This is a genomic window from Duganella sp. FT27W (assembly GCF_009295655.1).
Taxonomy (GTDB): Bacteria; Pseudomonadota; Gammaproteobacteria; order Burkholderiales; family Burkholderiaceae_D; genus Rugamonas; species Rugamonas zoogloeoides.
Genome location: NZ_WHIV01000004.1, coordinates 917,599 through 974,330, shown reverse-complemented (window position 1 = coordinate 974,330; position 56,732 = coordinate 917,599). Strand labels below are relative to the sequence as shown.

General features: G+C 62.6%; 54 protein-coding genes (2 of these 54 only partly in view). 13 read left to right on the top strand and 41 right to left on the bottom strand.

The features are described 5' to 3' along the window. The 7 genes from F8197_RS21390 to F8197_RS21360 form a co-directional block, all read left to right on the top strand. Positions 1 to 621, top strand: partial view of a polymorphic toxin-type HINT domain-containing protein gene (locus F8197_RS21390; protein WP_152883496.1) — the 3' portion only. It extends 960 nt beyond the left edge of the window; the window shows 621 of its 1,581 coding nt (coding positions 961-1,581); the start codon falls outside the window, past its left edge; it ends in the stop codon at positions 619 to 621. Then, on the top strand, positions 618 to 1,952 hold the full coding sequence (locus F8197_RS21385) for a PoNe immunity protein domain-containing protein (RefSeq protein WP_152883495.1): 1,335 nt from the start codon (positions 618 to 620) through the stop codon (positions 1,950 to 1,952). Before F8197_RS21390 ends, F8197_RS21385 begins: the two co-directional genes overlap by 4 nt. A 3-nt stretch (positions 1,953 to 1,955) precedes the next feature. Continuing rightward, on the top strand, positions 1,956 to 2,561 hold the full coding sequence (locus F8197_RS21380) for a DUF1444 domain-containing protein (RefSeq protein ID WP_152883494.1): 606 nt from the start codon (positions 1,956 to 1,958) through the stop codon (positions 2,559 to 2,561). Between the two features lie 9 nt (positions 2,562 to 2,570). Continuing rightward, complete coding sequence (locus tag F8197_RS21375) at positions 2,571 to 2,777, top strand: hypothetical protein (RefSeq protein WP_152883493.1); 207 nt, start codon at positions 2,571 to 2,573, stop codon at positions 2,775 to 2,777. Continuing rightward, complete coding sequence (locus F8197_RS21370; RefSeq protein WP_152883492.1) at positions 2,774 to 3,337, top strand: hypothetical protein; 564 nt, start codon at positions 2,774 to 2,776, stop codon at positions 3,335 to 3,337. Before F8197_RS21375 ends, F8197_RS21370 begins: the two co-directional genes overlap by 4 nt. Positions 3,338 to 3,406: 69 nt before the next feature. Then, complete coding sequence (locus F8197_RS21365; protein WP_152883491.1) at positions 3,407 to 3,793, top strand: hypothetical protein; 387 nt, start codon at positions 3,407 to 3,409, stop codon at positions 3,791 to 3,793. A 148-nt stretch (positions 3,794 to 3,941) separates the two neighbouring features. Further along, positions 3,942 to 4,595, top strand: a complete 654-nt coding sequence (locus F8197_RS21360; protein WP_152883490.1) for a hydrolase — start codon at positions 3,942 to 3,944, stop codon at positions 4,593 to 4,595. 24 nt (positions 4,596 to 4,619) lie between these two features. On the opposite strand, the gene F8197_RS21355 is transcribed toward F8197_RS21360, so the two are convergent. From F8197_RS21355 to F8197_RS21340, 4 genes are all read right to left on the bottom strand, one after another. Next, entirely contained in the window at positions 4,620 to 5,195 is a 576-nt protein-coding gene (locus F8197_RS21355; RefSeq protein ID WP_056143224.1) for a TMEM175 family protein, read from the bottom strand. A gap of 87 nt (positions 5,196 to 5,282) precedes the next feature. After that, entirely contained in the window at positions 5,283 to 8,882 is a 3,600-nt protein-coding gene (locus tag F8197_RS21350) for a DUF4450 domain-containing protein (protein WP_227012337.1), read from the bottom strand. A 75-nt stretch (positions 8,883 to 8,957) separates the two neighbouring features. Further along, complete coding sequence (locus F8197_RS21345) at positions 8,958 to 9,404, bottom strand: SRPBCC family protein (protein WP_152883489.1); 447 nt, start codon at positions 9,402 to 9,404, stop codon at positions 8,958 to 8,960. Positions 9,405 to 9,432: 28 nt separating this feature from the next. Then, the gene (locus tag F8197_RS21340; protein ID WP_227012336.1) at positions 9,433 to 10,545 is read right to left on the bottom strand and encodes a GGDEF domain-containing protein; all 1,113 of its coding nucleotides are present in this window, start codon (positions 10,543 to 10,545) and stop codon (positions 9,433 to 9,435) included. A 203-nt stretch (positions 10,546 to 10,748) separates the two neighbouring features. On the opposite strand from F8197_RS21340, the gene F8197_RS21335 reads away from it, so the two are divergent. Further along, positions 10,749 to 11,216 (top strand): heme-degrading domain-containing protein, encoded by a 468-nt coding sequence (locus F8197_RS21335; protein ID WP_056142997.1) that lies wholly within the window; start codon positions 10,749 to 10,751, stop codon positions 11,214 to 11,216. 4 nt (positions 11,217 to 11,220) lie between these two features. On the opposite strand, the gene F8197_RS21330 is transcribed toward F8197_RS21335, so the two are convergent. Both F8197_RS21330 and F8197_RS21325 read right to left on the bottom strand, forming a co-directional pair. Further along, entirely contained in the window at positions 11,221 to 11,430 is a 210-nt protein-coding gene (locus F8197_RS21330; protein ID WP_019924103.1) for a SlyX family protein, read from the bottom strand. A 41-nt stretch (positions 11,431 to 11,471) separates the two neighbouring features. After that, positions 11,472 to 13,541 carry a UvrD-helicase domain-containing protein gene (locus F8197_RS21325; protein ID WP_152883487.1) on the bottom strand — a complete coding sequence of 690 codons (2,070 nt, stop codon included), beginning with the start codon at positions 13,539 to 13,541 and terminating at the stop codon, positions 11,472 to 11,474. Between the two features lie 140 nt (positions 13,542 to 13,681). On the opposite strand from F8197_RS21325, the gene F8197_RS21320 reads away from it, so the two are divergent. Further along, positions 13,682 to 14,164: an SRPBCC family protein gene (locus F8197_RS21320; protein ID WP_152883486.1), complete on the top strand. Its 483-nt coding sequence runs from the start codon at positions 13,682 to 13,684 to the stop codon at positions 14,162 to 14,164. Positions 14,165 to 14,228: 64 nt separating this feature from the next. On the opposite strand, the gene F8197_RS21315 is transcribed toward F8197_RS21320, so the two are convergent. Then, entirely contained in the window at positions 14,229 to 15,668 is a 1,440-nt protein-coding gene (locus F8197_RS21315) for a dihydrolipoyl dehydrogenase (protein ID WP_152883485.1), read from the bottom strand. Between the two features lie 105 nt (positions 15,669 to 15,773). Here F8197_RS21315 and F8197_RS21310 point away from each other — a divergent pair, with 105 nt between their 5' ends. Continuing rightward, positions 15,774 to 16,673: an ArgP/LysG family DNA-binding transcriptional regulator gene (locus tag F8197_RS21310; protein WP_152883484.1), complete on the top strand. Its 900-nt coding sequence runs from the start codon at positions 15,774 to 15,776 to the stop codon at positions 16,671 to 16,673. A 54-nt stretch (positions 16,674 to 16,727) separates the two neighbouring features. Here the strand turns inward: F8197_RS21310 and F8197_RS21305 are convergent, their stop codons facing one another. From F8197_RS21305 to hemE, 4 genes are all read right to left on the bottom strand, one after another. After that, entirely contained in the window at positions 16,728 to 16,910 is a 183-nt protein-coding gene (locus F8197_RS21305) for a hypothetical protein (protein WP_152883483.1), read from the bottom strand. Continuing rightward, positions 16,907 to 17,455 carry a hypothetical protein gene (locus tag F8197_RS21300; protein ID WP_152883482.1) on the bottom strand — a complete coding sequence of 183 codons (549 nt, stop codon included), beginning with the start codon at positions 17,453 to 17,455 and terminating at the stop codon, positions 16,907 to 16,909. Before F8197_RS21300 ends, F8197_RS21305 begins: the two co-directional genes overlap by 4 nt. A gap of 197 nt (positions 17,456 to 17,652) precedes the next feature. Further along, complete coding sequence (locus tag F8197_RS21295) at positions 17,653 to 19,689, bottom strand: primosomal protein N' (RefSeq protein WP_152883481.1); 2,037 nt, start codon at positions 19,687 to 19,689, stop codon at positions 17,653 to 17,655. A 565-nt stretch (positions 19,690 to 20,254) separates the two neighbouring features. Further along, entirely contained in the window at positions 20,255 to 21,337 is a 1,083-nt protein-coding gene (hemE, locus tag F8197_RS21290) for a uroporphyrinogen decarboxylase (RefSeq protein WP_019924109.1), read from the bottom strand. 97 nt (positions 21,338 to 21,434) lie between these two features. Between hemE and F8197_RS21285 the strand changes: the two genes are divergently transcribed. From F8197_RS21285 to F8197_RS21275, 3 genes are all read left to right on the top strand, one after another. Beyond that, positions 21,435 to 23,393, top strand: coding sequence for a S9 family peptidase (locus F8197_RS21285; RefSeq protein WP_152883480.1), 1,959 nt, complete (start codon positions 21,435 to 21,437; stop codon positions 23,391 to 23,393). Positions 23,394 to 23,395: 2 nt separating this feature from the next. Next, a complete protein-coding gene (locus tag F8197_RS21280) occupies positions 23,396 to 27,568 on the top strand; it encodes a DEAD/DEAH box helicase (protein ID WP_152883479.1) in 4,173 nt (1,390 codons plus the stop codon). A gap of 103 nt (positions 27,569 to 27,671) precedes the next feature. Beyond that, positions 27,672 to 29,531 carry a DUF885 domain-containing protein gene (locus F8197_RS21275; protein ID WP_152883478.1) on the top strand — a complete coding sequence of 620 codons (1,860 nt, stop codon included), beginning with the start codon at positions 27,672 to 27,674 and terminating at the stop codon, positions 29,529 to 29,531. A gap of 57 nt (positions 29,532 to 29,588) precedes the next feature. Here F8197_RS21275 and tatC read toward each other — a convergent pair whose 3' ends face one another. The 30 genes from tatC to F8197_RS21125 all read right to left on the bottom strand — a co-directional run. Next, complete coding sequence (gene tatC / locus F8197_RS21270; protein ID WP_152883477.1) at positions 29,589 to 30,347, bottom strand: twin-arginine translocase subunit TatC; 759 nt, start codon at positions 30,345 to 30,347, stop codon at positions 29,589 to 29,591. Then, on the bottom strand, positions 30,347 to 30,856 hold the full coding sequence (gene tatB / locus F8197_RS21265; RefSeq protein WP_152883476.1) for a Sec-independent protein translocase protein TatB: 510 nt from the start codon (positions 30,854 to 30,856) through the stop codon (positions 30,347 to 30,349). The genes tatC and tatB overlap by 1 nt, the downstream gene beginning before the upstream one ends. 47 nt (positions 30,857 to 30,903) lie before the next feature. After that, positions 30,904 to 31,128 (bottom strand): Sec-independent protein translocase subunit TatA, encoded by a 225-nt coding sequence (gene tatA / locus F8197_RS21260; protein ID WP_070249857.1) that lies wholly within the window; start codon positions 31,126 to 31,128, stop codon positions 30,904 to 30,906. A gap of 157 nt (positions 31,129 to 31,285) precedes the next feature. Further along, positions 31,286 to 31,657, bottom strand: coding sequence for a histidine triad nucleotide-binding protein (locus F8197_RS21255; RefSeq protein WP_373996931.1), 372 nt, complete (start codon positions 31,655 to 31,657; stop codon positions 31,286 to 31,288). A gap of 9 nt (positions 31,658 to 31,666) precedes the next feature. Next, entirely contained in the window at positions 31,667 to 32,005 is a 339-nt protein-coding gene (locus F8197_RS21250; protein ID WP_019924118.1) for a phosphoribosyl-ATP diphosphatase, read from the bottom strand. 4 nt (positions 32,006 to 32,009) lie between these two features. Next, on the bottom strand, positions 32,010 to 32,447 hold the full coding sequence (hisI, locus tag F8197_RS21245) for a phosphoribosyl-AMP cyclohydrolase (protein ID WP_019924119.1): 438 nt from the start codon (positions 32,445 to 32,447) through the stop codon (positions 32,010 to 32,012). Between the two features lie 19 nt (positions 32,448 to 32,466). Beyond that, positions 32,467 to 33,228, bottom strand: a complete 762-nt coding sequence (gene hisF / locus F8197_RS21240) for an imidazole glycerol phosphate synthase subunit HisF (RefSeq protein WP_152883475.1) — start codon at positions 33,226 to 33,228, stop codon at positions 32,467 to 32,469. A 3-nt stretch (positions 33,229 to 33,231) separates the two neighbouring features. Beyond that, entirely contained in the window at positions 33,232 to 34,020 is a 789-nt protein-coding gene (gene hisA / locus F8197_RS21235; protein WP_152883474.1) for a 1-(5-phosphoribosyl)-5-[(5-phosphoribosylamino)methylideneamino]imidazole-4-carboxamide isomerase, read from the bottom strand. Between the two features lie 29 nt (positions 34,021 to 34,049). Continuing rightward, positions 34,050 to 34,688, bottom strand: coding sequence for an imidazole glycerol phosphate synthase subunit HisH (gene hisH / locus F8197_RS21230; RefSeq protein WP_082488778.1), 639 nt, complete (start codon positions 34,686 to 34,688; stop codon positions 34,050 to 34,052). Between the two features lie 12 nt (positions 34,689 to 34,700). Then, complete coding sequence (gene hisB, locus F8197_RS21225) at positions 34,701 to 35,291, bottom strand: imidazoleglycerol-phosphate dehydratase HisB (protein WP_019924123.1); 591 nt, start codon at positions 35,289 to 35,291, stop codon at positions 34,701 to 34,703. Positions 35,292 to 35,311: 20 nt separating this feature from the next. Continuing rightward, positions 35,312 to 36,406 carry a histidinol-phosphate transaminase gene (hisC, locus tag F8197_RS21220; protein ID WP_152883473.1) on the bottom strand — a complete coding sequence of 365 codons (1,095 nt, stop codon included), beginning with the start codon at positions 36,404 to 36,406 and terminating at the stop codon, positions 35,312 to 35,314. A gap of 17 nt (positions 36,407 to 36,423) precedes the next feature. Then, entirely contained in the window at positions 36,424 to 37,314 is an 891-nt protein-coding gene (locus F8197_RS21215) for a site-specific DNA-methyltransferase (protein ID WP_152883472.1), read from the bottom strand. Then, positions 37,311 to 38,633 carry a histidinol dehydrogenase gene (gene hisD / locus F8197_RS21210; RefSeq protein ID WP_152883471.1) on the bottom strand — a complete coding sequence of 441 codons (1,323 nt, stop codon included), beginning with the start codon at positions 38,631 to 38,633 and terminating at the stop codon, positions 37,311 to 37,313. Before hisD ends, F8197_RS21215 begins: the two co-directional genes overlap by 4 nt. An 18-nt stretch (positions 38,634 to 38,651) precedes the next feature. Further along, positions 38,652 to 39,314 (bottom strand): ATP phosphoribosyltransferase, encoded by a 663-nt coding sequence (gene hisG, locus F8197_RS21205; RefSeq protein WP_019924127.1) that lies wholly within the window; start codon positions 39,312 to 39,314, stop codon positions 38,652 to 38,654. After that, a complete protein-coding gene (murA, locus tag F8197_RS21200) occupies positions 39,311 to 40,561 on the bottom strand; it encodes a UDP-N-acetylglucosamine 1-carboxyvinyltransferase (RefSeq protein WP_152883470.1) in 1,251 nt (416 codons plus the stop codon). Before murA ends, hisG begins: the two co-directional genes overlap by 4 nt. Positions 40,562 to 40,563: 2 nt before the next feature. Then, the gene (locus tag F8197_RS21195) at positions 40,564 to 40,800 is read right to left on the bottom strand and encodes a BolA family protein (RefSeq protein ID WP_019924129.1); all 237 of its coding nucleotides are present in this window, start codon (positions 40,798 to 40,800) and stop codon (positions 40,564 to 40,566) included. Between the two features lie 65 nt (positions 40,801 to 40,865). Then, on the bottom strand, positions 40,866 to 41,633 hold the full coding sequence (locus F8197_RS21190; protein WP_152883469.1) for an ABC transporter permease: 768 nt from the start codon (positions 41,631 to 41,633) through the stop codon (positions 40,866 to 40,868). Further along, positions 41,630 to 42,544, bottom strand: coding sequence for an ABC transporter ATP-binding protein (locus F8197_RS21185; RefSeq protein ID WP_019924131.1), 915 nt, complete (start codon positions 42,542 to 42,544; stop codon positions 41,630 to 41,632). The genes F8197_RS21190 and F8197_RS21185 overlap by 4 nt, the downstream gene beginning before the upstream one ends. A gap of 187 nt (positions 42,545 to 42,731) precedes the next feature. Continuing rightward, complete coding sequence (locus F8197_RS21180; RefSeq protein WP_152883468.1) at positions 42,732 to 43,088, bottom strand: lipid asymmetry maintenance protein MlaB; 357 nt, start codon at positions 43,086 to 43,088, stop codon at positions 42,732 to 42,734. Positions 43,089 to 43,109: 21 nt separating this feature from the next. After that, complete coding sequence (locus tag F8197_RS21175; RefSeq protein WP_152883467.1) at positions 43,110 to 43,760, bottom strand: phospholipid-binding protein MlaC; 651 nt, start codon at positions 43,758 to 43,760, stop codon at positions 43,110 to 43,112. 42 nt (positions 43,761 to 43,802) lie between these two features. Beyond that, complete coding sequence (locus F8197_RS21170; RefSeq protein WP_152883466.1) at positions 43,803 to 44,726, bottom strand: VacJ family lipoprotein; 924 nt, start codon at positions 44,724 to 44,726, stop codon at positions 43,803 to 43,805. After that, positions 44,727 to 45,197 carry an outer membrane lipid asymmetry maintenance protein MlaD gene (mlaD, locus tag F8197_RS21165; protein ID WP_019924135.1) on the bottom strand — a complete coding sequence of 157 codons (471 nt, stop codon included), beginning with the start codon at positions 45,195 to 45,197 and terminating at the stop codon, positions 44,727 to 44,729. 34 nt (positions 45,198 to 45,231) lie between these two features. Next, entirely contained in the window at positions 45,232 to 46,020 is a 789-nt protein-coding gene (gene mlaE / locus F8197_RS21160) for a lipid asymmetry maintenance ABC transporter permease subunit MlaE (protein WP_026637700.1), read from the bottom strand. After that, on the bottom strand, positions 46,017 to 46,820 hold the full coding sequence (locus F8197_RS21155; RefSeq protein WP_026637701.1) for an ABC transporter ATP-binding protein: 804 nt from the start codon (positions 46,818 to 46,820) through the stop codon (positions 46,017 to 46,019). Before F8197_RS21155 ends, mlaE begins: the two co-directional genes overlap by 4 nt. Positions 46,821 to 47,072: 252 nt before the next feature. Next, on the bottom strand, positions 47,073 to 48,536 hold the full coding sequence (locus F8197_RS21150) for a glutamate synthase subunit beta (protein WP_373996930.1): 1,464 nt from the start codon (positions 48,534 to 48,536) through the stop codon (positions 47,073 to 47,075). Positions 48,537 to 48,613: 77 nt separating this feature from the next. After that, positions 48,614 to 53,362, bottom strand: a complete 4,749-nt coding sequence (locus F8197_RS21145) for a glutamate synthase-related protein (protein ID WP_152883465.1) — start codon at positions 53,360 to 53,362, stop codon at positions 48,614 to 48,616. Positions 53,363 to 53,553: 191 nt separating this feature from the next. After that, on the bottom strand, positions 53,554 to 54,255 hold the full coding sequence (locus tag F8197_RS21140) for a transposase (RefSeq protein ID WP_152883464.1): 702 nt from the start codon (positions 54,253 to 54,255) through the stop codon (positions 53,554 to 53,556). A gap of 114 nt (positions 54,256 to 54,369) precedes the next feature. After that, positions 54,370 to 55,050: a response regulator transcription factor gene (locus F8197_RS21135; RefSeq protein ID WP_019924141.1), complete on the bottom strand. Its 681-nt coding sequence runs from the start codon at positions 55,048 to 55,050 to the stop codon at positions 54,370 to 54,372. Between the two features lie 51 nt (positions 55,051 to 55,101). Beyond that, entirely contained in the window at positions 55,102 to 56,238 is a 1,137-nt protein-coding gene (locus F8197_RS21130) for a PAS domain-containing sensor histidine kinase (protein ID WP_152883463.1), read from the bottom strand. 6 nt (positions 56,239 to 56,244) lie between these two features. Continuing rightward, positions 56,245 to 56,732: the end of a DEAD/DEAH box helicase gene (locus tag F8197_RS21125; protein WP_152883462.1), read on the bottom strand. The gene runs 2,665 nt beyond the window's last position; 488 of the gene's 3,153 nt are visible here — the last part of the coding sequence; the start codon falls outside the window, past its right edge — the gene reads right to left on this strand; the stop codon is at positions 56,245 to 56,247.

The following is a 56,732-nucleotide window of genomic DNA, read 5'->3' as shown; positions in this document are numbered from 1 at the left end:
ATCACCAACCAGGCCGTGGCGCAGCCATTACGCGTCTACAACCTCAGCGTGGGCCGGACGCCCAGCTACTTTGTGGGGACGGTGGGGATTTGGGTTCACAACATCCATTGCGATACCAAAGTTTTCAGCAAACCGTATAAGGATCTGGAACCACACGAAAGAGGCTTCCGCGGCGAGTACGACGTCTTCAAGCAGTTGTTGGATAAGGGTATGCAGCCGGTTGGCAAATCGTTTGACCCCAGGGGCAAAGATCCACAAGAGCTATTTGCTAAATGGTATGGCAGCCGGGGAATAGACGGCATCTACAAGGATGCGGATGGCAACTACATCATCATTGAATCGAAGGCGATGGACGGAGAGAAGCCAGGGGATCCAGAGGGCTGCAAAGCCAAGCTTTGCATGACCAAAAATAGCGGCCGCCAACTAAGCAAGAATTGGGTCAACGAACGGCTGAAAGATCTTGTAGACGATCCAGATGAGCTCGCAAAAATCAAGGCGGCGATGAAAGACGGCAAGGTCCAAAGGATTTATGCCCAGACCGACCACAAGGGCACGACCTATCACCACGTGGTTGATTTATCCAATAACGATGTTGAACTTGGAAAGGAGTGGAAGCCATGAATGACAACGCACCGATGAGGAATCCGATCGGACACAGGGGAAGCTATCAGGACTATTTTTCAAGAATGGAAAAGTGTGAAAAGGAGTGGGAGGCCCATTTTGCCGACCTACCGCCTCCCAACAAAACATGTTTCATGTATTCAACTATTGACGAAGAAAAAAAATTCCTGTTACACCAATACGGGGCCGGGTTCGAGTTGGAAGCCATCATTTCAACCTTAAAAATAAAAGTGCCTCGCATACTGAACGCTAGCGACTACGTCCGTATTCACCGCGTACCACCTCAATTTCAAGATTACCTTCTCAGTGGCAACAGTCGTCTCAATTTCGGTTATATCACTCTCGCATTACTGCTGTTGAACGACGCTGAAGTACTTCGACAAATACTGCTGGGCGTGTCTCCGCAGAAAGAACTAAAAGGCTACCTGTTTGATTTGATGTTGCACGCATACGATCCGTTGCACCAAGTCGCAACCACGTACAAGAAAGATAAATACCTGGCGTGCTGGGCCGATCCCGTGTTGCGCGTACTGGCGCTCCCTGCGGAGGAACGCAGTGCAGCCATGGAAAAGCACATGCAAAGCTGGCCGCGCATCGTCAGTCCCTACGGTTACAAAGAGAAACTCGATAGTCCCCCCTGGTTTGATGGCCACTCATGCGACCTGGCCTACGAAATAGCATTAGCCGCCAGTCTCTACGACATCGACGACACCGCCTTCCGCGACCACCCCTACTACCCGCGCGACCTGGCCGACTACTACCGCCAGCACATCCGCCATAGCCGCGATCAGTGGCGGCCGCTGTACGTGGGTGCCGACTTGCCGATCACCTTGCCGCCACCGCCCATAAAAGCCGACCTCGCCAAAAGCAAACGCAAGGGCATCGCCCGCTGGGTGGAGCTGGTGGCCGACGGCGATATCGACGCCACGGAAGCCGTGCTCGACGCCACCGGCAAGCCACGCAAGATCCACGACCTGCAAACGCTGCTGCACAACCTGGCCGAAAGCGACCTCGCCATCTACGCCGACCTGAAAGATGACGAGACGCTCGAACAGCAGGCCAGCGACCTCAGCGAAAAACGTGGCCTGGGGCCGTTCGAAGGGTCGCCCGGTCCACCATACGGCCCGGCTCGTTGCGAGGCCACCTTGGCGGCCTGGAGCGCGTGGCTGGGCGAGCGCGGCTACCTGCTGATCGACATCGACGACAAGGACAGCGACTGGCACGCCATCGTCGTCAACACCGTGTTCCACCCCGAGCTGCAACAACTAAGCGAACAGCTCGGCATCCCCGTGCGCCTGCATGGCGCTGATCTCAACCCTAACCAGGAGTAAGACATGTTTGGATTTCTGAAAAAAGCCAGGTCCTTTCCCACGCCGCCTGCACTGCCGCCGCTCACCGCTGCCCAGCTGCGCCCGCGCATCAAGCATGTCGACTACATCAGGACGTTGCGCGAGGCGGGCGTGCCGCCGGACCAGATTCCCGACCATGTGCCGCTGTGCGGCGACTTGCTCGTCACCTACGCGTTCGACCTGCCCGACACGTTCATCATGGCCACGTCGAAGCTGCTGCACAGCGCCGGCATTGCCCGCGAAGACGCGCCACGCCTGGCGCGCGAAAACCTGGGCAGCACTCTGCCAACGGTCTCGTTCCAGACCCATGACGGTTGCGGGATGGCCATGACCGGCGGTGAGCTGGAAGCATCGCTGCTGGTGCTCAATGGACTGTGGAAAGTGGTGCAGCAAGACATCAGCGGCGAGTTGCTGGTCACGGCGCCGCGCCGCAACCGCCTGCTGATGTGCGACAGCGCCCACGGCCACGCAGTCGATGCGCTGCGCGCGCAGACCCTGAAATTTTCGCGCGAATTCCAGGACCAGCATTGCCTCTCCAACCAGATCATGGTGCGGCGTGACGATGCGTGGTCGCTATTCGCGCCCCACTAGGAGGCCGCCATGTCACTCAGCTTCGTATTGGGAAATCTGTTTGGTCGCGCACTGCTCAGCTTTGCGCTGGTGTGGGTGGCCTGCTGGCTGGCGAGCCGGCTGGACTGGCGCACGGCATTGGCGCGCAGCCGCCGCTGGTACGGCCTGCTGTCGGTAGCGGTGCTGACCTTGCTGGGCATGGGCTCGGCGATCGTGAGCGCCGGAGGTGTGCGATGAACCGCCGTCATCACCTGGCCGCCTTGGGCGCATTGGCTTTGTGCGCGCGCGGTGTTCTGGCCGAACCGAAGCGCGCGCTGCGCCAGATGCAAATCCACAAGGTCAGGGAACTGGGCCTGGAAATCTGGGTGGAGAACCAGCCACCGTGGGACACCACGCTGTCCACGCAAACCGGGCGACCCACCTTCGTCGCGCAAAGCCCGGACGCCTACCATCCGCCTACCGTCATGACGTATATGTCCTGGCCCGGTGCCAATAGTCCGGACAGCACGCTGTCCACCATGGCCACCACGGCGATCCGTGGCGCCAGCCAGAACTTCGGGCTGACGCTGGGCCAGGCCCGGGCCTTGCAGCCGGTGCGGGCCGAGTATGGCGTGCTGCGCGGTTTTGAAGCGGCATTCGACGGCACCGGCCAGGGCCAGGCGCTGGACGTGATGATGTTCGTGGGCCAGGCGCCGGGCAGGTTTCCTGTCGTGCTCAACATCTACACCATGCGCGGCAAGATGGGCAGCCTGACCGAGCACCGGCGCCGCGCCTGGACCAAGATCAGCTACCTGTGAGCAAGCACCATGCGCCCGCGCCGACGATCACACGCCGCCTGTCCGCCGGGGCTGGCTTCATGGGCTTCATTGGCATGCCTGACATTGCTGGCGACGGGCGCGCATGGCGGCGAGGCGGTGCGCTACCGCGATGGACAAGGTATCGAAATGATTGGTGGCCGTACCACGGCTATACCCGACGCTGTATCGGTGCCGCCTGCCTTGGCTGCGAGGCAAGCTGCACCGTTGCGCCTGCAGATCACGGCGCACGAACAGCAGGCGCGCGACCGCGATCGGCTGGCCATCCTGCGCCAGGAGCTCGATGCGGAACTGGCCGCCGTGCAGGAAAACATTGCCCACAGTCGCAGCCTCGCGCACGAACCGCTGCAGCGCTCGCGCGAACAATTACGCCGGCACCAGCAGAACATCCGCGACCTCCATGCCGAGATTTCACGCACGTCAAAAGCTGCCAAATGATCTATCGAAATTTTCGACAATAGGACGCAAATTTTTCCGCTTTTGATTTGAGCCTGATTCGAACATACTTCGTTTCAGCAGCGCAGAACACCGCGTAGTAAAGCAAACCAAACTATCGAATTTATTGAAAATCTTAGGAGAATATATTATGCCAACCGCCATCGCCCAACCAGGTCAAACTCTGCTGAACCCAAGCAACCACGCGCTGATCATGATCGATCACCAATCGCAAATGGCGTTTGCCACCAAGTCGATCGACATGGTGCAACTGCGTAACAACGTGGCGCTGGTGGCCAAGGCCGCCAAGGAATTCAAGGTACCGACGATTTTGACCACGGTGGCGGAAAAATCGTTCTCCGGTCCGATCTTCAACGAGATCAAGGAAGTGTTCCCGGATGAAGTGGCAATCGACCGCACCAGCATGAATACCTGGGAAGACCCGCGCATCGCCGACCGCGTCAACGCCATCGGCAAATCGAAAATCGTGCTGGCCGGTCTGTGGACCTCGGTGTGCATCGTCGGCCCCGCACTGTCGGCGCTGGACCAGGGATTCGAAGTGTATGTGATCACCGATGCATCGGGCGACGTGTCCGACGAAGCGCATGAGCGCGCCGTCGAGCGCATGGTGCAACTGGGTGCGCGTCCGATGACGTCGCTCCAGTACCTGCTGGAACTGCAACGCGACTGGGCGCGTGGCGAAACCTACGACGAAACCGTCAAAACCTCGATTGCCAACGGCGGTGCCTACGGCCTGGGCCTGATCTACGCCAAGACCATGTTCAACGCCTCCGAAGGCCACTGATCGGGCTGGCGCCGGACCACTGCATCACGAGCGCATCTGCGCCTCGATGCGGCGGTCCGGCAGGAACCAGACCATGGCGCAGAGGATGTACAACGCATACGCTGCGCACACATGCAGGTAGGCCAGCGGAATGGCCAGCAAGTACAGCACCACCGATACTGCGCCCTTGTATTCCTTGCCAACCGCGTTGGCAAGGATATGGTCGTTGGGATTGCAGGAAATCAGGCATTTTTCCAGCACATAGTAGGCGACCGCTGCAAAAAACAGCACCACGCCATATAGCGCGACCGGCAACGGCGCCATCACGTTCTCGCCCACCCAGGTGGTGGTAAACGGAATCAGCGACAGCCAGAACAGCAAATGCAGATTGGCCCACAACACCTTGCCGTTGACACGTGCCGAGGCGTTGAGCATATGGTGATGGTTGTTCCAGTAAATGCCCACGTACACAAAACTGAGCACATAGCCAAGCAACACCGGCGTCAACGCCTCCAGCGCCGCCAGCGTGGCCCCGTGCGGCACCTTCAGCTCGAGCACCATGATGGTGATGATGATGGCAATCACGCCATCGCTGAACGCTTCCAGTCGATTCTTGCCCATCTGTTTACCCTTACCACCGAAGTGCGACACGATGCGGCATTTTAGCGCCGAAAGTGACGGGAACTCCTCTGTGTAAAGGGAGAGACCTTACGGCTGATCGAGCGTCACCCCCATCACCCCCAGCACCACGTCATTGGCCAGCGCCCGCACGGTGATCGATTGCAGCTGGCGCGCGGGGTCGAGCGGCACTGCGATCACGGTGGCGGCGCCGCCGGCGATGCGGCGGCCGTTGGCCGGGTGTTTTCCCGTGGCGGGCACCTGGGCGCGCGCGGTCTTCAGATCGACGCGCAGCGGCAGCTGGCCGCAGAACGGGAACTGGTAGTCGTCGATCAGATAATCCTGCTCGATCGGCCACCAGTTGTCCGGATTGCGCAATGCCAGGCGGGTGCTAATGCCATCGCGGTAAGTAACCTCGATCACACCGTTGTCGATGCGGCTTTGCATGTGGTTGGTGGAGCCGGCCATGAGCAAAAAGGCGCGGCGCGCCTGGCCTTGCAACGGCACGATAACCTGGCGCGGATAGTTATCCCACTGCGACGTGAACATGATGTTGGCGCCCGCCGGCGGCGTGGCGAAATGCAGGCCGTTCGGCAGCGTCAGCGTGCCGCCCAAAGCGCGCAAGCCGGCGTCGTCGATCTCGGGCAGTTCCTGCACGTGGCCGGCCCACGCGCCCGCACCCTGCGCTGGCAGCGCCAGCGTGGCGTACGGCGATCGCGGCGTCACGTACTTGCCCGGTTTGAACAGCTGCGTTACCTCGTCGTTGAACCAGGGCGACAGGTCGACAGTGCGCGCCTGCACCGGTACGCCGTTCATCCACTGCGGGCCGCTGGCCACGCACTGCGCAGCAGGCACCGTGGCCGATGACGCTACCGTCTGCGCCGGTGCAGACGCTGTGGACTCTACGGCAGCAGGTACTTGCTGCCACCAGGCGAATACGCCCTGGCGGTAGCGCGTGAAACCCTCCTGCGCACCAGCGCCAGCATCGAGCCTGGCGACCCGCGCATCGATGGTGGCGCCGCCCCACACGATCTCGATAGCGGCGCTGGCGCCGAGCGGCGTGTCGATCCGCAGGCGCGGCGCGCCTACCGCGTCATCGACGTTGCGCCAACGCGCCGGCTTGCCGTTCACGCGTACCACCACCACGTTCGCAGCACGGGCCGGCAACTCAAACGCCAATTGCGGGAAGCGCTGGCCGGCCTGGCCGATGGTCCAGCGTTCGCGCTGGCCGAGGCGGCGGTAAGCGACATTGACGTCCGGGTGCGCCAGGCTGGCGTGGTCCCACGCGTGCGGCAGGCCGGGACGCACGGTGAGCACCCCTGACAGCGCATCGGGCTGCACGCCGAACAGGCCTTCGACCAGCGTGCGCGCCATCACGCCGGCGCCGTCGGCAAAGTCGCGCTGCGCCTCGCGCCGGTAGACGTCGAGATAATTCATGGTGCCGATGTTGCCGGGGCTGATGCCCATGTACAGGCTGGCCAGCAGCGCGCCCTTGGTGATCTCGAACGCGGTGTCGCTGCGGCCCGCCTGCCAGTAGGCCAGCGCCGTGTGCAGGTTCTCGCCCATCACCACGTTGTTGATCGACCATGAATAAGGCATCCAGTCGGTGGTGGGCAGTACGCGGTACGGACGGTCGCTTGGTACGCCGGGTCCGCGCACGGGAATGGGCCGGCGGTCGCGGTCCAGTGCCGCCGCCATGCGCGCCGCCTCGAACGGCGTCGGCACCTGGGCGTCGATGGTGTGATAAAAACTCCACAGCGCGTAGTGCGGGTGCAGCAGCTGGCCGCCCAGCGCATCGCGGTATTCGGCAAACGCGCCCTGCTGCGGCATCCATAAATGCGTGCGCATGGCCTGCCGGATGGCTGCCGCTTCGGTGTTGTATGCGGTGGCATCCTTGCCCAGCCACGTGGCGATGCGTGCGGCCATGGCGTTGTGCCAGGCGTTGTAGGCCGAGGTATGAGTGGCGCCGCCGCCGTTGTAATACAGGTCGTCGCTGGCCCAGATGGCGGCGTAGGCGTCGTACAGCGGCAGTTGGTCGGCGCCGAACGGCCGTCTGAACAAGCGCCGTTCCCAGGCAAGGTGCCGCTCCAGTACCGGCCATACCGCTTGTGCGAGCGCTTTGTCGCCGGTCCACAGCAGGTGGCGCAGCAGGGCATCGATGAACACCAGGTTCATGTCGTAGTGCGAGGTACTGAGGTCGCCGTTCGAATGCAGCGCGGTCTCGTTGCGCGCCAGGTTGGTCGCTGCCTCCGGCGCCGGTATCTGCGCCGGAACGGGCGACGTATTCTGGCGCCCGGTCCAGGCGTCGATATTGGCGCGGGCGCGGTCGTGCCAGCCCAATGCACCAAGCGCGTACGGCCCGCGCCAGCCCAGCAGCTTGGTGCGCCACGCTACCGCGCCGTGCATGATGGCGCCCTGGCTGTCGTCCCACACGGCATCGGCAGCGACGTTGAGCGCGCCCATGGCAGCGTTCAGGTAGGGATCGGGCGTGTCGATGCGCACGCGGTGGCGCAGGCGGTCGAAATGCTGGCGGGCCTGGTCGAAGCGCTCGGCCAGTTCGGCGGTCTGGAAGGCCGGCAGCAGGCGGGCGGCGGCGCGGTCGGCGCCGAGTGTGGCGGCGCCGACCGCGCGGTACACATCCTGCTCTTGCGCCCCGGCGCGCGCGGTGACCTGCACGGCGAGATGCACGGGTGCTGCCGCCAGGGCGATGCGGGCGACGGCCACGCCGGTTCCGGTTCCGATTCCGGCGTCGGCATTCACATCGACGTCGGCATTGCTGGGCGGCGCGGAGCCAAGCAGCGCGTCGAGGTGCTGCCACTGCGCCGCATCATGGCGCGTGACCAGTGGCGCCGCATTGACGGCGGCAGCGCCGACAGCGCCAGTGGTGGCAGCGGTGGCAGCGGTGGCATTAGCAGCAGTGGCGGCAGCGCCAGTGGCATTGGCAGTCGTGGCGTTACCGCTACCTGCGCGAGACGCGGCAGTGATGCTGATAGTCGCATGCGGCGCCACCACCCGGAAGCCGTTGGCGCCGGGTTCGATACGCGCGCCGCGTGCTGGATCGGGGGAAAACTGGAAGTATTCGCCGATCGGCACGGCCTCGGTGCCGATATCGCCGTCGCGTCGTCCGCGCTTGCCGTCGCCGGCGCCGAAGGCGACCACCAGTTGCGTAGCAGCCGGCAAGCCGGCGCCCTGCACTTTTACGCCCAGCCCTTCGGTGGCGGCGTAGGCCAGCGCGACGACCGAGATGCGCCCGCCGGCACCGAGCCGCGCATCGCGGATCTCGTAGTGCAGCTCGCCCGGTCGGTAGCGGGTGGTGATGCGGGCGGCGTCGTGCAGCCACAGGCAGCGGGGGCCAGTGCCGGCGGCCGTGCACACGCCCAGGCGCAGGTTGCCGCCACGGCCGGGCAGGTACAGCGAAAACTCGGGCCTGTCGCCGCCATCGACACGAAATGCACTGTTGCCGCCATAAAGCGGCCGGTTGAAGAATTCGGCGCCATTGTCGATGACGAAATCGTCGCCGTCGGGGCGGTAGCGCAGAGGGCGGTCGGTGTCGCCCAGCAGGTTGGGAAAGCGCGACTGGGCTTCCAGCCTGGGCGGCTCGGCTGCGCGCGCGGACGCGTACGGAAATGCGCCGTGCATCGCGCACGCGGCCACCGCCATCGTCAACTGCATCGCATATCGTGTGATCATGGATCGCACGTTACCGTAAATGGCACCGCGTGCGCCGACCGCCGGTTCAAACAATCAGCCGGATGAGCGGCGGCCTTACTGGTTAATATCTGGCTCCACCAGCTGCGCCAGTTGCACCAGCGATTCCTGCCAGCCCAGGTAGCAGCCCTCGAGCGGAATCACGTCGGGTATGCCTTCCTGCACCACGGTCAGCTCCACGCCGCACGGCACCGCGCGCAGGGTGACGGTGGTTTGCATCTGGCCGGGCAGGTTGGCGTCGTCGAAGCGGGCGGTGTAGCGCAGGCGCTCGCAGGGTATGAGTTCGAGGAATTCGCCGCCGAATGCGTGGCTGGCGCCGGTGCCGAAATTGGTGAACGACATGCGGTAGGTACCACCCACCTGCGCGTCCATCTGCTGCACGGCGGCGACAAAGCCGAACGGCGGCAGCCATTTGGCCCATGCATCGGCATCGGTAAAGGCGCGATAAAGTTTTTCGGGCGTGGTGCGCAGCACCCGGTGGAGTTGAACGGTGTTGGCAGTCATAGCGATTCCTCCATGCGTGGTTGAAGAATTACACCAGTTCGCAGACGTCGCCGGTCAGGGTAACGCCACGGCCCTGCTGCTTGGCGGTGTACATGGCGGCATCGGCGCGTTGCAGCATGGCTTCGATGGTGTCGTCATCGGACAGGCGCATGGCGATGCCGGCGCTGTACGATAACTCGAAACCGAGTTTCTTCGGCGCGTGCTGCCGCAGCCAGTCGCGCAGGCGCTGGTCGTAGGCTTGTACCGCAGCCGTATCGGCGCGGTTGAGCAGTACGCAGAATTCCTCGCCGCCATAGCGGCAACACTGATCGCCGGCGCGGCTGACGGCGCGCATGGCCTTGGCGAATTTTTGCAGCGCCAGGTCGCCCACGGCATGGCCCCGGGTATCGTTGATCTGCTTGAAGTGATCGAGGTCGAGCATCAGCACACCCATCGGCTGGCGATAGCGCACGCTCATGGCCAGGTCGCTGCCAGCCTGCGCCAGCCAGGCGCGGCGATTGAGGGCGCCGGTCAGGCCATCGACGGTGGCCAGGCGTTCGAGCTCGCGGGCGGCCTCGTCGCGGTGGGCCAGCAGCAATGCCGCCAGCGACAGCATCACGGTGATGTTCGATACCAGCGAAAACACCATGTTGACCATGTGCGGTGCAAAAAAATTGGGGAACTGCTCGGTGTAGAACGCGCCCAGCACGCCGCGCCAGCCGGTCACGACCATTTGCGCCAGCAGCGAAATTACCAGCAGCCAGCGCCAGCGGCCCACGCGCACCTGCGGCCGGCGGCACAGCGACACCACCACCATGGCGATCTGCAGCGCCAGCAGGCCGTTGGCCCAGCCCACCCGGAACGGATAACTGTTATAGCCGATGCAATAACCAACCGTGAGCAGCACCGCCACGATCACCGAAGCACGTACCTTGACTGCGCGCCCGCACCACAGATCAAAAGCGGCAGCGTTGAACGCCATGCCGCCGGCAATGGCGGCCATCGACAGCGTGGACAGCGTGCGGTCGAGCAGGCTGAACGGCGTGACCACGCAAGCGATCAAGAGCAGGATCCAGCCCACCGTGTGCAAGCCCATCCCGGCCTGGGCATAGCGCGCGGCCCGGTTCACCTGCCCCATAAAATAGGGCAACGCGACCGCCATGATTGTCAAATTCAGTGTCATGGCGACGAGCAATGAAGAGATATCTATCTGCATCGAGTCGTGGGGAGAAAGGGGTAGGCTGCGCGGGGGATTCGGCCCGCAGTATAGCGCACAACAGGCGGCCTCAAGCATCGTCGCGTGGACATTTACAACGATAAACCCTATGCTTGAATATTCACAATTGTGACATGAGGGTAACATCGATGGAGAATTTCGCAGAACAGCTGGAAACCCTGACACGCCAGGAGCAGGAACTGCAATTTACCGCTTTTACCAGCGATATCGCGCTGGCGCTGGGCCTGAAAGTAATCGAGATCGTGCGCCAGCGCGGCAAGGTCGTTACCGTCAACATCACGGTCAACGGCAAGGTGCTGTTCCACCACGCGATGCAGGGTGCGGCGGCCGACCAGGCCGACTGGATCCGGCGCAAGAACAACGTGGTGGAACGTTTCGGGCGCTCGTCCTACTTTATCGGCATCGACCACAAGCACCGGGGCGTGGCCTTCGATGAAATTAAATATCTGCCGCCGCAGGACTACGCCGCCCACGGCGGCGCGTTCCCGATCGTCATCAAGAATGTCGGGCTGATCGGCACGGTGACCGTCTCCGGCCTGCGCCAGGCCGACGACCATGCGATTGCCGTGGAGGCGTTGCGGTCGGTGCTGGTGTAAGGTTTTAGTAGTGCGGTGGCGGCTCGTGCGGCAGCTGGCCGCCGCCGTTTTGCGGTTGGGTGCGCACGTGCTGGATCAGGGCGGCGCATAGCTGTTCGAGCTTGTCGATCTGCTGCTGCTGTTCGTAGATGCGCTGGCCCAGCGATTCCACCAGGTGCTCCTGGTGGGCGATCTTGATCTCGAGGTCGATGAAGCGGTCTTCGGTGTTGCTCACGGCGGTACTCCTGGCAGGAAAGCGGGCATTCTACAGTGGCGTTATGGCTGTGGCGTGGGTTTCGGGGTCGCCAACAGTTCTTTCATGCGCGCCAGCCGTTCTTTTGGCGTGATCACTTCCGACTCCTGCGGCGCGGCCGTGCCTTCGTCGAGCGCCATTTCCTTGATGAACCGCGACGGGTCGCAATGCACCTGCTCGCCGGCGCGCTTGCGCTTCTTGCACCACGTGATTTGCAAGGTGCGCTGGGCGCGGGTGATGCCCACGTACATCAGGCGCCGTTCTTCCTGCACCCGCGCGGCAATGGTTTCGGCCGGTGCGTCAGGGTCGCCCTTGTGCGGCAGGATGCCCTCTTCCACGCCGACCAGGAACACATGCGGATATTCGAGTCCTTTCGAGGCGTGCAGGGTGGACATGCGCACCGCGTCCGGATCTTCGTCTTGCCCCTCGAGCATCGACATCAGCGCCACCATCTGCGTCAGTTCGAGTACATTCTTTTCGTCGCCGTCGCGGTCCTTGCCGCCGCAGCCCCGTTCCTTGAGCCAGTTGACGAATTCCATCACGTTCTGCCACTTCGCCTGCGCGGCGCGCTCGTCGAACATGTCGTACAGGAAGGATTCGTAGTTGATCGCTTCCAGCATGTCGTCGAGCACCTGGGCGGCATTGTCGCCGCTGCCGCTCGGACCGGGGCGGCTGGCGCGCGATTCGAGGTGATTAATAAAATTGCAGAAGTCGCGCAACGGTTTGAGCTGCTTATCGGCCAGCAAGCCCTCGATGCCACCCTTGAACACGGCTTCGAACAGCGAACACTGCCACTGGCCCGAGAACGTGCCCAGGGTTTCCAGCGTGGTCTGGCCCACGCCCCGGCGCGGCGTGGTCACCGCGCGGATGAAGGCCGGGTCGTCGTCGGTATTGGCCAGCAGGCGCAGGTAGCTGATGATATCCTTGATCTCGGCCTTGTCGAAAAAGCTCTGGCCGCCCGAAATCGTGTACGGAATGCGTTCCTTGCGCAGCGCCTGCTCGATCACGCGGGCCTGGTGATTGCCGCGATACAGGATCGCGTAGTCCGACCATTTGTTTTTGCGCTGGAAGTGGTCGGCCGAGATCATCATGGTGATTTGATCCGCTTCCTGGTCGTCGTTGGCCATGCCCAGCACGTTGATCGGCTCGCCCAGGCCGTGCTCGGACCACAAGGACTTGTCGAACAACTTGGGATTGTTGCCGATGACCGAGTTGGCGGCTTGCAGGATGCGCGTGGTGGAGCGGTAATTCTGCTCGAGCTTGATCACCTCCAGGTCCGGGAAATCGGTCTGCAGGGTTTTCAGGTTTTCCACCGACGCGCCGCGCCAGGCGTAAATCGCCTGGTCGTCGTCGCCCACGGCGGTAAACATCGGCTTTTTATTGATGCCGGTGACCAGCAGTTTCACCAGCTCGTACTGGCAGGTGTTGGTGTCCTGGTACTCGTCCATCAGCAAATAGCGCAGGCGGCGCTGCCACTTGTCGCGGATCGGCTCGTTATTGCGGAACAGTTCCACCGGCAGGCGGATCAGGTCGTCGAAATCGACAGCCTGGTAGGCCGACAGCGTGGCCACGTAACTGGCGTAGATGCGTGCCGATTGCGCTTCGTCCTCGTCCTTGGCGTTTTGCAGCGCCACCATTGGCTCGATCAGGCCGTTTTTCCACAGCGAGATGTCGGTCTGGATGCGGCGCACGATCTGCTTGTCGGTAGTAATCGCCAGATCCTGCACCAGCGAGCCGCAGTCGTCGCTGTCCATGATGGAAAAGCGGTCCTTCAGGCCCACGCCGTTGGCTTCCTGGCGCAGGATTTTCACGCCCAGGGAGTGGAACGTGGAGACGGTCAGCTGCTTGGCCTGCTTGGGCTGCTTGAGCAGCTTGGCGATGCGCTCCTGCATCTCGAGCGCAGCCTTGTTGGTGAAGGTCAGCGCGGCGATGGTGCGCGGGTCGTAGCCCCGGTCCTCGATCAGGTGGGCGATTTTCTGGGTGATCACCCGCGTCTTGCCCGAACCGGCGCCGGCCAGCACCAGGCAGGGGCCGTCCAGATAGGCAACGGCCGCACTTTGCGGGACGTTGAGACCGAATGAGGGTTTGGACATGAACGCTAACAGGAGGGGTAGGAAGAGCCGCCTATTGTAGCAGTGGCTGCTTCTTGCCACCGGTAGAGCAGTTGAAATTGCCGATTGCGTTACCATCTGGGGCTGAACGCGCACTGGCGCCAACTGCTACAGGCTTAGCCATGAAATTTGAACACCTGATTGAAATCAACGACCCGCTCAACCCGCTGCTTGACGCCTTGACGATCGAACAACTGTGGAGCGGTCTGGTGCTGCGCGCCGAATCGCCGAAGCTGTTCGTGCCGCAACTGGACGAAGCCATCATCGACGAACGTACCGACAACAGCTTCCGCCGCCGCCTGCGCTACGGTCAACTGGTGATCGAAGACCGCGTGCGCCTGGAGCCGTTGCAGCGCGTGGTGTACGACGTGCCGGCGCAAAACGAAATCACCGCATCCACGCTCACCATGAGCATCGAGCAGCCGACGCCGGAAACGCTGTACGTGCGCTTCCAGTACGACGACGGCCACGACGCCGAGACCGATGCGGCCAACGCCATGTACGACGAGTTCAAGCGCTCGGCGTACAAGGAGGCCGATATCGATACCGTGGGCATGATCCGCGAGCTGGCCACGCAAGGCCGGCTCGGCGCAACGCTCAACTAAGCCAGCCTCGCACGGGACCAGGCGGGGATATTGGTTCCCCGGCTGGCTGCGCCCTGGCGGACGATTACGGCGCCGGCGTGCAATCGACGCACGGATCGTCGTGCTTCGGTTCGTTGGCCAGTTCGTGCGCCAGGTGGCGCAGCGCCGTGCGTACGCCCTCCTCCACCACCGGATGGTAAAACGGCATGTCCAGCATGGCAGATACGCTCAGGCCCGCCTGCGCTGCCCAGGCCAGCAGGTGGCCGATGTGCTCGGCGCGGGGACCGATCATCTCGGCGCCCAGGAAGCGGCCGCTGCGGAATTCCGCGTACACGCGCAGTAACCCCTTGTTCTGCAACATCACCCGGCTGCGGCCCTGATTTTCGAACGATACCTGGCCCACCGCGAAGCGGCCCGGGTGCGAGTCGCACAATTGCTTGTAGCTGGCGCCCGCCGTGGCGATCTGCGGGTCGGTAAAGACGATGCCCAGCGGCGTGCGGCGCAGGCCGGGACGCACGTCCGGGTAGCGCGCGGCGTTGTCGCCGGCAATGCGGCCCTGGTCGGCCGCCTCCGGCAGCAGCGGCAGCTCGTCGTCGGCATCGCCGCCGATGAAGATGGCGCTGTCGCCGCACTGCATGGTGTACTTGTTATAGACCGGCACGCCGTGGTGGTCGCGCACCAGGCCCGTGTGCTCCAGGCCCAGTTTGCCCAGGTTGGGCTTGCGGCCGATCGCCGACAACAGGTAATCGAAGTGTTCGGTGCGACTCTCTCCGTCCTTGTGCTCGCTGGTGACGGTGATCTGTTCGCCATGCTGTTCTACCTTGACCACCTTGGTATCGAAGCGCAGGTCCAGCTCGTCCTTGAGGACCTTGCGCGCCACGCTCAGCACTTCGGGGTCGCCCAGTTGCGCCACGCTGCCGCCGCGTCCGAAAATCGTCACCCGCACGCCGAGGCGGTGCAGCGCCTGGCCCAGTTCCAGGCCGATCACGCCGGCGCCGGCAATGGCGATCGACTTGGGCAGGTCGTCCCAGTAAAACACGTCATCGCTGGTGATCACGCGCGGCCCGGCGCGCCACTCGTCGGGCACAATGGCGCTGGAACCGGTGGCGATCACCACCCGCTCGGTCTCGACGATCGTGTGCTCATCGATCTGCAAGCGGGTAGGACTGAGGAAGCGGGCGTAGCCATGCAGCTTGTCCGCCGCCGGATAGTTGTCCACCGCCTCGGTAACGAAACCGACGAAACGGTCGCGCTCGCTGCGCACGCGCGCCATCACGGCGCGGCCGTCGATCGTCAGTTCGCCGGCCTGGACGCCGAATGGCGCCGCTTCGCGCACCGCGTGGGCGGCGTCGGCAGCCGAAATCAGCAGCTTGCTGGGCATGCAGCCCACGCGCGCACACGTGGTGCCAAACACATTGCCCTCAATCAGCACGGTTTTCTTGCCGCCGCTGGAGGCGGCACGGTAGGCCGTCATGCCGGCGGTACCGCCGCCGATCACAGCTACTTCTGTCTTAATAGTTTTCATTGTATGCATTGCCTTGGGGCGGTTCCGATTGAAACACAAAATATTTGCTGTGCGGCAAAATCAATTAGTATTGCTTATTGTTTTAAAATTTTATAAGTACAGCTTATGGACCACCTCGATTATCGTTCGCTGGCCGTGCTTGATGCCGTCGTCAGCCAGGGCAGCTTCGAAAAAGCCGCCCTGGCGCTGGGCATCAGCCAGTCGGCCGTGTCGCAACGCATCAAGGCGCTGGAAGACGCGGCCGGCCGGCTGCTGGTCGTGCGCGGCCAGCCGGCCGTGGCCACCGGCCTCGGCCAGCGGCTGGTATCGCACCACCGCAACGTCAAATTGATGGAAGCGGCGCTCGATATCGATCTCGGCAACAAGATTAGCATGCCCGAGGTGGGATTGGCGGTTGATGCGGCCAGCCTGGCCACCTGGTTGCCGCTCAGTTTGCAGCCGTTGCTGTCGCCGCCCCGTTGCCAGCTCAATATCGAACAGGCCGACCGTGCCAAGGCCCTGCATCTGGTGCGGGAGGGTAGCGTATTTGGCGCGGTTGCAGCGGCAGGCCCGGACGACCAGCCAGCCGGTAGCGCTGGTCCGACAGTCACGCCGCTGGGGGTGATGCGCTACGTGTGCGTGGCCACCCCGGCGTTTGTCGGCCACTGGTTCGGCGACGGTTTTATCCTGGAAGCGGCGCAACTGGCGCCGGCCATGACCGTGGATGCCGACATGACGGCCGGCTTCCTGCGCGACGTGCTCGATTTGAAAGGCCCGTACCCGCACCACACCATACCGTCATCGGCCGCCAGCCTCGAATGCATCTACGGCAGCCTGGCCTACGGCCTGATGCCACTGCCGCAGGTGGCGCGCGCGCTGGCCGAGGACCGGCTGGTGGACCTGGCGCCGGGCCACCACGTGGACGTAGCGCTCAATTGGCATGCATGGAAGCTCGACACGCCGTTTACGCGCATCCTCAGCGAGCAACTGGTGGCGACAGCGCGGCGGGTATTGTTGCAAGCATAGTCGTCTGAAAACAAAAAAGGCACCTAAGCGCCTTTTTGCAGGATGAAAACTATCTCATGCAGGAATAAATTCATCGGTAACTTCTACCGGCTCCTTGAGAAGAGCGATCATTTTTTTTGTCCGTTCTTTCTCTGCCACGACAGTTTTGTCATGGGGATTGAAGGTATTCAAGCGTTTGGCCCAGGCTTCCCACGTTGAAAGCGGGGCGAACAACGACGGACTTTCGAGGAACATCATGATATTTGCCTTTCCTTTCTGATGGCTTCTTTGACACAGTCGAGCAACCAATTCTTACGGTCTTCCGACACAGATGCCACAGAAGTAATCATGGATTGACCCAGCTGAAATTTATACATGATGATCCCTGAGTAGTCAAGGGCGAGATTGAGCAAGTGTGGCGCCAGCTCCTCCCTGAGTGGACTACCTCTTGTTGCCAGCTGCCGGTAGGCCTTCACAAGGGCATTTGCCCCGTGCAAAACCATGTCGTGCCCGTCACGCCGCCGGTGCGATTCGGCCCAGTACCACGAGCCATCATGTCCATGTGCAAACAGTTCCATCATGCCGGGCCGGGACACCAGGTGCAGAATATCGACCAGGCTGAGCGACATGTCTTGCGGATGGTTGTGGTGGATGACCAGCCGGCCACCTCTGCTTTTAGCCTGCATCAGATGGCGCTTGGGCAGGCCAACCCGGTCTGGCGCCCGATCACTATGACGCACCAGTTCGTTACCAGTCTCGCCGCAGTAGCACAGCAGATGCTCAAAGCCGGTGCGCCGCCCCATGGAACATACATAGCACCGCGCGCCCCTGTCCTTGTGGAATTTGGCAATTGAAGCCAACCCACATAAGCGGGATTTTACTTCTGGCTCAGCAATGTTTCGGCTATTGAACACCGGCACACCCGTGGACGTTATCTTGAACGGTCCATTCTAATTCAAGGAATCGCCAACCCGGCAGTGACCAAAGGTATCGGAACGCCCTAGATATCGAGCGGGTCCACTTCCAGCGACCACTTCACCCGGCTGGTCTTCATCGAGCGCAGCATGTCCATCCATTGCTTCAGGAACGCCTGCAACTGCGGGCGTGATGGCGACTCGATCAGCAACTGCGCGCGGTCGACGTTGTGCACGCGCGTCATCGTCATCGGGATCGGGTCGTTGATGGTGATGTTGGGGTGGGCCAGGCAATCGCGGGCAATCGTCAAAAATTCCAGCGCCGTGGCCAGTTCGCGCGCCTCGGCACGCAGCAGCGCCTGGAAAAGGTATGGCGGCAGCGCCGCCTGTTCGCGTTCTTCGAGGAGCGCGGTGGCGAAGTGGTCGTAGTCGTGGTTGACCACCGCGCCGTACAGCGGGTGCTGCGGGTAGCGGGTCTGGATAAATACTTCGCTCTCGCTGCCGTTCTCGGTGCGGCCAGCACGCCCGGCCCGGCCCGCTACCTGCATCAGCTGCGCGAACAGGCGCTCGCTGGCGCGGTAGTCCTGCGAGAACAGCGCGGTATCGGGATTGAGGATGCCAACCAGCGTGAGTTTTTTGAAGTCGTGGCCCTTGGCCACCATCTGGGTGCCGATCAGGATATCGACCTCGCCCCGGTGCACGGTGTCGAACGCTTCCTGCGCGCTACCCTTCTTGCGGGTGGAGTCGGCGTCGATGCGCAGCACGCGCGCTTCCGGAAACAGCGCCTGCAATCCTTCTTCGACGCGCTGGGTGCCGCGCCCCAGCGGCTGCAGATCGACGTTGCCGCAGGTGGGACAATGGCGCGGGATGCGCAGCTCCAGGCTGCAATGGTGGCAGCGCAGCCGGTGCTCGGGGCGGTGCAGCACCATGAACGACGTGCAGCGCGTGCATTCGCTGATCCAGCCGCACGACTCGCAGCAGATCACCGGTGCGTAGCCGCGGCGGTTGAGGAATAACAGCGACTGTTCGCCGCGCTCCATGCGCAGCCTGAGCGCCGCCACCAGTTGCGCCGTCAGCCCGTCTTTCGGCTTGTCGCGTTCCATGTCCAGCAGTTTCACCTGCGGCAGCACGGCGTTTTTGACGGCGCGTTCGCGCAGCTCGAGCTTGCGGTAGCGGCCCGACTGCGCGTGATGCCAGCTTTCCAGCGATGGCGTGGCCGAGCCCAGCACGATCGGGATCTGCAACTGCCACGCGCGCCACACGGCCAGGTCGCGCGCCGAATACCGCAAGCCTTCCTGCTGCTTGTACGACGGGTCGTGCTCCTCGTCGATGACGATCAGTTTTAAATTGGGCAGCGAGGCAAGAATCGCCAGCCGGGTGCCGAGCACGATGCGCGCGCGGCCCTGGTGTGCAGCAAGCCAGTGCAGCATGCGCTCGCCCTCGGACAGGCTGCTGTGCAGCGTGGCCAGCATCACGCCCGGGAACCGCGCGCGGATATTGCCTTCCAGCTGGGGCGTGAGGTTGATCTCGGGGACCAGGATCAGGATCTGCGCGTCCGGCTCGCGCGTGAGCACCTGGTCGCAGGCCTGCAAATACACTTCGGTCTTGCCGCTGCCGGTTACGCCGTACAGCAGCGTGGGGGTAAAACCGGTGGCGCCGCCGATGGCGTCGGCCGCTTCCTGCTGCTGCGCATTGAGCGGCGGCGGGTTGGCGGGCGTGGCGTCGTGCGGCGCCTCGTTTTTGGCCAGCTTTTTAATGGCCCGGTCGAGCGCCACCGTGGTGCTCACCCGCAGGTTCTTGGGCAGGCCCGGCAGCGCCACCTCGCCCAGCGGGCGCTGGTAGTAGTCGGCGGCAAAGCCGGCCAGCGCCAGCCATTGCGGCGACAACGGCGACAACTGGCTGCGCACGGCCAGCGCATCCTTGAGCTTGGCTTCGGGCACGTCGGTCTGGTCGGCCACCTCCACGATCAGCCCGGTCACCTCGCGCGAGCCGAATTGCACCAGAGCCAACTGCCCCACCTGCGGCCGCGCGTCGGCTTCGCAATGCCAGCGATAGTCGAAAACAGCGTTGAGCGGCGTGTCGAGCGCGATGCGCAAGATGCAGTGCGGAAAGAGAGCGGTCATGTGCCAGATTTATGTGGATAACTTTGTGGACAAAGGAATCTTAACCTACAGAAAGTGGTGACATCACCCATGCTAGCGTCGGCAAACAGGGGAAATGTCGAAATTAAATTTCTTTAAAATCAACCACTTGGAAAATACACCATAGAGGGGCTTTTAAACCGGGTATTTATGCGCCGCTGTGCATAAGTAAAGTAATTAGCATGCCAGGCGGACTATAAACAGCCCCGGACAGTGACATTATCCCCAACCACGCGCTAAGTCCCGGTTTACTAAGACCTTTTATTTTTTATCCACAGTTTATGTGGATAACTTTGTGGAGAATGGCAAAATAACGTGCTCCACGATTGTGTGCAACATGGTATTGAAGAGCAACCATGCCTTTCATGACACAAATTTTATCTATAAAAATCAATCACTTGCAAGCACATGCCGGGGTCACAAAATGGCAGTGCCTGTTATTTTTGCAGTAGAAAAAATTGTGCATAAGTCGGTTTGCTTGCCCGGGTGCACCAAGCAAAAAGGGCACGTCCCCGGAGGAAACGTGCCCCTTCCCTGGAACTTGCCCTTAGCTGGCGCGTTGCGCCCGGCTGTAGCTGTGCACCGCTTCCACCATCACCGAGACGCTCTCCGGCGGCGTGAATTGTGAAATGCCGTGGCCCAGGTTGAACACGTGGCCGTTACCGTCCTGCGGCTTGCCGAAGGCGTCGAGCACCTTGTGCACTTCGGCCACGATCTGTTCCGGGTTGGCGAACAGGATGGCCGGGTCCAGGTTGCCCTGCAACGCCACCTTGTGGCCCACGGCAGCGCGCGCGCGGGTGAGATTGGCGGTCCAGTCCAGGCCCACGGCATCGGCGCCGGTGTCGGCGATCTGCTCGATCCACTGGCCGCCGCCCTTGGTGAAGACGATGGCCGGAATCTTGACGCCGTCCTTTTCGCGCTTGAGCAAGGACACCACCTGGCGCATGTAGTCGAGCGAGAAGGTCTGATAGGCGCCATCGGCCAGCGCGCCGCCCCACGAGTCGAAGATCATCACGGCCTGGGCGCCAGCGTCGATCTGGGCGTTCAGGTAGGCGGCCACCGCCTGGGCGTTGGTGGACAGGATGTGGTGCATCAGGTCCGGGCGGCTGTAGAGCATCTTTTTAATCGTGTGGAATTCGCGCGAGCCCTGGCCCTCGACCATGTAGCACGCCAGCGTCCACGGGCTGCCCGAGAAACCGATCAGCGGCACCCGGCCATTGAGCTCCGTGCGGATTTGCGTGACGGCCTTGAACACGTAGTCGAGCGAATCGAGTTCCGGCGCGCGCAGCGCCAGTACTTCGGCCTCGGTCTTGAGCGGACGCTCGAACTTCGGGCCCTCGCCTTCCACGAAGTACAGGCCCAGGCCCATGGCGTCGGGCACGGTCAGAATGTCCGAGAACAGGATCGCCGCATCGAGCGGGAAGCGGGCCAACGGCTGCAACGTCACTTCGGTGGCGTAGTCGGGATTGGTGGCCAGGCCCATGAACGAGCCGGCCTTCTGGCGCGTGGCGCGGTATTCCGGCAGGTAGCGCCCCGCCTGGCGCATCAGCCACACGGGGGTGTGGTCCGTCGGCTGGCGCAGCAGCGCGCGCAGGAAAGTATCATTCTGGAGCGGGGCGAATTGTGGCATCGGTGATCATCAAATGGCGGCGAAAGGATTATTATCGCACTCCGGGTGCGCTTTCGCTGGAAGCTTGCCTCTTTGATCACCCTTTTTTGGAGACGCCATGACCGCCACGCCCACCATCGCCCCCTACGGCACCTGGACCTCGACCATCGACGCCGCGCGCGTGGCGGCCGGCGCCACGCCGATGTCCGGCTTGCAGGTGGGCGGCGCGGACGGCAACGACATCTTCTGGCTGGCCGGCCGCGCGGCCGAAGCGGGCCGCAACACCCTGCTGCGCCACCACGGCGCCGAAACACAGGAACTGACGCCCGCACCGTTCAACGTGCGCACCCGCGTCCACGAATACGGCGGCGGCGCGTACCTGGTCGATGGCGACACCGTGTACTTCTCGCATTTTGCCGATAACCGCCTGTACCGCCTCGCCATCGACACAGACCACGCCGCGCCGGTGGCGCTGTCACAGGGTGGCAAACACCGTTTTGCCGACTTCGTGCCCGACCGCGCGCATGAGCGCCTGATCGGCGTGCGCGAACTGCACGCCGACGATGGCGACGACCACGCGCAGCCGGTCAATACCATCAGCGCGGTCGGCTTCGACGGCGTTGAACAAGTGCTGGTTGAAGGCGCCGACTTTTACTCGTCGCCGCGCCTCGCGCCCGATGGCCGCACACTGGCGTGGCTCAGTTGGGACCACCCGCGCATGCCGTGGCAGGGCACCACCCTGTGGCGCGCGGACGTGAACGCGGACGGCACGCTGGCGGCGCCGGTGCAGGTGGCGGGCGGCGCCGAGGAATCGATCTGCCAACCCGAGTGGTCGCCGGACGGCCTGCTGCACTTTGTCTCGGACCGCAGCGGCTGGTGGAACCTGTACCGCCAGGGCGGCGATCAGACAATCGAGGCGCTGTGCCCGATGGAAGCGGAGTTCGGCGGCCCGCACTGGACCTTCGGTAACAGCATGTACGGCTTCCGCTCGGCTGGCGAAATCATCTGCACCTATATCGACAAGGGCGTGAGCCGCCTGGCGCGCCTGCTGCCGGCCAGCGGCAAGCTGGAACCACTCTCCAACCCGTACGAGGAAATCCGCGAACTGCGCGTGGCGCCCGGCTATGTCGCCATGCTGGCCGGCAGCCCGACCATTGCGCTGGAACTGGCGCGCATCGATTTTACCGAAGAAGGCGTGGAAATCCTGGCGCAGTCGATCGAGGATCTGCCCGACGAAGCCAACCTGTCGGTGCCGCTCAACCTGGAGTTTGCCAGCGGCGGCCGCACTGCCTACGCCTTCTTCTACCCGCCGCGCAATGCACTGGTTACCGCGCCCGACGCCGAAAAACCGCCGGTGATCGTGATCAGCCACGGCGGCCCCACCGGCATGGCCGTCAACACCTTAAAACTGGCCACGCAGTTCTGGACCAGCCGGGGCTTCGGCGTGCTGGACGTGAACTACGGCGGCAGCACCGGCTTTGGCCGCGCCTACCGCGATTTGCTGCGCGGCCAGTGGGGCATCGTGGACGTGGAAGACTGCGTGGCCGGCGCCCGCGCGCTGGTCGAACGGGGACTGGCCGATAACGACCGCCTGATCATCCGGGGCGGCAGCGCCGGCGGCCTGACCACGCTGTGCGCGCTGACGTTCCACGACGTGTTCAAGCTGGGCGCCAGCTACTACGGCGTGTCGGATCTGAAAGGGCTGGACCAGGACTCGCACAAGTTCGAATCGCACTACAATGCCTACCTGATCGCGCCGCAGCCGCAGGCCGAGGCGCTGTACCAGGCCAGGTCGCCGATCAACCACACCGACCGCCTCAAGCGCCCGATGATTTTCTTCCAGGGCCTGGACGACAAGGTGGTGCCGCCGCAGCAGTCCGAGATGATGGTCGATGCGCTGCGCGCGCGCGGCGTGCCGGTGGCGTACGTGCCGCTCGAAGGCGAAGGCCATGGCTTCCGCAAGGGCGAGAACATCGTACGCACCCTGGAAGCGGAACTGTATTTTTACCAGCGCATGTTCGGCCTGCACGATGCGGCCGCGCCGGCGCCGGTTCACATCGATAACTTGCCCAACTGAGAATGACCGATACCACCTTGCAGCACGAATTCGACGCGCTGGAATTCAATGAAAAAATGATCCTGGCGCTGCTGGCGCTGATCGGCGAGCCGGTGGGACGCACCGCCATCCTCGACCTGCTCAAGCACGCCCGCATCGAAAACGCCGAGGGCAAGCGCTACACCGTGCTCACCCTCGACGACGCCATGCAAAAACTCGACCGCCTGGCCTTCATCAGCGTGGTGGTGGGACGCGGCCACGTCTGCAATCCCAAGCTGCGCTGGCCCGCCATCCGCGCCGCCATCGGCACCCATGCGCTCGACGACCTGTGCGCGGCCTACATGGAACTGGTGCCGCTGCGCCAGACCTGGGGCGGCTACGAGCCGCGCAGCTACCGCGCCGGCATGGCGCTCTTGCGCATGGGCCTCTTGCGCGGCCAGGCGCCGCAGCAACTGGCGCCGATCCTGGCGTTTTGCCAGAACAGCTACGAGGCGGCGCAACTGCATCCGATCGTGGAAATCTTCGGGCGCCCGTTCGAGGCAGGCATGCTGGCGCGCGTGCACCCGCTGATGCAGGACGATATCCTGGCCACCCTGCTGCACAACGCCCAGTACGAACCACAAACCGCGCCGGGCATCCGCGAATTTTGCGAACAGCACCTGCAACGCCGGCAGGCGACCAAAGACACTGTCGCCCCGGCCTTGCGCATGGCGCTGACCGCCGACGCCATCCTGGGCGGACGCATCGACGACGCCAGGCGTTACCTGGACGGCACGGCCGGCCCCGACAGCCAGTTCCTCGCCAGCACCGTGGTGCTGTTGCAGGGCGCGGGCAGCGCGGCGCTGGCAGGTTTTGAGGTGGCACTGAAGACGTTGCGCCGCGAGACCGGCAAGCGCAAGCAGCTGTTCGACGGCTTCGGCAGCTACCTGTACCTGGCTGCGCTGCTGCGCAGTCCGGACCCCAAGCACCAGAAAAGCGTGCAAGCCTACCTCGAGATCGCGGTACGCATGCCACAAAACCGGGGCAGCGCGATCTTCCAGCAGCTCGACCTGCTGCGCCAGGTCCGCGCCGGCACCATGACCGCCGACGCCATCGGCAACCTGGCATGGGACCCCGACCTGCAAACCCAGTTGTTCCAGTGCCTGCTGTTCTACTGGCTGTCGGTGCCGCACCTGGGCGAGCGCAAGCTGCAGTTGCAGGAACTGTTCGAGCAGTCCGACCGCGCCGGTTTCTACTTCATCGCGGCGCAGGCAGCCACCTTGCTGGGCCACCTGGGCAATGTCGGGATGTCCGAGCGCGGCGCCGCCCTGCGCGCGCGCCTGGCGCTGCCCGACCTGTCCACCTGGTTCGAGCGGCAGGAAGGCTGGCAGCGCCAGCTCACGGCGCTGATCAACCTGCAGCAGCCCGAGGGCGCGGCGGTGGCCGGTACGGGCAAGGCCTCGCGCCTGGTATGGCTGCTCGAGTACCAGCCGCGCTGGGGCGTGACGGAAGTGACACCGGTCGAGCAAAAGCGCGATGCGCGCGGCATCTGGAGCAAGGGCCGCGCGGCCAGCCTGAAACGCCTGCGCTTCGAGACCGAGGCGTTCGACTTCCTCACGCCGCAGGACGTGCGCGCCACCGAATCGATCACGGTCTCGCATCGCGGCTACACGTCGAGTGGCATGGCCTATGAAGTCAACCCGCAGCGCGCGGTTGCCGCCCTGGTCGGCCACCCGCTGCTGTACTGGGCCGATGCGCCCGACATGCGGGTGGAGCTGTTGGCGGGCGAGCCGGAACTGTTGATCCGCAAAAGCGCGGGTAACCTCGAAATCCGCCTGCACCCGCCGATTCCCGACGACAGCGCCACGGTGATCGTCACCAAGGAAACGCCCACGCGCCTGCGCGTGGTCACCATCCAGGACGAGCACCGGCGCATTGGTGCCATCGTCGGCGACGCCCTCAACGTGCCGGCCCACGCCGAAGAACAGGTACTGCACGCGATCCGGTCGATTTCGTCGCTGGTGACGGTGCAGTCGGACATCGGCGGCGCCGCGCCCGACATGGAACAGGTGGAGGCCGACATGCGCCTGCACGTGCACCTGCTGCCCTACCAGCATGGCCTCAAGATGCAGATCCTGGTGCGGCCGCTACCCAACGGCGCCTACTACGCGCCCGGCGACGGTGCCGACAGCGTGATCGCCGACGCCGGCGGCAAGCCGATGCAGGCACGGCGCCAGCTGGTCGAGGAGCGCGACGCCGAACGCGCGCTGATCGCCAAATGCCCGGTACTCGAATCCGCCGAACAGGAACACGGTGAATGGCTGCTGGGCCAGCCCGCATTGTGCCTGCAACTGCTGACCGAATTGCAGGAGCTGCCGCCCGAGAGCATCGTCATCGCCTGGCCCGAAGGCGAAAAATTCCGCGTCACGGCCAAGGTGGAGACCAAGCAGGTACGCCTGGCCATCAAGAGCAACAAGGACTGGTTTGCCGCCAGCGGCCAGGTGCAGATCGACGAAGACAAGGTGATGGACCTGCGCACCCTGCTCGAACTGGTCCAGAAAAGCAAAAGCCGCTTCGTGGAACTGGGCGAAAACCGCTTCCTGGCGCTGGCCGACGAACTGCATCGGCGCCTGCGCGAAGTCTCGGCCTACGGCGAGCTGACCGAAGACGGCGTACGCCTGCACCCGCTGGCGTCGTTCGCGCTGGAAGAACTGGCCGACGACGTCGGTGGCGTCAAGGCCGACAAGCTGTGGAAGGAACACCTGGCGCGCATGGCCGAGCAGACCGCGTTCGAGCCGGTGCTGCCGTCCACCTTGCAGGCCGACCTGCGCGACTACCAGGTCGATGGCTTCAACTGGTTAGCCAGGCTCGCGCACTGGGGCGTGGGCGCCTGCCTGGCCGACGACATGGGCCTCGGCAAGACCCTGCAGGCGCTGGCGCTGATCCTGTCGCGCGCACCGGATGGCCCTACCCTGGTGATTGCACCGACGTCCGTGTGCCTGAACTGGGTGAGCGAGGCGGCGCGCTTTGCGCCCACCTTGAACGTCAAGATGTTCGGCGCCGGCGACCGTGCCGACACCCTGGCCACCCTGCAGCCGTACGACCTGGTGGTGGCCAGCTACGGCCTGCTGCAACTGGAAGCGGCACTGTTTGCGGGCGTCAAGTGGCGCACCATCGTGCTCGACGAAGCGCAGGCGATCAAGAACGGCGCCACCAAGCGCTCGCAGGCGGTAATGGCCTTGAATGGCGACTTCCGCATGGCGTGCACCGGCACGCCGCTGGAAAACCACCTGGGCGAGTTGTGGAACCTGTTCCGCTTCATCAACCCGGGCTTGCTCGGCAGCATCGAGCAGTTCAACCTGCGCTTTGCCGCGCCGATCGAAAAGCCGCAGGACCACCGCGCCGAAGTGGGCGCGCGCAACCGCCTGCGCCGGCTGATTCAACCGTTCATGCTGCGCCGGACCAAGTCGCAGGTGCTGACCGAACTGCCGCCGCGCACCGAGATCACGCTCGAAGTGGACCTGTCGGCCGAGGAAACCGCACTGTACGAATCGCTGCGCCGCACGGCGCTGGAGACCCTGGCGGCCGTGGAAGGGCCGGCGGAAAAGAAATCGATCCAGATCCTGGCCGAGATCATGAAGCTGCGCCGCGCCTGCTGCAATCCGAACCTGGTCTCGCCGGAACTGGGCATCGCCAGCAGCAAGCTGGCCGCGTTTGCGCACCTGCTGGCCGGCCTGCTGGAAAACCGCCACAAGGTGCTGGTGTTCAGCCAGTTCGTCGATCACCTGGCGCTGATCCGCGCCCACCTGGACGCCAACGATATCGGCTACCAGTACCTCGACGGTTCCACGCCGATGAACGAGCGCAAGAAGCGCGTGGATGCGTTCCAGGCCGGTATCGGCGACGTTTTCCTGATCAGCCTGAAAGCGGGCGGCGTGGGCATCAACCTCACCGCTGCCGACTACGTGATCCACATGGATCCGTGGTGGAATCCGGCGGTGGAAGACCAGGCCTCGGACCGCGCCCATCGCATGGGCCAGCTGCGGCCGGTGACCATTTATCGCCTGGTGGCGCGCCATACGATCGAGGAAGGCATCGTCGATCTGCACCAGCACAAGCGCGACCTGGCCGACAGCCTGCTCGAAGGCAGCGATGTCTCGGGCCGCATGTCGGCGGGCGAGATGTTGAACATGTTGCAAGAGGGGCTCAAGTATTAGCTTGTAACAGGGTCGCTCAAGCGGGCCGATTAATGATAATCTCCCACGCTTCGACTCGGCTCGCAGACGGGCCTTGTCATCTTTACACAAGGCTGCATAGACGATGATCAAGACAAAACTCGCGCTGGCGATGGTAATGGCGGCCCTCGCCTTTGCCCCGGCCAGCGCCGCGACCCAGAAAAAGTCCGCGAAGACCACGAAGACCACGAAGAAAAATACGGCCAAAACTACCAAGAAAAGCACGGCCAAAACCGTCGCCAAGGCCGCGCCCGCAGCGGTGCTGGCCGAGCGCTGGCAGGACCGCCAGTTCGATGCGCTGAGCAACCAGTTCCTCAACGCCCAGTGGCGCATCGATTCGGAAAGCGCGATCTACGCCGGCAAGTACGACACTGCTGCCACCCTGTTCGTGCCCGACCAGGCCGGTATTGCCAGCGAACTGGCCTTCATCGACGAATGGCTCGAGCGCTTCGGCAAGGTCAACGCCAAGCAACTGGCCGCCAAGCAGCGCACCGACTTGCAACTGCTGCAAAACAAGCTCGAAGGCGACCGCTGGCGCCTGACCACGCTGCGCGAACACGAGTGGAATCCCGCCAGCTACAACGTGGCCGGCCCGCTGGACCTGATCCTCAATACCGAGTACGCGGCCCAGCCGCAGCGCCTGCGCACCCTGCTCAAGCGCATTACCAGCATCCCGGCCTACTACGACGCCGCGCGCGCCAACATCGTCAACCCCACGCGCGAGCACACGCTGCTGGCGATCAAGCAGGCGCCCGGCGTGCAGGCGGTGCTGGTGGAAGTCAACAAGGTGGCGCAGGCGTCGATCCTGAACGCGGCCGAGAAGCAGCAGTTTACGTTGCGCGTCGATGCCGCGCTGGCTGCCGTCAATCACTACGTTGCCTACCTGACTGAGCGTGAAAAGCTGATGGCCACCGAAGGCCGCCGCAGCTTCCGCATCGGCAAGGAACTGTACGAGAAAAAATTCGCCTACGATATCCAGTCGGGCAGCACCGCCGAGCAGACCTATCAAAAAGCGCTGGCCGCCCGCGAAGACCTGCTGACCAATATGGAGCGCGTGTCCGACGAGATGTGGGACAAGTACCTGCCCGGCGTGGCAAAACCGGCCGACCGCTATGCCAAGATCGGCATGATGATCGACAAGCTGTCCGAGCGCCATGTCGCGCGCGAGAATTTCGTCACCGAAATCCGCCGCCAGATTCCGGAATTGCAGGCCTGGGTGATCAAGCACGACCTGCTCACGCTCGACCCGAACAAGCAACTCGAAGTGCGCGCCACCCCTGCCTACCAGGCCGGCGTGGCAGGCGCCAGCATCGACGCGCCGGGCCCGTACCGCCCGCAGGACCGCACCTACTACAACGTTACCCCGCTCGACGGCGCCACGCCCGAGGCGGCCGAGAGCAGCCTGCGCGAGTACAACCACTGGATCCTGCAAATCCTCAACATCCACGAAGCCATTCCCGGCCACTACGCCCAGCTGGTGTACGCCAACAAGTCGCCGTCGATCGTCAAGTCGATCTTCGGCAACGGCGCCATGGTCGAAGGCTGGGCCGTGTACGGCGAGCGCATGATGCTCGAATCGGGCTATGGCGACAACGCGCCGGAAATGTGGCTGATGTATTCGAAATGGAACCTGCGCAGCGTGACCAACACCATCCTCGACTACAGCGTGCACGTGCTGGGCATGACCGAAGAGCAGGCCATCGATCTGCTCACGCGCCAGGCCTTCCAGACCCGCACCGAGGCCACCGAGAAATGGCACCGGGTGCAGGTATCGTCGGTGCAGCTGACCAGCTATTTCAGCGGCTACAGCGAGATCATGGCGCTGCGCGAAGAACGCAAGCAGGCACTGGGCAGCAATTTTAATTTGAAACAGTTCCACGAACAGTTCCTCAGCTACGGCAGTGCGCCGGTGCGGGTGATCCGGGAATTAATGACGAATAAATAAGCACCATGCAAAAGCCCCGCAGTGTCGCCACTGCGGGGCTTTTTTACGTCTGCTTGATCAAGACTGTTTTTCTTCTGGCGCGGTGGACATTTTGACAAACATCGGAGCGACCAGCAAACCCAGCTCGAACAGCAGCCACATTGGAATCGCCAGCGAGAACATCGACATCGCATCCGGCGGCGTGACCACGGCAGCGATCACGAACGCGCCGACGATGGCATACGGGCGGATTTCCTTGAGCTTGGCGACTGTGACCAGGCCGGTGCGCACCAGGATCACCACCACCACCGGCACTTCGAAGGTGGCGCCAAAGGCCAGGCACATCGACATCACGAAGTCGAGATAGTTCTCGATATCGGGCGTGACCGCGATCGACGTGGGCGAGAACTGGGCAATGAAATGGAACACGCGGCCGAACACGAAGAAATAGCAGAACGCCACGCCGGCCATGAACAGCAGCGACGACGAAATGACCAGCGGCGCAACCAGGCGCTTTTCATGCATGTACAGGCCGGGCGCGACGAACGCCCACATCTGGTACAGCACCCACGGCAAGGCGATGATAATGCCCAGCACGATGGTGACCTTCATTGGCACCAGGAATGGCGACGTCACGCCGGTGGCGATCATCTTGGAGCCAACGGGCAGCGAGTTGATCATCGGCTGAGCGATGAAGTCGTAGATTTGCGCGGGACCGGGCCAGAACATCAAGGCGGCAACCACCAGCACGACGCCGATGGCAGCCTTGACCAGCCGGTTGCGCAGCTCGACCAGATGGGAGATGAAGGTCTCTTCGCCTGTGTTTGGGGTAGTCATCAGTAAAACGAGTTCTGGATATTGCCGCGTGGGCGGAACCGGGCAACGCGGGCGGCGCCGGACGTGACGTGCAGCTTGCCGCCGTGGCGTTGCTTGTACCAGCCGGGCACCGCCGAGTTACGCACCAGCTTTTTGCGGCGGAACTCGCGCGCCTTGCGCGCCAGGTCGTCGCTGCTGACGGTGGAAAACGACGTCGAGGCCGAAGAGATATCTTCCATGGCCGGCGTATCGTGCCAGGCGTTTTGCACCTCGCTGAGATTTTCCGCGATGGAGTTTTCTACGTCGCTCTTGATGTTGTGCGCCGCTTCCTGCACTTCCTTTTGCAGGTTGCGCAGTTCTTCGAGCTCGATTTCGCGCGTGACTTCGGACTTGACGTTGTTGAGATAACGCTGGGCGCGGCCGTACAGGTTCCCGGCCATGCGCGCCACCTTGGGCAGCTTTTCGGGGCCGATGACGATCAGCGCGATCACGCCGATCACCGCCATTTTAGTGAGACCGAGATCGATCATAAGACAGAAGCGTCAGCTCGCGCGGCCCCGCTGAGGGCCGCTGCGGCTTACAGCTTGTTTTTCTCTTTGACGTCGACGTCGATGGTGCTCGGGGTGGCCGGAGGCGCAGGCGGAGCGACCGGCTTGTCCTCGTCGCTGCCCTTGACGCCATCCTTGAAGCCTTTGACGGCCTTACCGATGTCACCACCCATATTGCCCAGCTTTTTAGTGCCGAAAATCAAAATCACCACGACCAGCACAATCGCCCAGTGTATCCAGCTCATCGAACCCATCTTATTCCCCTTGGCGGCGCAGCGCGCCGGTTAACCTGTTGATCCGTTTATTCAAAAACTGCCAGCGACAGTATACGCCAAGCGTCGCCCGTCATGTGTATGTCATGCAGCAAGCCTTGTGACCAGTTGTCAAGCTGGCAGCAGGTGCGAGTACTCGCTATCGCTCGCCGCGCCACGGGTGGGCGCCGCCGATCACGTGCATGTGCAGATGGTACACCTCTTGCCCGCCATCCGGTCCACTGTTGATGACGGTCTTGAAGCCGGCCACCGGCTGACCCTGGTCATCATAGCTGACCGCGCAACCGAATTCCCCTGCAAGACGGGGGGCCAGCGCCAGCATTTTGCCCAGCAGCGGGGCGTCGTCCGGCGTGCAGTCGGACAGCGTGGAAAAATGCTTTTTTGGGATCACCAGCAGGTGCACGGGTGCATGCGGGTGGATGTCCTTGAACGCGTACAGCTCGTCGTCTTCGTAGACGGCGGTGGACGGGATGGTCTTTTCAGCGATCTTGCAGAACAGGCAGTTTTCCACGGGGGCTCCTCAATCCTTGCGCGAGTTTTTCTCTTCGATACCGGATACACCTTCGCGGCGCGCCAGTTCGTCCAGGACTTGCTGCGGCTTCAGGTCGAACTGCGCCAGCAACACCAGCGTATGGAACCACAGGTCGGCCACTTCGTACAACACCTTGTCAGGCTCGCCAGAAACGCGCGCGTCCTTGGCGGCCATCACGGTCTCGGTGGCTTCTTCGCCGATTTTTTTCAGGATGGCGTCGTCGCCCTTGGCAAACAGCTTGGAGACGTACGAGGTGGCGGGGTCGCCACCGTTGGCCAGCTTGCGCGATTCCATCAGCTCGGCCAGGCGGTCCAGGATAGTGCTCATAAACTCAGCTCGATTTCGGTTTGGTGTAAATGTCGCCCGGGTCCTTCAGGACCGGCTCGGCGTTGTGCCAGTCGCCGCCCTCGGCGTCGCCCTCGAATTTTTGATAGAAACACGAATGGCGGCCGGTATGGCAGGCGATGCCGCCGGCTTGCTCGATCTTGAGCAGCACCACGTCTTCATCGCAGTCGAGGCGGATTTCCAGCACTTTTTGCGTGTGGCCCGACTCTTCGCCCTTGTGCCACAGCTTTTTGCGCGAACGGCTCCAGTACACGGCTTCGCCGAGCTCGACCGTTTTGGCCAGCGCGTCGCGGTTCATCCAGGCGAACATCAACACGTCGTTGCTGCCGGCCTCTTGGGCAATGACCGGCACCAGGCCGTTTTCGTCCCAGTGGATTTTTTTCAGCCATTTGGCCTTGGCCACGTTGTTGGTTGGGGTAGACATGAGTTTTTCCGCTATCTGCTTAATCGAGGCGCATCGGAATGCCCTGCTCTGCCATGAAGCGCTTGGCTTCCTGCACCGTGTGCTGGCCGTAGTGGAAGATGCTCGCTGCCAGCACCGCGTCTGCCTTGCCCAGCTTGACGCCGTCGGCCAGATCTTGCAGGCCGCCCACGCCGCCCGAGGCGATCACGGGAATGCCGATGGCGTTCGACACGTTGCTGGTCAGGCCCAGGTCGAAGCCGGACTTGGTGCCGTCGCGGTCCATGCTGGTGAGCAGGATTTCGCCGGCGCCCAGCTGTTCCATCTTGACGGCCCATTCGATGGCGTCGATGCCAGTGGCCTTGCGCCCGCCGTGGGTAAACACTTCCCACTTGCCCGGGGACACCTGCTTGGCGTCGATCGCCACCACGATGCACTGCGAACCGTGCTTTTGCGAGGCGTCGAACACCAGTTGCGGGTTCGATACGGCAGACGAGTTCATGCTGACCTTGTCCGCGCCGGCATTGAGCAGGCGGCGCACATCGGCCACTTCGCGCACGCCGCCACCGACGGTGAGCGGAATGAACACCTGCGAGGCCACGGCCTCGATGATGTGCAAAATCAGGCCACGGTTATCGCTGGTGGCGGTGATGTCGAGGAAGGTCAGTTCGTCCGCGCCCTGCTCGTCGTAGCGGCGGGCGATTTCCACCGGGTCGCCGGCGTCGCGCAGCTCGGTGAAGTTGACGCCCTTGACCACGCGGCCATCGGTCACGTCCAGGCAGGGAATGATGCGTTTGGCAAGCATTGATTAATCTTCCGGGTAGTCGGGCAGGTCGCCGCTCAGTTCGTCGGCACGCAGTTGCGCCGAGGCCAGGTCGATCGTGCCTTCGTAAATCGAACGGCCGCAGATCACGCCCTCGATGCCTTCGTCCTGCACCGCGCACAAGGCTTCGACGTCGCCGATATTGTGCAGGCCGCCCGAAGCGATGACCGGGATCTTGACCGCTTGCGCCAGCTTGACGGTGGCGTCGATATTGACGCCGCCCATCATGCCGTCGCGGCCGATGTCGGTGTAGATGATCGATTCCACGCCGTAGGCCTCGAATTTCTTGGCCAGGTCGATCACTTCGTGGCCGGACATCTTGCTCCAGCCGTCGGTTGCTACCTTGCCGTCCTTGGCGTCCAGGCCCACGATGATGTGGCCGGGGAAAGCGCCGCAGGCGTCGTGCAGGAAGCCCGGTTCCTTGACGGCGGCCGTGCCGATGATGACGTAGCTGATGCCGGCGTCGAGGTAGCGCTCGATGGTGTCGAGGTCGCGGATGCCGCCGCCCAGTTGCACCGGGATTTCGTCGAGGTCGTTTTCTTCGGCGAATTCCTGCACCACTTTCAGGATGGCCTTGACCGCGCCTTCATTCTTCGGCTTGCCGGCAAAGGCGCCGTTCAGGTCCACCAGGTGCAGGCGGCGCGCGCCTTGCTTGAGCCAGTGCAGGGCCATATCGGCCGGGTTTTCCGAGAAAACGGTGGCAAGTTCCATATCGCCCTGTTTGAGGCGAACGCAGTGACCGTCTTTGAGGTCGATGGCAGGAATGAGCAGCATGATAGGTCTGGGGTCTAGGAAAGTGAGGGTTAAGGGTTCCAGCGGACGAAATTACGGTACAGCTGCAGGCCCGCCGCGGCGCTCTTCTCCGGGTGGAACTGCGTGGCGAAAATATTATCACGGGCGACAGCGCAGCTGAACGGCGCGCCATACGTGGTCAGCCCGACGGTATGCGCGCTCTGCTCCGGCTGGGCGTAGTAGCTGTGGACAAAGTAGAAGTAGCTATTGTCCGCAATCCCGTCCCACATAGCGTGAGACGCGTTTTGCTGCACTTGGTTCCAGCCCATTTGCGGCACCTTGAAGCGCGAGCCGTCTTGCTGCAACTGGCCGTCGAGCTGGAAGCGCACGACCTTGCCAGGCAACAGGCCGAGGCCGGCGGCATCGCCCTCCTCGCTGCCATCGAACAGCATCTGCTCGCCGATGCACACGCCCATCAGCGGCTTGTTGCGCGCTGCTTCCATCAGCGCTTCCTGCACACCCGATTCGCGCAGGCTGCGCATGCAGTCGGGCATGGCGCCCTGGCCTGGCAGCACGATGCGGTCGGCGGTTTCGATGTCGGCCACGTCGCCGGAGATGAGCACGTTGGCGTCAAGGGCGACGGCGCGCAGCGCCTGCGCGACCGAACGCAGATTACCCATGCCGTAATCAACTACTACGATTTTTTTCATGATAGTGAAGTCTTACAGAGTACCCTTGGTCGAGGGGATGGTGCCGGCGGCGCGCGGATCGAGCTCGGACGCCATGCGCAGCGCACGGCCGAAGGCCTTGAACACGGTCTCGCACTGGTGGTGCGCATTGGTGCCGCGCAGGTTGTCGATGTGCAGGGTGACCAGCGCGTGGTTGACGAAACCGCGGAAAAATTCCAGGGTCAGGTCCACGTCGAAGGTACCGATCATGGCGCGCGTAAACGGGATGTGGTACTCGATGCCTGGCCGGCCGGAAAAATCCAGCACCACGCGCGACAGCGCTTCGTCGAGCGGCACATACGAGTGGCCGTAGCGGACGATGCCCTTGCGGTCGCCGATGGCCTTGGCCACGGCCATGCCCAGCGTGATGCCCACGTCTTCCACCGTGTGGTGGTTGTCGATATGGATGTCGCCGGTCGCTTCCACTTCCAGGTCGAACAGGCCATGACGGGCGATCTGGTCGAGCATGTGGTCGAGGAAGGGCACGCCGGTATTGAGCTTTTGCTGGCCGGTGCCATCGAGGTTGATGGAGACGCGGACTTGCGTCTCGTTGGTATTGCGGGTGATTTCTGCGGTGCGGTTCATGAGGGGGCTCGCGAGGTTACTCAGGCTGCCAGCGACGCGGCGAAGGCATCGAGGAAGGTGGCGTTTTCTGCCGGGGTACTGACCGTAATGCGTAAACAATTGGCCAGCACAGGATGCATTTTACTCACATTTTTAATTAATACCTTGTGAGATAGTAGTTTGACGTTGGCATCGTCGGCATTGGGCACCCGAATCAAGATAAAATTTGCCGCCGACGGAAAAACCTCCACGCCGGGAAATTCTGCCAATGCAGCCATCAGATCGGCGCGTGCGGCGCGCAACGCGTGCGCTTGCTGGTTCAGCACCTCCACGTGGTCGAGCGCGAATTCGGCCGCCGTCTGCGTCAATACGTTGATGTTGTAAGGAGGCCGCACTTTATCGAACTGCTCGAGCAGTTTGGGCGCCGCCGACATGTAGCCGAGGCGTATCCCGGCCAGTCCCAGCTTCGACACCGTGCGCATCACCACCAGATTGTCGAACTGCGGCAGGCGGTCCATGAAGGTCTGCTGGGCGAACGGCTCGTACGCCTCATCGACCACGGCCAGGCCGAAACCATCCAACGCCTTGATGATGGCGACGATATCGCTTTCTGCGAACAGGTTGCCGGTGGGGTTGTTCGGGTACGACAGGAATACCAGCGCCGGTTTGTGTTCGGCAATCGCCGCCAGCATGGCCGGCAGGTCGAGCGTGAGGTCCGCTTTCACCGGCACGCCCACGTAGTCCATCCCCGCATACTGCGCCGAACGCGCGTACATCACGAACGACGGCGTGGGCGACAGCACCACCGCGCGGCGCTCCTGCTGGGCGCAGGCCATGCACAGGATCGAGATCAGCTCGTCGGAGCCGTTGCCGAGCATGACGTCGTACCCTGCCGGCACGCCCAGCGTGGCCCGCACCTTCTGCCTGGTGGTTGCGTAAGACGCTACCGGGTAGCGGTTCAGGGTAGCGGCAGCCAGGCGCGTGCCCAGCTCCTGCAGCAAATGCTCGGGCAGCTGGTACGGGTTTTCCATCGCATCGAGCTTCACGAAGCCACTGGCGTCGGCCACGTGGTAGCCATGCATGGCTGCCACGTCCGGGCGGATGGTGTTGGCGATGAGGGTGTCGATGGCGGACATCTGGCGAGAGCTCCTGGTCAGGCTACGGTTGAAAGTCGCTTGGTGGCGGCCTTGGGTTTGGCGGCGACGATTTTTTTGGGGGCAGCCTTGGGGGCGGCTTTTTCCGGTGCGGTTTTTTTAGGCGCCGGCTTTTTCTTCACCACGGGCGGCAAGTCCAGCGCCGCCAGCCGTTCGTCGATGATCGCGCAATAGTCGGGATTGAGTTCGAAGCCGACGAAGCTGCGTCCGCAACGCTTGGCGGCAATCGCCGTGGTGCCGCTGCCCATGAACAGGTCAAGCACCACGCCGTCGGGCGGGCACGAGGCCTTGACCATGCGCTCGATAATTTCCAGCGGCTTTTGCGTCGGATGGTCGGCGCGCTCGGGATGCTCCTTGTGCAGGCGCGACACGCTCCACAGGTCCTTGGGGTTGTAACCCACTTCGAGCCACTTGGCGCCAATGAAGATCGAGCGCGAACGGGCCTTCTTGGTTTCGGCGTCGTAGGCGATGCGCACGGCGTCGAGGTCGAAATAATAATCCTTGCGGCGGACAAAAAAGCCGATGGTGTCGTGCACCGACGAGTAGCTGCGCACGCTGCCGCCCATCGACGGTACGCGCCGGTCCCAGATAATCTCGTTCATCATCGTCATGCGCTTTTTCAGCAGCACGAAGATTTCGGGCGAAAAGCGCCACGTCAAAAAGATGTACAGGCTGCCGTTGGGTTTGAGCTTGGGCAGCGCAGCGTCGATCCACTGCTCGGTCCAGCGCAGGTAATCATCTACCGTCTGCTGGTCGGACGCATTGCCGTAGTCCTTGCCCAGGTTGTACGGCGGGTCGGTCAAGATCAGGTCGATGGAACCGTCGGGGATGCGCGCCAGTCCGGACAGCGCATCCTCGCAGAAAACCTGGTTGAGCCACTTTTCGGTCATTGGTTTTTTAACCTGAGTTCGGCGCTGCGCGCGTGCGCCTGCAAGCCTTCGCCATATGCCAGTTCGGCCGCGATCTTGCCGAGGGTTTGCGCGCCGGCTTCGCTGACGTGGATGATCGACGAGCGTTTCTGGAAATCGTACACGCCCAGCGGCGACGAGAAGCGCGCGGTGCGCGACGTCGGCAGCACGTGGTTCGGGCCACAGCAGTAGTCGCCCAGCGACTCGGACGAGAAGCGTCCGAGGAACATGGCGCCCGCGTGGCGGATTTTATCGGCCCATTGTTGCGGGTCTTCGGCCGAGATTTCCAGGTGCTCGGCAGCGATGCTGTTGGCGATCGCGCACGCTTCGTCCATGTCGCGCACTTTCACCAGCGCGCCACGGTCGGTGAGCGACGTGCGGATGGTGTCCTGGCGCGGCATGGTCGGCAGCAGTTTTTCAATGCTCGCTTCCACCTTGGCGATGTAGTCGGCGTCCGGGCACAGCATGATGGCCTGCGCCAGTTCGTCGTGCTCGGCCTGCGAGAACAGGTCCATCGCCACCCAGTCCGGATCGGTGGTGCCGTCGCAGATGACCAGGATCTCCGATGGACCGGCGATCATGTCGATGCCGACGATGCCGAACACGCGGCGCTTGGCGGCAGCGACATACGCGTTGCCGGGACCGACGATTTTATCGACCGGCTGTATGGTCTCGGTGCCATGCGCCAGGGCGGCCACCGCCTGCGCGCCGCCGATGGTGATCACGCGCGTCACACCGGCAATCGCGGCGGCGGCCAGCACCATCTGGTTTTTTACGCCATCAGGTGTCGGTACCACCATGATGATTTCCTGTACGCCTGCCACGTGGGCCGGAATTGCATTCATCAGCACCGACGACGGGTACGCGGCCTTGCCACCGGGGACGTAAATGCCCACGCGGTCGAGCGGCGTGACCTTCTGGCCCAGTATGGTGCCGTCGGCTTCGGTGTACGTAAAGCCGTTCAGTTCCTGCTTTTGCCGTTCGTGGAATACGCGGATGCGCTGCGCGGCCACGTTGAGCGCGTCGCGCTGGGCGGCGGGAATCGCTGCGAGCGCTGCCTGCAGTTCGTCCTGGCCGATATCGAAGGCGGCCATGCTGGCGGCGCCGCCGTTGGGAATGCGGTCGAAGCGGTTGGTGTATTCGAGGACGGCAGCGTCGCCGCGCGCCTTGACGTCGGCCAGGATGCCGGCGACGGCGCGCTCGATCGCTTCATCGGTGCCTGCTTCAAATGCCAGCAAGGTGTCCAGGGACTTTTGAAAATCGGCTTGGGTGGAATCGAGCTTGGTAATTTGAATCGACATGATGTGTTCCGTATTGATTTACTTTTTTGCCGCGCGCTCGAACGCTTCGAGGATAGGCTGCAAACGCTGGCGCTTGAGCTTTAACGCGGCCTGGTTGACGATCAGGCGCGACGAGATGTCCATGATCGCTTCCACTTCCACCAGGTCGTTGGCGCGCAGCGTATTGCCGGTGCTGACCACGTCCACGATGGCGTCGGACAGGCCGACCAGCGGCGCCAGTTCCATCGAGCCGTACAGCTTGATCAGATCGACGTGCACGCCCTTCTTGGCGAAGTGTTCGCGCGCGGTCTGCACGAACTTGGTAGCCACGCGCAGGCGCGCGCCCTGGCGCACGGCGGTCTCGTAATCAAAACCGTTTTTCACGGCCACCGACATGCGGCACGCGGCAATATTGAGGTCGATCGGCTGGTACAGGCCTTCGCCGCCGTGTTCGAGCAGGACGTCCTTGCCGGCCACGCCGAAGTCCGCCGCGCCATGCTGCACATAGGTCGGCACGTCGGTGGCGCGCACGATCAGCACGCGCACGCCGGGGTCGTTGGTGGCCAAAATCAGCTTGCGCGAGGTTTCCGGATTTTCCGTGACGGTGATGCCGGCCGCTTCCAGCAGCGGCAGGGTGTCGTCGAAAATCCGGCCCTTGGACAGGGCCAGGATCAGTTGCTGGTTCTCTGGTACGTTCATCATTTGATCCGTTTGATGTTGGCGCCCACGGCGGACAGTTTGACTTCCATCTGGTCGTAGCCGCGATCGAGGTGATAAATGCGGTCGATCAGGGTTTCGCCGCGCGCAGCCATGGCCGCGATCACCAGCGATGCCGAGGCGCGCAGGTCGGTCGCCATCACCGGCGCGCCGACCAGCTGCTCCACGCCCTTGATGAAGGCGGTGTTGCCGTCGGTCTCGATGGCCGCACCCAGGCGGTTCATCTCCTGCACGTGCATGAAACGGTTTTCGAAAATGGTTTCGGTCACGCGGCTGGCGCCGTTGGCAATCGTATTGACTGCCATGAACTGCGCCTGCATGTCGGTGGGGAAGCCCGGGTATTCGGTGGTGCGGAACGTCACAGGCGTAGGACGTGCATCCATCTGCGCGCGGATCCAGTTGTCGCCCACGGTCAGTTGCAGGCCCATTTCGCGCAGCTTGTCGAGCGCGGCGTCCATGATGTCCACGCGCGTATTGCGAATCGTGATGTCGCCGCCGGTGGCCGCCACTGCGCACAGGAACGTCGCCGCTTCGATGCGGTCGGAAATCACCGCGTGCTTGGCGCCATGCAGCTCGGCCACACCTTGAATGACCAGGCGGTTGGTGCCGATGCCTTCGATTTTCGCGCCCATGGCCACCAGCAGGTTGGCCAGGTCGGTCACTTCCGGCTCGCACGCGGCGTTTTCCAGCACGGTCTCGCCTTCGGCCAGGGTGGCGGCCATCAGCAAGTTCTCGGTGCCGGTGACGGTGATCATGTCGGTGACGATGCGCGCGCCTTTCAGCTTGGCGCACTTGGCGTAGATGTAGCCCGCCTCGATGGTGATCTCGGCGCCCATCGCCTGCAAGCCCTTGATGTGCTGATCGACGGGACGCGAACCGATGGCGCAGCCGCCCGGCAGCGATACCTTGGCCTGGCCGAAACGCGCCAGCAAAGGACCGAGCACCAGGATCGACGCGCGCATGGTTTTCACCAGTTCATACGGCGCTTCGAGCTTGTCGATGGCGGCGCCGTTCAGGATGACCTTGTCGTTGTCCTGGCTGACCTTCAAGCCGGTCTGGCCCAGCAGTTTCAGGATGGTGGCCACGTCGTGCAGGTGCGGCACATTGGACAGCTCGACGTCGCCGGACGTCAGCAGGCCGGCGCACAGGATCGGCAGCGCGGCGTTCTTCGCGCCCGAAATCGTGATGTCGCCGTGCAGGCGGTTGCCGCCTTGAATGAGGAGCTTGTCCATGCTTAGCCTTGGTATTCTTCTGGGGTGAGGGTTTTCATCGACAGCGCGTGGATTTCTTCGCGCATGCGGTCGCCCAGCGCGGCATACACCAGCTGGTGGCGCTGGATCGGGCGCTTGCCGGCAAACGCCGGCGACACGATGATGGCCTGGAAGTGCTGGCCGTCGCCGTCCACTTCGAGATGGGTGCATTCGAGGCCGGCAGAGATGTAGCCGTGGATCAGTTCTGGAGTGGTAGCCATGATGGGGTCCTGTTTTAAATCTGTTATCTGTATTTGACGCATGATTGTGCTCCTGGCGCCGCCGGTTAGTGTCGCAGACGATAGCCGCTGCGCAGCAGCCGGATCGCCGCCAGCGACAGCACCACCAGGAAGGCTGAGACGATGCCCAGGCTGATCCAGGGGCTGGTGTCGGACTGGCCGAAGAAGCCGTAGCGGAAGCCGTCGATCATGTAGAAGAACGGGTTCAGGTGCGAAACGGTGAGCCAGAACGACGGCAGCGAGTGGATCGAGTAGAACACGCCGGACAGGAACGTCAGCGGCATGATCAAAAAGTTCTGGAACGCGGCCAGCTGGTCGAATTTCTCGGCCCAGATGCCGGCGATCAGGCCCATGGTGCCGAGGATGGCCGCGCCCAGCAGCGCAAAGATGACGATCCACAGCGGCGCGGCAAAGCTCATGTGGGCAAACCACGCGGTGGCGGCAAACACGCCCAGGCCCACGGCCAGGCCGCGCACCATGGCGGCGATCACGTAGGCCGAGAAGATCTCCCAGTGCGACAGCGGCGTCAATAGCACGAACACCAGGTTGCCCGTGATCTTGGACTGGATCAGCGACGACGACGAATTGGCAAACGCGTTTTGCAGCACGCTCATCATCACCAGGCCCGGAATCAGGAACGCCGTGTAGCTCACGCCCTCGTACACCTGCACCCGGCCCTCCAGGACGTGGCCGAAGATCAGCAGGTACAGCATGGCCGTCAGAATGGGCGCGGCCACCGTTTGCGTCGCGACCTTCCAGAAGCGCAGCGTCTCTTTGTAGACCAGGGTGCGGAAGCCGCTCGAAATAAAAGTCATACGGAACCCTTGTCCATGATTTGCAGGAAGATGTCTTCGAGGTCGGCCTGTTGCAGCTGCATCTCGTCGATCACGGCGCCCGACTCGCGCAGGCGCGCCAGGATGCCTTCCACTTCCGAATACTCGTTGATGCGCAGGCTGTACTTGCGGCCGTGGTCGGAGACCTCCGGGTGCGTGACCAGGTGGCGCAGGTCGTCCGGCAAATCGCCGGCCGTCATGTTGACGATCAGCTGCGAGCCGGAAATGCGGCGGATCAGCGCCGCCATTGAGTCGAGCGCAACGACCTTGCCGCTCTTGAGCATGGCCACGCGCTTGCACATCGCCTGTGCTTCTTCCAAATAGTGGGTGGTGAGCACCACGGTGTGGCCTTCGCGATTGAGGCGCGAGATGAACTTCCACAGCGTCTGGCGCAGCTCCACGTCCACGCCGGCGGTCGGCTCGTCGAGCACGATCACGGGCGGCTTGTGCACCAGCGCCTGCGCGACCAGCACGCGGCGCTTCATGCCGCCGGACAGGGCGCGCATATTGGTGTCGGCCTTGTTGGTCAGGTCGAGGTTGTGCATCACCTCATCGATCCAGGCATCGTTGTTGGGCAGGCCGAAGTAGCCCGATTGCAGGCGCAGGGTTTCGCGCACGGTGAAGAACGGATCGAACACCAGTTCCTGCGGCACCACGCCCAGCTTGCGCCGCGCCTCGCGAAAATCGCCGGTGACGTCATGGCCGTGAATGCTGACCTTGCCGGCATCAGGCCGGATCAGGCCGGCAATGATGGAAATCAGGGTAGTCTTGCCGGCGCCGTTGGGGCCCAGCAGGCCGAAAAACTCGCCCTCCTCGATGGTGAGCGACACGCCGCCCAGCGCCTGGAGCGACTTGTAGCGCTTTTCGACATTCGTTATTTGGATCGCTGACATTCTAGACTTTATGTTGTGCGACGGCGTGACCGGCGCTGAGTGCCCGCCAGGCGCCGAAAACGGCACGAAACGGTGATTCAGGGGGGCCGCAGCGCTGTAGCTGCGGCAACGTTCAATTATAGGGGAAATCTGGGTCGGTCGAGCCGGACCGGCGGAATACTACAACTGCGAGGGGGCGGAGCGGGGGTCAATGATGGTGGTGCAGGTCGGCAGGCGCGGCGGCCGGAGCGACGGAGGTATTGTCCAGATCTTGCTCTTCTTCCTGGCCGGGGAACACCAGGCCGCAGACGCCATAGAGCTTGGTCAGGTTTTTCAGCGAGGCAGGCAGGTTGTGCAACGCCAGCTGCACCCCGGCTTCGCGCGCGGCGCGCTGCCAGGACAGCAGCACCGACACGGCCACCGAATCCACCGAGGTAACGTTGCTTAAATCAAACGCCCGCTGGCCAGCCTTGATGGCAGCCAGGCCGCGCTCTTGCGCCGCAGTGGCGTTGAGCACGGTCAGGGACGTGAGTGATTGCAGGTTGTCGGTGGCGTCGGCGGTCATGGCGATAGCTTGGTTAGGTACTTATTTGGCTGGCGTGGCAGGGTTGGCTTTGAGCGGTTTGCTGGCCAGCGACTTGTTCTTGTCGGTAAGCGTCTTGATCAGGCCATCGATGCCGCCCTTGTTGATTTCGGACGTGAACGTACCTTTGTAGGTTTCCACCAGCCAGGCGCCCATGACGTTGATGTCATAGATTTTCCAGCTGTCGCCAGCCTTGGCCACGCGGTAGTTCAGCAGGACCGGATCGCCACGGGTCATGTTTACTTGCGAACGCACTTCCACGTCGGTATCGGCCGGATCGGCGCGCAACGGCTTGAAGGTGATGGTTTCGTTCTTGATTTGCGACAGCGCGCCCGAGTACGTGTACACCAGCAGCGTGCGGAACTGTTCCGACAGCGCTTTCTGTTGCTCAGGCGACGCCTGGCGCCAGAAGCGGCCGGCCGCCAGCGCGGTCATGCGGTTCGAATCGACGTACGGCAAGATCTTGTTTTCGACCAGCGCCATGATTTTTTGCTGATTGCCGGACTGGATGTCCTTGTCGGCCTTGGCGGTGTTGATCACGTCTTCGCTGATGCGCTTGACCAGCGCGTCGGGCGCCTCGGCCGCTTGCGCGGTCATGGTGAAGCCCATCGTGGCCACGGTGGCAACAGCTATCAGTTGTTTGATCAGATTCATCGTTTATCTACCTTGTGTGAGTTCTTCGGGTCACAGGCTGGCTCAGTTCGCAGCCGGTGTACCAGAGTTTAACGCGTTCGGGGCGGATTCGGCTGACACGGTTGGCGAAGTTTCCACTGGAGCAACAATTGCAGCGTCGGCTTGCGGCGGCGTTGCGGGAGCAGCAGGTGTCGGCTCTGCAGCTGGCGCTGGCGCGGCTGGTGCCGCCTGCGGATCGGTCGCTGGCTTGGCGCCGTCGTCTTCACCGTACGGATCGTCGTTCTGCTTCGGCTTGCGCGGATTGCCGTCCGGGAACACTTGGCTTTCGCGGCGTTGCAAGTAGCCGTCGCGCAGGAACACGTAGCGGTCGAGCGCGGCGTCTTCAAACAGCGAACCGGCGTCCAGCAGGCTGGCGCGGGTGTCGATCAGGTTGATGCCGGTACCGATGTTGCGGACATTGGTCGGATCCTTGTAGCGCCAGATATTGCCGGCGAAGTCGGCCGGCAGCGCCACGGTGTCGCGCACGGTGGACGGTCCCAGCAGCGGCAGCACCAGGTACGGACCCGATTCCAGGCCCCAGACGCCCAGGGTCTGGCCGAAGTCTTCCTTGTGCTTTTCCAGGCCGGCCGGGGTGGCGATGTCGAACAGGCCCAGGATACCGAGCGTGGAGTTCAGCGCGAAGCGGGTGATGTCGGTCATGCCGTCTTCGCCCTTGCCTTGCAGCAGGTTATTCACACCGCTCCAGGCATCGGAAATATTGCCGAAGAAATTACCGACACCCGTCTGCACGAACGATGGCGTGACGTCGCGGTACACGGTGGCCACCGGTTTCAACGCGTAGGTATCGACCTTGTCGTTGAAGGTGAACATGGCGCGGTTGTAGCTCTCGTACGGATCGCGCGGGTTGGGACCGGCACAGCCGGCCAGCATCATCGCGGTACCCAGCACCAGCGCAGCAGTGCGCAGCGAGGTTTTATTGCTTTTCATTTATTCGTCCTTTTTGCCTTCGGCAGCCTTGCTGTAGATGAACTGATTGATCAGGTCTTCCAGCACGGCGGCCGATTGGGTACGTGCGATTTTGTCTCCGGCGACCAGGTTTTTCTCGTCGCCGCCTGCTTCGATGCCTACGTATTGCTCACCCAACAAGCCTGCCGTCAAAATCTTGGCGGAGCTGTCTTTCGGGAAGTTATAGCCTTCATCCATGTTCAAGGTCACCAGCGCCTGGTAAGTCTTGTCGTCGAAACTGATCTCGCCCACGCGGCCGATGACCACGCCCGACGCCTTGACGGCTGCTTGCGGACGCAGGCTGCCGATGTTGTCGAACTTGGCGGTAATCGCATAGGTTTTACCGAAGGACAATGAGCCGGTATTACTGGCTTTTAACACCAGAAACATCAGTGCGGCCACGCCGATGACGATAAACAGGCCGACCCAGACATCCAGAGATTTGCGTTGCATAACTATCCTCGTTTAATTCCGTTTTATCTTACAACTATTTGCTGAACATCAGCGCCGTCAACATGAAGTCCAGCCACCAGACCATCAGCGACGAGATCACGACCGTGCGGGTGGTGGCGCGGGCCACGTCTTCCGGGGTCGGACGCGCCTGGTAACCCTGGTACAGCGCGATGAAAGTGATCGCCACGCCAAACACGATGCTCTTGACGAAGCCGTTGAGCACATCCTTGAACAGGTCCACGCCGCCCTGCATTTGCGACCAGAAAGCGCCCTCGTCCACGCCGATCAGTTGCACACCGACCAGGTAGCCGCCCATCACGCCCACGGCACTGAATACCGAGGCCAGCAGCGGCACCGAAATCACACCGGCCCAGAAGCGCGGCGCCAGCACGCGCTGGATCGGGTTCACGGCCATCATTTCCATGGCGGACAGTTGCTCGCCCGCCTTCATCAGGCCGATTTCAGCTGTCAGCGACGTGCCGGCGCGGCCGGCAAACAGCAGCGCGGTGATCACCGGCCCCAGCTCGCGCGTGAGACCCAGCGCCACCAGCAGGCCCAGCGATTGCTCGGCGCCGTATTTATTGAGCGTGTAATAACCCTGCAAGCCCAGCACCATGCCGACGAACAGGCCGGACAGGGTGATGATGACCATCGAATAATTGCCGATGAAGTGCAACTGCTCGACCAGCAGGTGCGGCCGGCGGAAAATCAGCCCCGGCGACAGGCGCAGGATTTCGAAGAACGTGCGCGCGGCAAAGCCGATGCCTTCGACGAAATCGCGCAGCGGCGCACCGAGCTTGGACAACAAATTTCTTACACTCATGCTTTGACTCCCAGGCCAAGGTCGTCGGCCAGGGATTTGCCGGGATAGTGGAACGGCACCGGTCCGTCCGCTTCCGCGTTGACGAACTGGTGCACATACGGGTCGGTGGACGCCATCATGTCGGCCGGCGTGCCATGTGCAACAATTTTGCCCTGCGACAGGAAATACACGTAGTCGGCAATGGCGAAGCATTCCTTGACGTCGTGCGACACCAGCACCGTGGTCGAACCGAGCGCGGTATTCAGATTGCGGATCAGGTTGGCGGTGACACCCATCGAGATCGGGTCGAGGCCGGCAAACGGCTCGTCGTACATGATCAGTTCGGGATCGAGCGCGATCGAACGCGCCAGCGCCACGCGGCGCGCCATGCCGCCCGAGATTTCTCCGGGTTTTAATGCCGCAGCATTGCGCAAGCCCACGGCGTGCAGCTTCATCAACACCAGGTTGCGGATCAGCTCTTCCGGCAAGTCGGTGTGCTCGCGCAGCGGGAAGGCGACGTTTTCGTACACGGTGAGATCGGTAAACAGGGCGCCATGCTGGAACAGCATGCCCATTTTACGGCGCAGCAAGTACAGGCCGGCGGTATTGAGCTTGTGGACCACCTGGCCCTGCACCTTGACCTGGCCTTTGCGCGGGGTGAGCTGGCCACCGATCAGGCGCAATACCGTGGTCTTGCCGCTACCCGAACCGCCCATGACTGCGATCACTTTTCCACGTGGGAAATCCATGCTCAGCCCGGACAGGATGGCTCGCTTTCCATACGAGAAATGTAAATCGCGAATTTCGACTAGATTGGACACGACGGAACTCTTTATTTTTTGATGCCGTATTGTAGTGCAGAAAGGTCAATCCTTGCTGGAAGCACCTCCGTTCAACGCAAAGGGACGGATGATGTATCGCCGATAATACAACACTACTGAACCCAAAGTCAGCAATTTACATGAGGCACGATTTGTTACATTGTGCATTGCATCATCGACGGCATAAAAAAACCGGGAGGCGCGGGGATTGCCCGCCCGCTCCCGGGGGAAAACATCGCCTTGCGGCGGTGATCAGCGTGGCAGTTCGGAACTGCCCATCAGGAACTCATCGACTGCGCGCGCGCACTGGCGGCCTTCGCGGATCGCCCACACCACCAGCGATTGGCCACGGCGCACGTCACCGGCGGCAAACACCTTGGCCGACGAAGTTTTGTAGCAACCTTCGCCGTCGGTGGTCGCCTTGGCATTGCCGCGCGCATCTTTTTCCACGCCAAAGGCGTCGAGAATGTTGGCAACCGGCGACACGAAGCCCATGGCCAGGAACACCAGGTCGGCCTTCATGTCGAATTCCGAGTTGGGCACTTCGGCCATCTTGCCGTCTTTCCATTCCACGCGGCAGGCAACCAGTTTTTCCACTTTACCGTTCTTGCCTTCCAGGCGCTTGGTGGCGACGGCCCAGTCGCGCTCGCAACCTTCGTCGTGCGACGACGACGTGCGCAGCTTGGTCGGCCAGTATGGCCACACCAGCGGCTTGTTCTCTTGTTCCGGTGGCATCGGCATCAGTTCGAACTGGGTGACCGAAGCAGCGCCCTGGCGATTCGAGGTGCCCACGCAGTCGGAACCGGTATCGCCGCCGCCGATCACGACCACGTGCTTGCCGGTGGCCTTGATCTGGTCTTTCACCTTGTCGCCGGCGTTGATCTTGTTTTGCTGGGGCAGGAAGTCCATGGCGAAGTGCACGCCCTTCAATTCACGGCCCGGTACCGGCAGGTCGCGCGGCTGCTCGGCGCCGCCAGCGAGGATCACGGCATCGAATTCTTTTTCCAGGTCTTCCGGGAAAATGGTTTCCTTGGCCCAGTTGTTGACGTTGGCCGGGAAGTCCTTGCCGATCAACACGCTGGTGCGGAACACCACGCCCTCGGCTTCCATCTGCTTGATGCGGCGGTCGATATGCGACTTTTCCATCTTGAAGTCTGGAATGCCATAACGCAGCAGGCCGCCGGCACGGTCCGATTTCTCGAACACGGTGACCGCGTGGCCGACGCGCGCCAGCTGCTGGGCAGCGGCCAGGCCGGCAGGACCGGAACCGACCACGGCGATTTTCTTGCCGGTCTGGTGGGCCGCAGGTTGCGGCACCACCCAGCCGTGTTCCCAGCCTTCGTCGATGATTTTATGTTCGATCGACTTGATGCCGACCGGATCTTCGCTGATGCCCAGGGTACAGGCGGCTTCGCACGGCGCCGGGCAGATGCGGCCGGTGAACTCGGGGAAGTTGTTGGTCGAGTGCAGCGTATCGAGCGCTTCGCGGTAGTTGCCGCGATAGACCAGGTCGTTCCAGTCGGGGATGATGTTGTTGACCGGGCAGCCGTTGTTGCAGAACGGGATGCCGCAATCCATGCAGCGCGCGCCTTGTACCTTGGCTTGCTCGTTCGTCAACGGAATGACGAATTCGGCGTAGTTTTTCAAACGCGTGGCAGGTGGCAGATAGCCTTCTTCCTGACGCTGGAATTCCATGAAACCGGTGATTTTACCCACGATTAAATCCTTACAATTCTGTGTTGACCCGGGACTGCCGAGCCGTCATCGCTGACGGCTCCAGGCGGTCGGTTTGTTTAAGCTGCCACCGGCTGCACTACCGCCGTCTCGTTCGCCACGTCCTCGGCCATTTCGGCCAGCACGCGCTTGTATTCGCTCGGGAATACCTTGACGAACTTGCTGCGGCTGTCGGCCCAGTTGTCGAGCAACAGGCGGGCACGGGTGCTGCCCGTGTGCTTGAAGTGGCGCTCGATCAAACGCTTCAGGATCACTTCGTCCGACTCGCGGCCCAGGTCCTTGTGCAGCACGTGGTACGTTTCGCTTTGCGCCGACTGCTCCTTGGTGCTGAGCACGCGCTCCAGGGTCACCATCGCCGTGTTGCAACGCGATTCGAAGTCGCCTTCCGGGTCGTACACATAGGCGATACCGCCCGACATGCCTGCCGCGAAGTTGCGGCCGGTAGCGCCCAGCACCACCACGGTGCCGCCGGTCATGTATTCGCAACCGTGGTCGCCGGTGCCTTCGACAATCGCCGTGGCGCCCGAGTTACGCACCGCGAAACGCTCGCCGGCCACGCCGTTGAAGAACGCTTCGCCGTTGATCGCGCCATACAGCACGGTGTTACCGACGATGATGTTGTTGACCGCCCAGCCACGGAACTCGGTGTTCGGACGCACGATGATGCGGCCGCCCGACAGGCCCTTGCCCACGTAATCGTTACCCTCGCCTACCAGGTCGATGGTGATGCCATGTGCCAGGAATGCGCATGCCGACTGGCCAGCCGTGCCCTGCAGCTGGATGTGGATGGTGTCGTCCGGCAGGCCGGCGTGGCCGTAACGCTTGGCCACTTCGCCCGACAGCATGGTGCCAACCGTGCGGTTGACGTTGCGCACCGGCGAGATGAACGATACGCGTTCGCCTTTTTCCAGCGCGCCCTTCGCTTGCGCGATCAGCTTGTGGTCGAGCGCCTTGTCCAGGCCGTGATCCTGGTCCATGGTGTGGTAGATCGACTGGCCGTTCTGCACCTCGGGCTGGTGGAAGATGTTGCTGAAATCCAGGCCTTTGGCTTTCCAGTGCGAGATCGCTTTCGACTTGTCGAGCAGGTCGACGCGGCCGATCAGCTCGTCGTAAGTACGGATGCCCAGTTGCGCCATCAGTTGACGCGCTTCTTCGGCGACGAAGAAGAAGTAGTTGACCACGTATTCCGGCTTGCCGGAGAACTTGGCGCGCAGCACCGGGTCTTGCGTGGCCACGCCCACCGGGCAGGTGTTCAGGTGGCATTTGCGCATCATGATGCAGCCCTCGACCACCAGCGGCGCCGTGGCAAAGCCGATTTCGTCGGCGCCCAGCATGGCGGCGATCACCACGTCGCGGCCGGTACGCATCTGGCCGTCGGCCTGGACCCGGATCCGCGAGCGCAAACCGTTCAGCACCAGGGTCTGCTGGGTTTCCGCCAGGCCCAGTTCCCACGGCGTGCCGGCGTGTTTCACCGACGACAGTGGCGAGGCGCCGGTACCGCCGTCATGGCCGGCGACGACCACGTGGTCGGCCTTGGCCTTGGTGACACCGGCAGCCACCGTGCCGATACCGACTTCCGACACCAGCTTGACCGAGATCGACGCGCGCGGGTTGGCGTTTTTCAGATCGTGGATCAGCTGTGCCAGATCTTCGATCGAATAGATGTCGTGGTGCGGCGGCGGCGAAATCAGGCCCACGCCCGGCACCGAGAAGCGCAGGGTGGCGATGTATTCCGACACCTTATGGCCTGGCAACTGGCCGCCCTCGCCCGGCTTGGCGCCTTGCGCCATCTTGATCTGGATCTGATCGGCCGAGTTCAGGTAAGCCGCAGTCACGCCGAAACGGCCCGATGCCACCTGCTTGATGCGCGAACGCAGCGAGTCGCCTTCCTGCAGTGGAATATCGACGACCATCTGTTCCTTGCCCATGACCGAGGCCATGGTCTCGCCCTGCTTGATCTTGATGCCTTTGAGTTCCTGGGTGTAGCGCGATGGATCTTCGCCGCCTTCGCCGGTGTTCGATTTGCCGCCGATGCGGTTCATGGCCACGGCCAGCGTCGCGTGGGCTTCGGTCGAAATCGAGCCCATCGACATGGCGCCAGTCGCAAACCGCTTGACGATTTCCTTGGCCGGTTCCACTTCGTCCAGCGCAATCGCCTTGGTCGGATCGATCTTGAACTCGAACATGCCGCGCAGGGTCAGGTGACGACGGCTCTGGTCGTTGATGATTTGCGCGTATTCCTTGTAGCTCGAGAAGTTATTCGCGCGGGTCGAGTGTTGCAGCTTGGCGATCGCGTCCGGCGTCCACAGGTGGTCTTCGCCCCGCACGCGGAATGCGTATTCGCCACCCGCATCGAGGTTGTTGGCCAGCACAGGATCGTTGCCGAAGGCGGCCGCGTGCAGGCGCAGCGCTTCTTCCGCCACTTCGAACACGCCGATGCCTTCCACTTTCGACGACGTGCCCTTGAAGTACTTGTCCACCAGCGACTTGTTCAGGCCGACAGCTTCGAAGATCTGCGCGCCGCAGTACGACATATAGGTGGAGATGCCCATCTTCGACATCACCTTCATCAAGCCCTTGCCGACGGCCTTGGTGAAGTTGTAGATCGCTTTTTCGCCCGACAGGTCGCCCGGCATGCCGTGCGCCAGTTCGATCAGGGTTTCCATCGCCAGGTACGGGTGGATCGCTTCGGCGCCGTAGCCAGCGAGCAGCGCGAAGTGGTGGGTTTCGCGGGCCGAGCCGGTTTCCACGACCAGGCCGGTGGAAGCGCGCAGGCCCTTGCTCACCAGGTGCTGGTGGACGGTGGACGTGGCCAGCAGCGCAGGAATCGCCACGCGGTCCGGGCCGATGCTGCGGTCGGACACGACCAGGATGTTATGGCCCGACTTGACGGCATCGACGGCTTCGGCGCACAGCGACGCCAGGCAGGCTTCGATGCCTTCCTTGCCCCACGACAGCGGGTAGCAGATGCTCAGTTCGTACGACTTGAACTTGCCGCCCGTGTGCAGACTGATGTTGCGCAGGCGCTCCATGTCGTCGAAGCCGAGGATAGGCTGCGACACTTCGAGGCGCATCGGCGGGTTGACGTTGTTGGTGTCGAGCAGGTTCGGCTTCGGACCGATGAACGATACCAGCGACATCACCATCGCTTCGCGGATCGGGTCGATCGGCGGGTTGGTCACTTGCGCAAACAGCTGCTTGAAGTAGTTGTACAGCGGCTTCAGTTTGTTGGACATGACGGCCAGCGGCGAGTCGTTGCCCATCGAGCCGGTCGCTTCTTCACCGGCGGCAGCCATCGGCGCCATCAGGAATTTCAAATCTTCCTGGGTGTAGCCGAACGCCTGCTGGCGGTCCAGCAGCGACGGCACGGCTTTTTCGCCCTGGGCCGGCGCAGCGGTGACAGTGGTGCCCGCACCGTACTTGGCGCGGTTGTGCGCCAGCTGGCTTTCGCTGAGCTTGATTTCGTTGAGCTTGATGCGCACCGCGTTGATCCACGCCTTGTACGGCTTGGCGTTGGCGTAGGTGTCTTTGAGCTCTTTATCGTCGATGATGCGGCCCGCTTCCAGGTCGATCAGGAACATCTTGCCTGGTTGCAGGCGCCATTTCTGGATGATCTTCGATTCCGGGATCGGCAGCACGCCCGATTCCGATGCCATCACGACCAGGTCGTCGTCGGTGACGATGTAGCGGGCCGGACGCAAACCATTGCGGTCCAGCGTGCCGCCGATGTAACGGCCGTCGGTGAAGGCCATGGCGGCAGGGCCGTCCCATGGTTCCATCATGGCAGCGTGATATTCGTAGAACGCGCGGCGATTGTCGTCCATCGTGCCGTGATTTTCCCAGGCTTCCGGGATCATCATCATCATGGCCTGGGCCAGCGGGTAGCCTGCCATCAAGAGCAGTTCCAGCGCGTTGTCGAAGCAGGCAGTGTCCGACTGGCCTTCGTAGATCAGCGGGAACAGCTTTTGCAGGTCTTCGCCCAGCACGGCCGACTTCATCACGCCTTCACGGGCGCGCATCCAGTTGAAGTTGCCTTTGACGGTGTTGATCTCGCCGTTGTGGGCGATCAGGCGGTACGGGTGGGCCAGCGGCCATTCCGGGAAGGTATTGGTGGAGAAGCGTTGGTGCACCAGCGCCAGCGCCGAGACGCAACGCGCATCCTGCAGATCTTTATAGTACACGCCCACCTGGTCGGCCAGCAGCAAGCCCTTGTACACGATGGTACGGGCCGACATCGAGGTGACAAAGAATTCCTTGCCGTGGATCAGGTTCAACGCCTGGATCGCGTGGCCCGACGATTTGCGGATCACGTACAGTTTGCGCTCGAGCGCGTCGGTGACCATGATGTCGGCGCCGCGACCGATGAAGATCTGGCGGATCACCGGCTCTTTTTCGCGCACGGTCGGCGACATCGGCATCTCGATATCGACCGGCACGTTGCGCCAACCCAGCAATACCTGGCCTTCGGCGCGCACGGCGCGCTCGATTTCCTGTTCGCAGGCGATGCGCGAGGCGTTTTCCTTTGGCAGGAACACCATGCCCACGCCGTACTCGCCCGGAGGCGGCAATTCCACGCCCTGCTTGGCCATCTCGTCGCGGTAGTACTGGTCCGGGATCTGGATCAGGATGCCGGCGCCGTCGCCCATCAGCGGGTCGGCACCGACCGCGCCGCGGTGGTCGATATTCTTCAGGATCATCAGACCCTGTTCGACGATGGAGTGACTCTTGTTACCCTTGATATGGGCGACGAATCCGACGCCGCAGGCATCGTGTTCATTGGATGGATCGTACAGACCTTGGGCTTTCATGGTGCTCTCCACTGGCAGATTGGCTATGAGAATGGAGAGTAGAACAATCCCACACAAAAAACAATGACAATAATTAGGGTCGGAGTCGAATTAATTTTTTAAATATCCTTAGAATTTTTTATTAGGGACAGAGTGGATTGGGCGCTAAAAAAACCGCAGTCACTGAATTTACTGCGGCTTTAAATCGATTTTTATGCGGTTTCTTGCTTGATCTTGAATGGTCGACCTCGCTTTGCTGGTAGCACCCGGCGCTTGACCTTGTTTTGTAAGGCGGCCTTGAACTGCTCCGAGCCCAGCGGCCAGCCCTTGAGCAGGGCGTTGCCGATGCGGGTGATATCGTCGCTGGTAATCACCAGCTCGAACAGCGCCACGTAGGCCGCCTCGCGCTCGAACGGTGTGTTGCCCAGTTCCCAGAACTTCGGATGATCGATGATCAGCCCGTCCGGGCGGATGCCCGCGTGGTGGCAATAGCTGGACCAGCGGTAATCCTCGTGGCGGGCCGCCAGGCTGCTCCTGACCGGGTTCGATTCGATGTATCGGCTGCACAACATGAAATAGGCGTCGGCGTCGATCAGCGAGGTCTTGTAGCGTCCGTTCCACAAGGTGCCGCTGCGGCCGTATTTATGGTTGAAGTACGGCACGTAGTAGCGGCCGACCCACTGCATCATCTGGCCCAGGCCGTCCTCGTCGGCGGGTGTGACCAGCAAATGCAGGTGATTGGGCATCAGCACGTAGGCGTGGACTTGCACCTTGTAGGTCTTGGCGGCCGCGCGCAGCCAGCCGAGGAAGGCCAGGTAGTCGTCGTCGTCGTGGAACACCGGTTGCTCGTTGTTGCCGGTCTGGATGACGTGGTGCGGCTGGTGAGGGACGATCAGGCGGGGCAGGCGGGCCATAGGTGCGCAGCAAGGGAATCAAAGCGCCATCTTACTCTGTCCCCAATAAATTGGGCAAGCGGCAAAATGAATTGCCGCCTTGTCCCTATTTATTTGAAAGTTGCTAGTTAAGCGTTACGACAGGTTGAAACTGGCGGACAGGCTGTAACCTTCACCATAGGCGCTGCGCAGCGGCAGGTCCTGGCCCAGGCCGGTGCGGGCCTTCTTGCGCAGGCGGTACACCAGCATGTCCACCCGGCGCCCGGCGTCGGGGTCGTCGCCGCCGATGCCGGCCACGATCACCTGGCGCGGTACTGGCCGGGTGTTAATCGTCAGCAGGTGCAGGAAATTGCATTCCTTTTCGGTCAGGGTGATGGCCGTGCCCTGCAGTTCCAGTTGGCGCGCGCTCACTTTCAGCGTCCACTTGCTGGGCGCGGGCGCGGTTTCCTGCGGTCCCACGCGGCGGTCGAGCGCCTCGATGTGGGCGGCCAGTTCCGGGAACTTGATCGGCTTGGTCAGATAGTGGTCGGCGCCCAGGCGCAGGCCCAGGATGCGGTTGTCGAACGCCACGCGCCCGGTCAGTACCAGCAGGCCGATCTGGGGATACAGCTGGCGCATGCGCGGGATGACGTTGAAACCGTCTTCGTCGGGGAGGCCGAGGTCCAGCACGACCACGCCCACGTTGCCGTGGCTCAGCGCGGTCCACATATCGCTGGCATTATTGGTGATGTGCACCTCGTGTTGAAGCTCAGTCAAGAACTCCGCCATTTCCTCGGCGTAGTCCAGATTGTCTTCCACGATCAGTATTTGCGTCATTGATGCGCCATTCGATGTTTTTACGGACAAACTGCCCAGTGTGCTGCGTCTTCAGCGTCGTATATCGAAAGGATTATCACTGTTGCTATCCACTCGCGCAAGGCTTTTCCCGGGCTTGGCGGCTGCCGGCAGCCAAATCCGAAATTCCGCGCCGCTTTCAGAAACATTTCTGACCGTGACAGTACCGCCGTGGACATCGGCAATCGAGCGCGCCATGTATAGTCCCAGGCCCGAGCCGGCCACGCCGGCGGCGTTGGCGCCGCGCGTGCCGCGTCCGAAGATCGTTTCCAGTTCGGCCTCGGGCACACCGGCGCCATGGTCGCGCACCAGGAATTCGACGCCGCCCTCGGGTGCCATTTTGCCCGCCAGCTGCAGCGGCGTGTCGGCCGGCGTGTATTTGATCGCATTGTCGAGCAGGATTTCCAGGCACAGGCGGATGCCGGCCGGGTCGCACCGCATCCATTGCGGCAGCGCCTCGATATGCAAATCGACGCGGGCGCGGCGCGTGCGCGCGCCTTCGGCAGCTGATTCAAGCAGGTTGGCCGGTGAAATCTCGTCCGGCTGGCGCGCGCGGCCGATGCTGGCCATGCGCTCGGGCGACAGGTAGTCGTCGAGCATGGCCAGCATGCGGTCCACCGCCGTCTGGATCTTGCGGTAGCGCTTGCGCGTGCCTTCGTCGTGGTGGGCGCCGGTCATTTCCAGGCGCTGGACCGCGCCATCGATCGTGGACAGCGGCGTGCGGAACTCGTGCGACAGCATCGAGGCGAATTTCTTTTGCTGGTCGGCCAGCGCCCGCCGCTCGGTCAAATCGCGCACCACGCCCAGCACCGAGACCGGCACGCCGTCGGCACCCGTCATCAAGGTCGATTCGATTTCCACCGGCACCGGGTGGCCGTCGGCATGCGGCAACTCGGTTTCGCGCACCAGGCGTTTTCTGCTCAGGTCGCCCGACTCGTAGCGGTCGAGCCGGGGCGCCAGTTCCTGCGCCAGGTCCCAGGCCAGCGCCCGGGCAGTTTCCAGCGTGTAGCCGAACTGGGTTTTAGCGGCATGGCTCAACCATTCGAGCTCGCCGCTGGCGCAGTCGATCATCCAGCTCACTTCGCCGCTGTGATCGAGCAACTGGCGGTAGCGCGCTGCCTCCTGCTGCGACTGCCGCAGCGCCTCTTCGAGTTCCGCGATGGTCGCCATGATCGATTACTCGACCAGTGGCGCGAAGATTTGTTGCAGGTCCTCTTGCGTGAGTGCCATTTTTTGCGACTCCCCTTCTGCCAGGATCGATTGGGCCAGGTCCGATTTCTTCTGTTGCAGGATCTGGATTTTTTCTTCGAGCGTGCCCTTGGCGATCAGTTTATACACGAATACCGGCTTGTCCTGGCCGATGCGCCAGGCGCGGTCGGTGGCCTGGTTCTCGGCGGCCGGGTTCCACCATGGATCGTAGTGGATCACGGTATCGGCCGCCGTCAGGTTCAGCCCCACGCCGCCCGCTTTCAGGCTGATCAGGAAAATCGGTACCGCGCCCTGCTGGAACGCCGCCACTTGCGCGCTGCGATCCTTGGTGTCGCCGGTGAGCAGCGCGTACGGAATGTCACGCGCTTCGAGTTCCTGTTCGATCAGTTCGAGCATGCTGGTGAACTGCGAGAAGACGAGGATCTTACGCTTCTCTTCCAACAAGTCTTCCACCA

What these genes read in the sequence shown, in the direction of transcription:
- F8197_RS21385 (WP_152883495.1), top strand. Translation starts at nt 618, where the DNA reads ATGAATGACAACGCACCGATGAGGAATCCGATCGGACACAGGGGAAGC.
- F8197_RS21380 (WP_152883494.1), top strand. Translation starts at nt 1,956, where the DNA reads ATGTTTGGATTTCTGAAAAAAGCCAGGTCCTTTCCCACGCCGCCTGCA.
- F8197_RS21375 (WP_152883493.1), top strand. Translation starts at nt 2,571, where the DNA reads ATGTCACTCAGCTTCGTATTGGGAAATCTGTTTGGTCGCGCACTGCTC.
- F8197_RS21370 (WP_152883492.1), top strand. Translation starts at nt 2,774, where the DNA reads ATGAACCGCCGTCATCACCTGGCCGCCTTGGGCGCATTGGCTTTGTGC.
- F8197_RS21360 (WP_152883490.1), top strand. Translation starts at nt 3,942, where the DNA reads ATGCCAACCGCCATCGCCCAACCAGGTCAAACTCTGCTGAACCCAAGC.
- F8197_RS21355 (WP_056143224.1), bottom strand. Translation starts at nt 5,195, where the DNA reads ATGGGCAAGAATCGACTGGAAGCGTTCAGCGATGGCGTGATTGCCATC.
- F8197_RS21350 (WP_227012337.1), bottom strand. Translation starts at nt 8,882, where the DNA reads ATGATCACACGATATGCGATGCAGTTGACGATGGCGGTGGCCGCGTGC.
- F8197_RS21345 (WP_152883489.1), bottom strand. Translation starts at nt 9,404, where the DNA reads ATGACTGCCAACACCGTTCAACTCCACCGGGTGCTGCGCACCACGCCC.
- F8197_RS21340 (WP_227012336.1), bottom strand. Translation starts at nt 10,545, where the DNA reads ATGGCGGTCGCGTTGCCCTATTTTATGGGGCAGGTGAACCGGGCCGCG.
- F8197_RS21335 (WP_056142997.1), top strand. Translation starts at nt 10,749, where the DNA reads ATGGAGAATTTCGCAGAACAGCTGGAAACCCTGACACGCCAGGAGCAG.
- F8197_RS21325 (WP_152883487.1), bottom strand. Translation starts at nt 13,541, where the DNA reads ATGTCCAAACCCTCATTCGGTCTCAACGTCCCGCAAAGTGCGGCCGTT.
- F8197_RS21320 (WP_152883486.1), top strand. Translation starts at nt 13,682, where the DNA reads ATGAAATTTGAACACCTGATTGAAATCAACGACCCGCTCAACCCGCTG.
- F8197_RS21315 (WP_152883485.1), bottom strand. Translation starts at nt 15,668, where the DNA reads ATGAAAACTATTAAGACAGAAGTAGCTGTGATCGGCGGCGGTACCGCC.
- F8197_RS21310 (WP_152883484.1), top strand. Translation starts at nt 15,774, where the DNA reads ATGGACCACCTCGATTATCGTTCGCTGGCCGTGCTTGATGCCGTCGTC.
- F8197_RS21305 (WP_152883483.1), bottom strand. Translation starts at nt 16,910, where the DNA reads ATGATGTTCCTCGAAAGTCCGTCGTTGTTCGCCCCGCTTTCAACGTGG.
- F8197_RS21300 (WP_152883482.1), bottom strand. Translation starts at nt 17,455, where the DNA reads ATGGGGCGGCGCACCGGCTTTGAGCATCTGCTGTGCTACTGCGGCGAG.
- F8197_RS21295 (WP_152883481.1), bottom strand. Translation starts at nt 19,689, where the DNA reads ATGACCGCTCTCTTTCCGCACTGCATCTTGCGCATCGCGCTCGACACG.
- hemE (WP_019924109.1), bottom strand. Translation starts at nt 21,337, where the DNA reads ATGCCACAATTCGCCCCGCTCCAGAATGATACTTTCCTGCGCGCGCTG.
- F8197_RS21285 (WP_152883480.1), top strand. Translation starts at nt 21,435, where the DNA reads ATGACCGCCACGCCCACCATCGCCCCCTACGGCACCTGGACCTCGACC.
- F8197_RS21280 (WP_152883479.1), top strand. Translation starts at nt 23,396, where the DNA reads ATGACCGATACCACCTTGCAGCACGAATTCGACGCGCTGGAATTCAAT.
- F8197_RS21275 (WP_152883478.1), top strand. Translation starts at nt 27,672, where the DNA reads ATGATCAAGACAAAACTCGCGCTGGCGATGGTAATGGCGGCCCTCGCC.
- tatC (WP_152883477.1), bottom strand. Translation starts at nt 30,347, where the DNA reads ATGACTACCCCAAACACAGGCGAAGAGACCTTCATCTCCCATCTGGTC.
- tatB (WP_152883476.1), bottom strand. Translation starts at nt 30,856, where the DNA reads ATGATCGATCTCGGTCTCACTAAAATGGCGGTGATCGGCGTGATCGCG.
- tatA (WP_070249857.1), bottom strand. Translation starts at nt 31,128, where the DNA reads ATGGGTTCGATGAGCTGGATACACTGGGCGATTGTGCTGGTCGTGGTG.
- F8197_RS21250 (WP_019924118.1), bottom strand. Translation starts at nt 32,005, where the DNA reads ATGAGCACTATCCTGGACCGCCTGGCCGAGCTGATGGAATCGCGCAAG.
- hisI (WP_019924119.1), bottom strand. Translation starts at nt 32,447, where the DNA reads ATGTCTACCCCAACCAACAACGTGGCCAAGGCCAAATGGCTGAAAAAA.
- hisF (WP_152883475.1), bottom strand. Translation starts at nt 33,228, where the DNA reads ATGCTTGCCAAACGCATCATTCCCTGCCTGGACGTGACCGATGGCCGC.
- hisA (WP_152883474.1), bottom strand. Translation starts at nt 34,020, where the DNA reads ATGCTGCTCATTCCTGCCATCGACCTCAAAGACGGTCACTGCGTTCGC.
- hisH (WP_082488778.1), bottom strand. Translation starts at nt 34,688, where the DNA reads ATGAAAAAAATCGTAGTAGTTGATTACGGCATGGGTAATCTGCGTTCG.
- hisB (WP_019924123.1), bottom strand. Translation starts at nt 35,291, where the DNA reads ATGAACCGCACCGCAGAAATCACCCGCAATACCAACGAGACGCAAGTC.
- hisC (WP_152883473.1), bottom strand. Translation starts at nt 36,406, where the DNA reads ATGTCCGCCATCGACACCCTCATCGCCAACACCATCCGCCCGGACGTG.
- F8197_RS21215 (WP_152883472.1), bottom strand. Translation starts at nt 37,314, where the DNA reads ATGACCGAAAAGTGGCTCAACCAGGTTTTCTGCGAGGATGCGCTGTCC.
- hisD (WP_152883471.1), bottom strand. Translation starts at nt 38,633, where the DNA reads ATGTCGATTCAAATTACCAAGCTCGATTCCACCCAAGCCGATTTTCAA.
- hisG (WP_019924127.1), bottom strand. Translation starts at nt 39,314, where the DNA reads ATGATGAACGTACCAGAGAACCAGCAACTGATCCTGGCCCTGTCCAAG.
- murA (WP_152883470.1), bottom strand. Translation starts at nt 40,561, where the DNA reads ATGGACAAGCTCCTCATTCAAGGCGGCAACCGCCTGCACGGCGACATC.
- F8197_RS21195 (WP_019924129.1), bottom strand. Translation starts at nt 40,800, where the DNA reads ATGGCTACCACTCCAGAACTGATCCACGGCTACATCTCTGCCGGCCTC.
- F8197_RS21190 (WP_152883469.1), bottom strand. Translation starts at nt 41,633, where the DNA reads ATGACTTTTATTTCGAGCGGCTTCCGCACCCTGGTCTACAAAGAGACG.
- F8197_RS21185 (WP_019924131.1), bottom strand. Translation starts at nt 42,544, where the DNA reads ATGTCAGCGATCCAAATAACGAATGTCGAAAAGCGCTACAAGTCGCTC.
- F8197_RS21180 (WP_152883468.1), bottom strand. Translation starts at nt 43,088, where the DNA reads ATGACCGCCGACGCCACCGACAACCTGCAATCACTCACGTCCCTGACC.
- F8197_RS21175 (WP_152883467.1), bottom strand. Translation starts at nt 43,760, where the DNA reads ATGAATCTGATCAAACAACTGATAGCTGTTGCCACCGTGGCCACGATG.
- F8197_RS21170 (WP_152883466.1), bottom strand. Translation starts at nt 44,726, where the DNA reads ATGAAAAGCAATAAAACCTCGCTGCGCACTGCTGCGCTGGTGCTGGGT.
- mlaD (WP_019924135.1), bottom strand. Translation starts at nt 45,197, where the DNA reads ATGCAACGCAAATCTCTGGATGTCTGGGTCGGCCTGTTTATCGTCATC.
- mlaE (WP_026637700.1), bottom strand. Translation starts at nt 46,020, where the DNA reads ATGAGTGTAAGAAATTTGTTGTCCAAGCTCGGTGCGCCGCTGCGCGAT.
- F8197_RS21145 (WP_152883465.1), bottom strand. Translation starts at nt 53,362, where the DNA reads ATGAAAGCCCAAGGTCTGTACGATCCATCCAATGAACACGATGCCTGC.
- F8197_RS21140 (WP_152883464.1), bottom strand. Translation starts at nt 54,255, where the DNA reads ATGGCCCGCCTGCCCCGCCTGATCGTCCCTCACCAGCCGCACCACGTC.
- F8197_RS21135 (WP_019924141.1), bottom strand. Translation starts at nt 55,050, where the DNA reads ATGACGCAAATACTGATCGTGGAAGACAATCTGGACTACGCCGAGGAA.
- F8197_RS21130 (WP_152883463.1), bottom strand. Translation starts at nt 56,238, where the DNA reads ATGGCGACCATCGCGGAACTCGAAGAGGCGCTGCGGCAGTCGCAGCAG.